At 68.1% G+C, this 57671-nt stretch carries 45 protein-coding genes and 2 pseudogenes (1 of these 47 running past the window's edge); 28 read left to right on the forward strand and 19 right to left on the reverse strand.

Annotated features, from left to right (window positions below):
• The 7 genes from PL79_RS09975 to PL79_RS10005 all read left to right on the forward strand — a co-directional run.
• On the forward strand, positions 1-2585 hold a 2585-nt coding region (locus PL79_RS09975), incomplete at its 5' end, for a YadA family autotransporter adhesin (RefSeq protein WP_193759832.1).
• Positions 2586-2707: 122 nt separating this feature from the next.
• Positions 2708-3376: an OmpA family protein gene (locus PL79_RS09980; protein ID WP_044847398.1), complete on the forward strand. Its 669-nt coding sequence runs from the start codon at positions 2708-2710 to the stop codon at positions 3374-3376.
• 399 nt (positions 3377-3775) lie between these two features.
• A complete protein-coding gene (locus PL79_RS09985; protein ID WP_044847399.1) occupies positions 3776-4921 on the forward strand; it encodes a DUF2827 domain-containing protein in 1146 nt (381 codons plus the stop codon).
• 14 nt (positions 4922-4935) lie between these two features.
• Positions 4936-6090 (forward strand): DUF2827 domain-containing protein, encoded by a 1155-nt coding sequence (locus PL79_RS09990; RefSeq protein WP_044847400.1) that lies wholly within the window; start codon positions 4936-4938, stop codon positions 6088-6090.
• A 25-nt stretch (positions 6091-6115) separates the two neighbouring features.
• Positions 6116-6583, forward strand: a complete 468-nt coding sequence (locus PL79_RS09995) for a DUF4019 domain-containing protein (protein WP_044847401.1) — start codon at positions 6116-6118, stop codon at positions 6581-6583.
• Positions 6584-6611: 28 nt separating this feature from the next.
• Entirely contained in the window at positions 6612-7748 is a 1137-nt protein-coding gene (locus tag PL79_RS10000) for a DUF2827 family protein (RefSeq protein ID WP_044847402.1), read from the forward strand.
• A gap of 23 nt (positions 7749-7771) precedes the next feature.
• On the forward strand, positions 7772-9745 hold the full coding sequence (locus tag PL79_RS10005) for an FkbM family methyltransferase (protein ID WP_044847403.1): 1974 nt from the start codon (positions 7772-7774) through the stop codon (positions 9743-9745).
• Positions 9746-9831: 86 nt separating this feature from the next.
• On the opposite strand, the gene PL79_RS10010 is transcribed toward PL79_RS10005, so the two are convergent.
• The 7 genes from PL79_RS10010 to PL79_RS10040 form a co-directional block, all read right to left on the reverse strand.
• Complete coding sequence (locus PL79_RS10010; RefSeq protein WP_044847435.1) at positions 9832-10260, reverse strand: hypothetical protein; 429 nt, start codon at positions 10258-10260, stop codon at positions 9832-9834.
• 62 nt (positions 10261-10322) lie between these two features.
• Complete coding sequence (locus PL79_RS10015; protein ID WP_044847404.1) at positions 10323-11126, reverse strand: EAL domain-containing protein; 804 nt, start codon at positions 11124-11126, stop codon at positions 10323-10325.
• 819 nt (positions 11127-11945) lie between these two features.
• Complete coding sequence (locus PL79_RS10020; RefSeq protein ID WP_044847405.1) at positions 11946-13088, reverse strand: DUF2827 domain-containing protein; 1143 nt, start codon at positions 13086-13088, stop codon at positions 11946-11948.
• A 254-nt stretch (positions 13089-13342) separates the two neighbouring features.
• Positions 13343-15343 (reverse strand): acetyl/propionyl/methylcrotonyl-CoA carboxylase subunit alpha, encoded by a 2001-nt coding sequence (locus PL79_RS10025; protein ID WP_044847406.1) that lies wholly within the window; start codon positions 15341-15343, stop codon positions 13343-13345.
• 37 nt (positions 15344-15380) lie between these two features.
• A complete protein-coding gene (locus tag PL79_RS10030; protein ID WP_044847407.1) occupies positions 15381-16166 on the reverse strand; it encodes an enoyl-CoA hydratase/isomerase family protein in 786 nt (261 codons plus the stop codon).
• Positions 16167-16185: 19 nt separating this feature from the next.
• A complete protein-coding gene (locus tag PL79_RS10035; RefSeq protein ID WP_044847408.1) occupies positions 16186-17793 on the reverse strand; it encodes a carboxyl transferase domain-containing protein in 1608 nt (535 codons plus the stop codon).
• A 31-nt stretch (positions 17794-17824) separates the two neighbouring features.
• On the reverse strand, positions 17825-19006 hold the full coding sequence (locus PL79_RS10040; RefSeq protein WP_044847409.1) for an isovaleryl-CoA dehydrogenase: 1182 nt from the start codon (positions 19004-19006) through the stop codon (positions 17825-17827).
• A 171-nt stretch (positions 19007-19177) separates the two neighbouring features.
• Here PL79_RS10040 and PL79_RS10045 point away from each other — a divergent pair, with 171 nt between their 5' ends.
• Positions 19178-19924, forward strand: a complete 747-nt coding sequence (locus PL79_RS10045; RefSeq protein WP_044847410.1) for a TetR/AcrR family transcriptional regulator — start codon at positions 19178-19180, stop codon at positions 19922-19924.
• 69 nt (positions 19925-19993) lie between these two features.
• Here PL79_RS10045 and PL79_RS10050 read toward each other — a convergent pair whose 3' ends face one another.
• The gene (locus PL79_RS10050; RefSeq protein WP_044847436.1) at positions 19994-20482 is read right to left on the reverse strand and encodes a MarR family winged helix-turn-helix transcriptional regulator; all 489 of its coding nucleotides are present in this window, start codon (positions 20480-20482) and stop codon (positions 19994-19996) included.
• A gap of 198 nt (positions 20483-20680) precedes the next feature.
• Between PL79_RS10050 and PL79_RS10055 the strand changes: the two genes are divergently transcribed.
• From PL79_RS10055 to PL79_RS10075, 5 genes are all read left to right on the forward strand, one after another.
• Positions 20681-21760, forward strand: a complete 1080-nt coding sequence (locus PL79_RS10055; protein WP_044847437.1) for an aromatic ring-hydroxylating oxygenase subunit alpha — start codon at positions 20681-20683, stop codon at positions 21758-21760.
• Positions 21757-22722 carry a PDR/VanB family oxidoreductase gene (locus PL79_RS10060; RefSeq protein ID WP_044847411.1) on the forward strand — a complete coding sequence of 322 codons (966 nt, stop codon included), beginning with the start codon at positions 21757-21759 and terminating at the stop codon, positions 22720-22722. The genes PL79_RS10055 and PL79_RS10060 overlap by 4 nt, the downstream gene beginning before the upstream one ends.
• Before the next feature lie 48 nt (positions 22723-22770).
• Positions 22771-23832 (forward strand): aromatic ring-hydroxylating dioxygenase subunit alpha, encoded by a 1062-nt coding sequence (locus PL79_RS10065; RefSeq protein WP_044847412.1) that lies wholly within the window; start codon positions 22771-22773, stop codon positions 23830-23832.
• 156 nt (positions 23833-23988) lie between these two features.
• Positions 23989-25332, forward strand: a complete 1344-nt coding sequence (locus PL79_RS10070) for an MFS transporter (RefSeq protein ID WP_082088690.1) — start codon at positions 23989-23991, stop codon at positions 25330-25332.
• Between the two features lie 103 nt (positions 25333-25435).
• Positions 25436-26527, forward strand: coding sequence for a porin (locus PL79_RS10075; protein ID WP_044847413.1), 1092 nt, complete (start codon positions 25436-25438; stop codon positions 26525-26527).
• 21 nt (positions 26528-26548) lie between these two features.
• On the opposite strand, the gene PL79_RS10080 is transcribed toward PL79_RS10075, so the two are convergent.
• Positions 26549-26995 (reverse strand): hypothetical protein, encoded by a 447-nt coding sequence (locus PL79_RS10080; protein WP_044847414.1) that lies wholly within the window; start codon positions 26993-26995, stop codon positions 26549-26551.
• Between the two features lie 424 nt (positions 26996-27419).
• Here PL79_RS10080 and PL79_RS10085 point away from each other — a divergent pair, with 424 nt between their 5' ends.
• Positions 27420-29606 carry a TonB-dependent siderophore receptor gene (locus PL79_RS10085; protein WP_044847415.1) on the forward strand — a complete coding sequence of 729 codons (2187 nt, stop codon included), beginning with the start codon at positions 27420-27422 and terminating at the stop codon, positions 29604-29606.
• Positions 29607-29675: 69 nt separating this feature from the next.
• Here the strand turns inward: PL79_RS10085 and PL79_RS10090 are convergent, their stop codons facing one another.
• Genes PL79_RS10090 through PL79_RS10100 form a run of 3 tightly spaced genes read right to left on the reverse strand, consistent with a single transcriptional unit; the run spans position 29676 to position 32698 of the window.
• Positions 29676-30707, reverse strand: a complete 1032-nt coding sequence (locus PL79_RS10090) for a Zn-dependent oxidoreductase (protein ID WP_044847439.1) — start codon at positions 30705-30707, stop codon at positions 29676-29678.
• Positions 30708-30736: 29 nt separating this feature from the next.
• Complete coding sequence (gene manD, locus PL79_RS10095) at positions 30737-31945, reverse strand: D-mannonate dehydratase ManD (RefSeq protein WP_044847416.1); 1209 nt, start codon at positions 31943-31945, stop codon at positions 30737-30739.
• Positions 31946-31966: 21 nt separating this feature from the next.
• Positions 31967-32698 (reverse strand): GntR family transcriptional regulator, encoded by a 732-nt coding sequence (locus tag PL79_RS10100; RefSeq protein ID WP_044847417.1) that lies wholly within the window; start codon positions 32696-32698, stop codon positions 31967-31969.
• Between the two features lie 157 nt (positions 32699-32855).
• Here PL79_RS10100 and PL79_RS10105 point away from each other — a divergent pair, with 157 nt between their 5' ends.
• From PL79_RS10105 to PL79_RS10130, 6 genes and pseudogenes are all read left to right on the forward strand, one after another.
• On the forward strand, positions 32856-34319 hold the full coding sequence (locus PL79_RS10105) for a mannitol dehydrogenase family protein (RefSeq protein WP_044847418.1): 1464 nt from the start codon (positions 32856-32858) through the stop codon (positions 34317-34319).
• 135 nt (positions 34320-34454) lie between these two features.
• Positions 34455-35750, forward strand: a complete 1296-nt coding sequence (locus tag PL79_RS10110; RefSeq protein ID WP_044847419.1) for an MFS transporter — start codon at positions 34455-34457, stop codon at positions 35748-35750.
• 214 nt (positions 35751-35964) lie between these two features.
• Positions 35965-36756: a thiosulfate dehydrogenase gene (tetH, locus tag PL79_RS10115; protein WP_044847440.1), complete on the forward strand. Its 792-nt coding sequence runs from the start codon at positions 35965-35967 to the stop codon at positions 36754-36756.
• A gap of 8 nt (positions 36757-36764) precedes the next feature.
• Positions 36765-37817 (forward strand): molybdate ABC transporter substrate-binding protein, encoded by a 1053-nt coding sequence (locus tag PL79_RS10120; RefSeq protein WP_044847420.1) that lies wholly within the window; start codon positions 36765-36767, stop codon positions 37815-37817.
• Between the two features lie 46 nt (positions 37818-37863).
• Complete coding sequence (locus PL79_RS10125) at positions 37864-38550, forward strand: c-type cytochrome (protein ID WP_044847421.1); 687 nt, start codon at positions 37864-37866, stop codon at positions 38548-38550.
• Between the two features lie 246 nt (positions 38551-38796).
• Positions 38797-39591 (forward strand): annotated as a pseudogene (locus tag PL79_RS10130) (c-type cytochrome); the annotation flags it as partial.
• Between the two features lie 34 nt (positions 39592-39625).
• Here the strand turns inward: PL79_RS10130 and PL79_RS10135 are convergent.
• Positions 39626-41548 carry an SMP-30/gluconolactonase/LRE family protein gene (locus tag PL79_RS10135; protein ID WP_044847423.1) on the reverse strand — a complete coding sequence of 641 codons (1923 nt, stop codon included), beginning with the start codon at positions 41546-41548 and terminating at the stop codon, positions 39626-39628.
• Between the two features lie 660 nt (positions 41549-42208).
• Positions 42209-43402, reverse strand: coding sequence for a porin (locus PL79_RS10140; protein WP_044847424.1), 1194 nt, complete (start codon positions 43400-43402; stop codon positions 42209-42211).
• A 317-nt stretch (positions 43403-43719) separates the two neighbouring features.
• Here PL79_RS10140 and PL79_RS10145 point away from each other — a divergent pair.
• From PL79_RS10145 to PL79_RS10160, 4 genes and pseudogenes are all read left to right on the forward strand, one after another.
• A pseudogene (locus PL79_RS10145) lies at positions 43720-44352 on the forward strand (LysE family translocator).
• Between the two features lie 96 nt (positions 44353-44448).
• Entirely contained in the window at positions 44449-44985 is a 537-nt protein-coding gene (locus tag PL79_RS10150; RefSeq protein ID WP_044847425.1) for a GNAT family N-acetyltransferase, read from the forward strand.
• A gap of 99 nt (positions 44986-45084) precedes the next feature.
• Complete coding sequence (locus tag PL79_RS10155; RefSeq protein ID WP_044847426.1) at positions 45085-45819, forward strand: metallophosphoesterase family protein; 735 nt, start codon at positions 45085-45087, stop codon at positions 45817-45819.
• Positions 45820-45871: 52 nt separating this feature from the next.
• Complete coding sequence (locus PL79_RS10160; protein WP_044847427.1) at positions 45872-46483, forward strand: alpha/beta fold hydrolase; 612 nt, start codon at positions 45872-45874, stop codon at positions 46481-46483.
• Positions 46484-46544: 61 nt separating this feature from the next.
• Here PL79_RS10160 and PL79_RS10165 read toward each other — a convergent pair whose 3' ends face one another.
• Both PL79_RS10165 and PL79_RS10170 read right to left on the reverse strand, forming a co-directional pair.
• Positions 46545-47867 carry an ATP-binding protein gene (locus PL79_RS10165; protein WP_044847428.1) on the reverse strand — a complete coding sequence of 441 codons (1323 nt, stop codon included), beginning with the start codon at positions 47865-47867 and terminating at the stop codon, positions 46545-46547.
• Positions 47864-48604 carry a response regulator gene (locus PL79_RS10170; protein ID WP_044847429.1) on the reverse strand — a complete coding sequence of 247 codons (741 nt, stop codon included), beginning with the start codon at positions 48602-48604 and terminating at the stop codon, positions 47864-47866. Before PL79_RS10170 ends, PL79_RS10165 begins: the two co-directional genes overlap by 4 nt.
• Positions 48605-48831: 227 nt before the next feature.
• Here PL79_RS10170 and PL79_RS10180 point away from each other — a divergent pair, with 227 nt between their 5' ends.
• Entirely contained in the window at positions 48832-49422 is a 591-nt protein-coding gene (locus PL79_RS10180) for a thioredoxin family protein (RefSeq protein ID WP_044847430.1), read from the forward strand.
• 49 nt (positions 49423-49471) lie between these two features.
• Here the strand turns inward: PL79_RS10180 and PL79_RS10185 are convergent, their stop codons facing one another.
• Positions 49472-50110: an FMN-binding negative transcriptional regulator gene (locus PL79_RS10185; RefSeq protein ID WP_044847431.1), complete on the reverse strand. Its 639-nt coding sequence runs from the start codon at positions 50108-50110 to the stop codon at positions 49472-49474.
• Positions 50111-50236: 126 nt separating this feature from the next.
• Here PL79_RS10185 and pdxR point away from each other — a divergent pair, with 126 nt between their 5' ends.
• The 3 genes from pdxR to PL79_RS10200 all read left to right on the forward strand — a co-directional run bounded on the left by pdxR (position 50237) and on the right by PL79_RS10200 (position 54631).
• Positions 50237-51790: a MocR-like pyridoxine biosynthesis transcription factor PdxR gene (gene pdxR, locus PL79_RS10190; RefSeq protein ID WP_135801029.1), complete on the forward strand. Its 1554-nt coding sequence runs from the start codon at positions 50237-50239 to the stop codon at positions 51788-51790.
• Positions 51791-51887: 97 nt separating this feature from the next.
• Entirely contained in the window at positions 51888-54086 is a 2199-nt protein-coding gene (locus tag PL79_RS10195) for a penicillin-binding protein 1A (RefSeq protein ID WP_044848772.1), read from the forward strand.
• A gap of 98 nt (positions 54087-54184) precedes the next feature.
• A complete protein-coding gene (locus PL79_RS10200) occupies positions 54185-54631 on the forward strand; it encodes a nuclear transport factor 2 family protein (RefSeq protein WP_044848773.1) in 447 nt (148 codons plus the stop codon).
• Positions 54632-54751: 120 nt separating this feature from the next.
• On the opposite strand, the gene PL79_RS10205 is transcribed toward PL79_RS10200, so the two are convergent.
• Both PL79_RS10205 and PL79_RS10210 read right to left on the reverse strand, forming a co-directional pair.
• Positions 54752-56113 (reverse strand): hypothetical protein, encoded by a 1362-nt coding sequence (locus PL79_RS10205; RefSeq protein WP_193759833.1) that lies wholly within the window; start codon positions 56111-56113, stop codon positions 54752-54754.
• Between the two features lie 334 nt (positions 56114-56447).
• Positions 56448-57671: the 3' portion of an MFS transporter gene (locus PL79_RS10210; protein ID WP_044848774.1), read on the reverse strand. Its footprint extends 195 nt past the window's final position; 1224 of the gene's 1419 nt are visible here — the last part of the coding sequence; its start codon lies beyond the right edge, outside the window; its stop codon occupies positions 56448-56450.

Below are 57671 nucleotides of genomic sequence, written 5' to 3' on the forward strand. Positions count from 1 at the left end.
CCAGCTCGATCAGCTCGCTGTCCACGTCGACCTCGACGGGTATCAGCTCGCTGTCGACCGGCCTCAGCTCGACCGATAGCTCGGTCGCTTCGCTGTCGACGTCCACGTCGACCGGCTTGTCGTCGGCAACCAGCTCGATCAGCTCGCTGTCCACGTCGACCTCGACGGGTATCAGCTCGCTGTCGACCGGCCTGAGCTCGACCGATAGCTCAGTGGCTTCGCTGTCGACCTCCACGTCGACCGGCCTGTCCTCGGCAACCAGCTCGATCAGCTCGCTGTCCACGTCGACCTCGACGGGTATCAGCTCGCTGTCGACCGGCCTCAGCTCGACCGATAGCTCGGTCGCCTCGCTGTCGACCTCCACGTCGACCGGCCTCTCGTCGGCAACCAGCTCGATCAGCTCGCTCTCGACCTCGACTTCGACGGGCATCAACTCGTTGTCCACGGGCCTGAGTTCGACCGATAGCACCGTGGCATCGCTGTCGACTTCGACATCGACCGGCCTCTCCTCGGCAACCAGCTCGATCAGCTCGCTGTCGACTTCGACCTCGACGGGCCTGTCGTCCGCGACCAGCTCGATCGGCTCGCTGTCCACCAGCCTCAGCTCGACCAACAGCTCGCTGACGTCGTTGTCCACGTCGACCGCAAGCAGCGTCACGTCGCTGTCCACGGGTCTGAGCTCGACCGACAGCTCGGTCGCCTCGCTGTCGACTTCGACCTCGACCGGCCTCTCGTCGGCGACCAGCTCGATCAGCTCGCTGTCCACCTCGACCTCGACCGGCCTGTCGTCGGCAACCAGCTCGATCAACTCGTTGTCCACGTCGACCTCGACCGGTCTCTCGACGGCCACCAGCACGATCCTGTCGCTGTCCACGTCGACCTCGACGGGTCTCTCGACGGCCACCAGCTCGATCACGTCGCTGTCCACCTCGACCTCGACCGCGATCGAAGCCGCGAAGACGCACTACTACAGCGTCAACGACAACGGCACGCAGCAAGGCAACTACGCCAACGACGGCGCGACGGGCGTCAACTCGCTGGCAGCCGGCGTGAACGCCAGCGCGGCAGGCGCCAGCAGCGTGGCAGTCGGCGACGGTTCGAACGCGCAGACGGCAGGCGCGGTCGCCATCGGCCAGAACGCTTCGGCCACCGGCGGCAAGGCGGTGTCGATCGGCTCCGGCAACACCGCGAGCGGCGACGGCGCGGTCGCGATCGGCGACCCGAGCATCGCGACGGGCACCGGCGCAGTCGCGCTGGGCGCGAACGACACGGCGACCGGCACCGGCGCAGTGGCACTCGGCAACGCGAACACGGCAACCGGCAACAGCGCGCTCGCCCTCGGCAGCGCAAACCAGGCCACCGCGGACAACACGATCGCGCTCGGCAATCAGGCGACGGCCAGCGCGATCGGCGCCCAGGCCTACGGCTCGAACGCGAAGGCCACGGCAACCGACGCCCTCGCCTTCGGCACGAACGCGCAGGCCAATGTCGCCAACTCGATCGCGATGGGCGCGAACTCGACCACGGGCAACGCCGTCGGCGTGTCGAGCGTCACGGTCGGCGGCGTCACGTACCCGGTCTACGGCACCTCGCCAGTGGGCGTCTTCAGCGTCGGCGCACCCGGTGCGGAACGCCAGATCACGAACGTCGCGGCAGGCCAGGTATCGGCCACCAGCACGGACGCGATCAACGGCAGCCAGCTCAACGCGACGAATCAGGCCGTCAACAGCCTGTCCACGTCGACCGCGTCGAACATCGCGTCGCTGTCGACCGGCATCGGTTCGCTGTCCACGGGCCTCAGCTCGACGAACAGCAATCTCACGTCGTTGTCCACGTCGACCTCGACGGCGATCAACTCGCTGTCGACGGGCCTCAGCTCGACGAACAGCAACCTCACGTCGTTGTCGACGTCGACCTCGACCGGCATCGGCTCGCTGTCGACCGGCCTGAGCACGACGAACAGCACGGTGGCTTCGCTGTCGACCGGCGTGACGAACCTCGGCGATCAGGTGAACCAGTTGTCGACCACGATCAACAACAACACGACGCGTGCGACGAACAACACCGCCATCGCGGCCGACATGAACGGCACCGGTACCGACCGGCCGACCGTCACCGCCGGCTCGAACTCGGTGGCGATCGGCGCGAATTCGAACGACGGCGGTCGCTCGAACGTGGTGTCGGTCGGCAGCGACACGCAGCAGCGCCAGATCACGAACGTCGCGCCGGGTACGCAAGGCACCGACGCGGTGAACGTGAACCAGCTGACGCAGGTGCAGACGACGCTGTCGACCGCCTTGTCCGGCCAGCAAGGGCAGATCAACGCGCTGGGTTCGCAACTGCAGCAGACCGACCAGATGGCGAAGCAGGGTATCGCGGCCGTCGGCGCGATGGCGTCGATCCCGCAGCTCGATCGCGACGCCAACTTCGGGATGGGTATCGGCACGTCGACCTTCCTCGGCCAGAAGGCGATGGCGGTCAACATGCAGGCGCGCATCACGGAGAACCTGAAGGCGTCGATCAACGGCGGCTTCAGCGGCGGTCAGAAGGTGATCGGCGCCGGCATGCTGTACCAGTGGAAGTAACCCGTCGCGCCGCCACGCCGCCGGCTCGCGAGCCGGCGGCGCCAGGGGGCCCCGACGGCAGGACGAGCCCGCCGCGCAACGCGCGGCGGGCTTCAGTCAACCCAAGTATTGAGGACGTAACCGTGAACAAACTCGCTCTTGCGCTCGCGCTTTCCGCGCTGGCCCTCGCCGCGTGCTCGACCGCATCCGGCCCGACCTTCAGCGCCTCCGAACTGCAGCCGCGCGACGGCGTGCGCACCTTCCAGGTGGACTGCCACGGCCTGCTGTCGGGTCCGCAGACCTGCATGAAGGCCGCCCGCAAGATCTGCGGCGACCAGCCGGTGCGCGTCGTCGATTCCGCCCGCGCGCTGCGCGACAAATCCGATCCCGCGACGCTGGTGTTCCAGTGCGGCGCCGCGCCGGCCCAAGCTGCGTCGGCGGCCGAGCCGGCCCCCGCGCCCGCCGCGGTCGAACACGTCAACCTCGCGGGCGACGCGCTGTTCGCGACGGGCCTGGCCACGCTCACGCCGGCCGCGCGCGCGTCGCTCGACAAGCTGCTGAACGAACGCGAAGACCGCACGTACACGCAGGTGACGGTCACCGGCCATACGGATTCGGTCGGCAACGACGCCGCCAATCTCGCGCTGTCGAAGCGCCGCGCGGAAACCGTCGCAAGCTACCTGAAGGCACACGGACTGAAAGCGCAGGCCGTGTCGGTCACGGGCCGCGGCAGTGCCGATCCGGTCGCGTCCAACGCGACGGACGAAGGCCGCGCGAGCAACCGCCGCGTCGAGATCTCGCTGCAGCGCTGAGCAGCCGGCCGTCGCGGCCCCGGCGCACCCCGCGCCCGCACGCGACGGCCTTGACCGGCAACGCGCAGCCGCCCCGCCGGCCACCCCGCCCGACCGCACCGACCCCGCTTCGCCGGGGCCCCGGCTCCCGCGCGGGCGGCTATGTCAAAGTTCGTCAGGCCCCCTCCACAAGACGGCGCCTTCCGTGCCACAATCGCCGCAGACAGCTGCCGAGGCGTTCCGCCCGCGTCGCGCGCCGTGACCCGCCCGACGACACACCGGAATCCGGCGGCCGCCCCGCGATCCGCGCCGCTCGACTCATATTCCGGCGCGCGCCGGCGCGAACACAACCACGACAATCCACGGCGCGCCGTTTCGCGGCCACGGCCGAACGCACGACGCCGCAGAGGAAACCAACCGGTGACGGACATCAATCAAGCCGCCTCGGGCGGCACCCGCAAGCAACGGCCGGCCGTCGGCATCTCGCTGTTTGCGCGGGACGGCCAGGCGATCTGGGAAAACGGCATTCACCAGAACATCGCGTTCCTCGCGATGATGCTCAAGCGCTCCGATCGCGTCGGCCCCGTCTATTTCCTGAACGGCGGCGACGCCAACGCGTTTCCGGCCGGGCTCGATCTCGACGGCCTCGACGTGCCGCTCGTGAAGCCTTCCGACGTCACGCACGACCTCGACGTCGTGATCGAGATGGGCGCGCAATTGCCGCTCGAATGGCGCAGGCACATGAAGGCGCTCGGCAAGAAACTCGTCGCCTTCTTCTGCGGACACGTCTACGCCGGCCTGGGTGAAACACCGATCTTCGGCAAGCCGTCGGGGCACATCTTCAACGACACGCCGTTCGACGAAGTATGGCTGCTGCCGCAGTACGAGAAGACCGGCGCACCGATGCTGCAAACCCTGTTGCGCGCGCCGGTGCACCTGATGCCGCATATCTGGTCGCCGTACTTCCTCGATCGCCGCATCGCCGCGCTGGCGAGCGAAGGCCTGACGTTCGGCTATCGGCCCGGCCGTCGCCCGTGGAATCTCGCCACGCTCGAGCCGAACATCTCGGTCGTGAAGTCCTGCCACTACCCGATGCTCGCGTGCGACGAGCTCTACCGCGCACATCCGGACGCCGTGCAGCATCTGTTCGTCGTCAACTCGATGCACATGAAGGCCCATCCGACCTTCTTGCACTTCGCGAACAGCCTCGACCTCGTGCGCCAGCACAAGGCGACGTTCGAGCCGCGCATCGACCTGCCGGGCTTCATGGCGCGCCACGCGGACGCCGTCGTGTCCCATCACTGGGAAAACGCGCAGAACTATCTGTACTACGACGTGCTGTACGGCGGTTATCCGCTGATCCACAACTCGACGCTGATCGGCGACGCCGGCTACTACTACCCGGACTTCGATTCCGCCGCGGGCGGCCGCGTGCTGCTCGATGCCTGGCTGCATCACGACGAGCAGCTCGACGACTACCGCGCGAAAGCCGACCGGCTGCTGCGGTCGGTCTCGATCGACAACCCCGCGAACCTCGACGCGTTCGTCTCGCGTCTGGTCGCCTGAACCGGAGAATACGCATGTCGGACTCCAATGCCCGTCAAGCGCCCGGCGAGGGCAAGCGTCTCGTCGTCGGCGTGTCGCTGTTCGTGCGCGGCGCCGGCCAGTCGCTGTGGGAAAACGGCATCTTCCAGAACTGCCTGCTGCTGATCCTGCTGCTGCGCCAGTCGCCGCTCGTCGCTGAAGCCGTGATGGTGAACGGCGGCGAACAGCTCGCGGATCCGCAGATGATGCTCGGCGAATGGGACGTGCCGCTGCTGTCGATGGACGAAGCGCTCGAGCGCTGCGACGTGCTGATCGAAATGAGCGCGCAGTTCGGCGCCGACTACCTGCGCGCGTTCCGCGACCGCGGCGGCAAGATCGTCACGATGCGGGTCGGCAACGACTACGTGATCGACATCGAACGCGCGATGTTCGACAAGCCGTCGGGCTTCCTGTTCTCGGGCGCGCCGTACGACGCGGTCTGGACGATTCCGGAATTCGAGCGCTCGTGCCTGCACTATTACCAGACGGGCCTGCGTGCGCCGGTGACGATCGTCCCGCACATCTGGCATCCGATGCTGTTCGACAAGGCACGCGCGACGCTCGGCGCCGGTTTGTCGTTCGGCTATCAGCCCGGCAAGCCGCGCTGGCGCGTGACGATGTTCGAGCCGAACATCTGCATGGTGAAGACGAGCATCATCCCGATGCTGGTGACCGAGGAAGCGTATCGCGCGAAGCCCGATTTCGTCGAATTCGTGCGCGTGTGCAATACGCTGCACCTGAAGGAACATACGACGTTCGTTCATTTCGCGAAGAGTCTCGACATCGTGAACCACGGGATCACGACGTTCGAAAGCCGCTACGCGGTGTACGAGTTCATGGCCGCCTACGGCGACGCGGTGGTGTCGCACACGTGGGAAAACGCGCAGAACTACCTGTACTACGAACTGCTGTACGGCGACTATCCGCTGATCCACAACTCGCCGTTCCTCGGCAAGGCCGGGTATTTCTATCCGGACTTCGACTGCCAGGCCGGCGGCCGCGCGCTGCTGCGGGCATTTGCCGAACACGACGCGAATCTCGATGCATACCGCGAGCAATCGAAGCACGTGCTCGACTCGGTCAGCATCTACAACCCCGACAACGTCGCCGCGTATTCCGACGCGATCGCGTCGCTCTATCGCGACGCTTGACGCGCCACCTTCTCCGGACTCCGACATGAACGCACACCCGCCTCTCTCCCGCACGAAATGGCTGATCGGCTGCGCCGTCGCCTCGATCGCGATCGGCGCACACGCGCAATCCGGCGACGAATCGGCGGACGCGCTGCTGCGCGATGCAGATGCAGTCTTCAAACAGCTCGACGCCGGTCAGTACGGCGCGGTGTGGACCGGCTCCGCCGGGTTCGTGAAGGCGCGCATCAAGCAGGACCAGTTCGCGGCGGACATGCAGCGCGCGCGCCAGTCGGTCGGCATGGTCAGCCATCGCGGCTGGGCGCAGATCACGCGGATTCGCTACACGAATTCATCGTCGATGCCCGACGGGCTTTATGCGAATGTCGACTATGCGACGACGCTCACGACCGGGACGACCGTATACGAAAAGCTGAGCTTTCGCCTCGACGACGACGGCCTCTGGCACCTGACCGGCTACGTGCCGCGCCAGTCGCAGAACTACACGCCTTGAACCGCGCACCGTCCGCCCGGAGCCGCCGATGAAAATCAATGTCGCGATTACGATGAACGTGCAGCGCGACGCGACGCAGTCGATCTGGTACAACGGCGCGAACCAGCATTGCGTGTACCTGTACATGCTGCTGAAACGCTCGCCGCTGATCGGCGAAGTGTGGCTCGCGCACGACGACGGCATCACCGACTACCCGCAGGCGCTGATGATGGACGCGTTCGGCGACGCGCTGCGGCCGTTGTCGGCGATCGTCCACCAGACCGACCTGCTGATCGAGATGAACGCGTTCGTCGACCCGTCGCACACGGACGCGGTGCGCCGGCGCGGCGGCAAGTGCGTGTCGTACCGCTTCGGCAACGACTACGTGATCGCGGTCGAGACGATCAACTTCGAGAAGAACAACTGGCGGCCGAACCCGAACCGCGTGCAGTTCGACGAGATCTGGACCAACCCGCAGCACATGCACACGTGCGCGGCCTACTTCCAGGCCGTATATCGCGCGCCGGTGATCGAGCTGCCGCACATCTGGTCGCCGTACTTCATCGAACGCAGCCTCGACGCCGACCCCGAGCTGAAGGCGCGCTTCGGCTACCGCAACCACGGTCCGGCCAAGCGCATCGCGTTCTTCGAGCCGAACCTGAACGTCGTGAAGAGTTCGATCGTGCCGATGCTGGCCGCGAACGCGTGCTATGTCGAGCATCCGGAGCTCGTCGAACACGTGTACATGACCAACACGTTCGACAAGAAGGAAAACGTCGCCTTCAAGCATCTCGCGCTCGGGCTCGAGATGGTGCGCGACGGCAAGGCGACGGCCGACGTGCGCGCGCCGTTCGTCGCGTGGGCCGCGCATCACACCGACATCGTCGTGTCGCACCATTGGGAAAACGGCCTGAACTACCTGCTGTACGACGCGCTGTACGGCAACTATCCGCTCGTGCACAACTCGCCGTTCCTGCGCGACGTCGGCTATTACTACCCGGACTTCGAGATCTTCGACGCGGCACGCGCGATCGCGACCGCCGCGCAGACGCACGACGCGCGGCTCGACGACTACGCGGCAGCGGCCCGCCGCTGCCTGCAGCAGGTCGACACGCTCGCCGACCACAACGTCCGCGCGTATTCCGGGCAGATCCAGCGCCTGTTCGCCGGGCGCGCGCTCGGCTGACCGCGCCCGTTCGCCCTCCGTTCATGAAGCACACCGTCCGCCACTTCGTCGTGATCGATTCGATCCACGGCCCGTTCGTCATCGACCGGCACAGCACGCGGCAGGCCGACGCGCTGCTCGAGACCGGCCGGCCGCACAACCAGGGCGAGCTCGACACGATCATGCAGGTGATCGACCAGTTGCCCGACGGCGCGCTCGCGGTGGACGGCGGGGCCAATGCGGGACTCGTCTGCGTGCCGATCGCGCAGCGCTTGCGCGATCGCGGCGGCCACGTCCATGCGTTCGAGCCGCGGCGCACGCTGTTCCATGCGCTCGGCGGCACCGTCGCGCTCAACCAGCTCGACAACCTTCATCTGCTGAACATGGGGCTCGCGAGCCGCAACGGCACGATGACGGTGCCCGACGCAGACGGCGGGCACCCCGCCGGCGCCGAACCGGCCGCACGCGTCGACGCGCACGCGGCCGACGGCACGCCCGCCCCGACCGTCAGGCTCGATTCGCTCGGCCTGCCGCGCCTCGATTTCCTGAAGCTCGACATCGACGGGATGGAGATCGACGCGCTGCACGGCGCGCGCCTGCTGATCGAAACGCATCTGCCGTGGTGCTGGATCGCCTGCCGGAACGCGGATGACGCACGCGTCATCGATACGTTCGCCGGCCTCGATTACACGTTCTACCGGTTCGACGGGCCGAATCTGTTGTGCGTGCCGAACCCGCGCTGGGACCGGCAACGCCTGTTCATCTCGGGCGAGCCCGTCGGCCGCGTATCCGCCCGCGCAAACGATGACGCGAATGCCGCCGTGTCAGCCGAGACCGACGACGCGCCCGAAACGCACTGGAACCGCGCGCTCGACCACGAATCCCGCTGCGAATGGGGCCACGCGATCGCCCGCTGGCTGTGCGCGCGCGGCCGGGGCCTCGACGACGATGCGATCGCGTTCCAGCTCGCGTCGTGCTACGGCTTCGCCGGCGCGCCCGATGCCGGGCTCGCGGCACTCGAACGCATCGGCGAACCGGCCGCGCTGCCCGACGCGCTGCGCGGGCGCGTCGAACTCGCGCGCTCGGCGCTGCTGCTGCGTGCCGGCCGACGCGACGAAGCCGCGCGCGCGACCATCGCCAGCGAGAACGTGCTCACGGCCGCACGGTTCGGGCTGCCGACGGAACGGCTCTACGACGGCCAGCCGCTGCACGGCAAGCGGCTGCTCGTGATCAGCTACGGCGGGGTCGGCGACCAGCTCCAGTACGCGCGCTACCTGCATGCGCTCGACGCGCTCGACGGCGTGGCGGTGACGGTCATCGTCCCCGCCGCGCTGGCCGACCTGATGCGCCATACGTTCCCGCGCATCGAAGTCGTCGCCGCACACGGCGCGTGGGTCGACACGTCGCAGATCGCTCACGACTACTGGTGTTCGTTCCTGGTGCTGGCCGCGCAGTTCGGCTACGCGCCGGCACCGGCCGGTGCGCCGGCCGCCTACCTGTCGTGCCCGCCCGAACGGGCGGCGGCATGGCGCGAACGCGTCGCGCGCGATGGCAGCGCACCGGGCACGCGCCGCATCGGCCTCAACTGGCGCGGCCGCGACGAAAGCGATGCGCGCTTCCTGCGCGCGGCCAGCCTGCGCGACCTCGCGCCGCTCGCGCGGCTGCGCGGCCATGCCGCGTACTGCATCAACCGCGACATCGCCGCGCAGTCCGAGCCGTCGGATCTGCCGGTCACGTTCCCGCATCACGCGATCGGCGATTTCAGCGATCTGGCCGCACTGATGCTCGCGATGGACGCCGTGGTCACCACCTGCACCGCGCACATCCACCTGGCCGGCGCGCTAGGTGTGCCGGCCGTCCTGCTGCTGAGCCCGAAAGCCGATGCACGCTGGGAAACCGGCTCGCGTACCGCGCTGTACCCGGGCATCCGGATCGTGCGCGCCGCGCATCCGGGCCGCTGGGACGATGCGGTCGACCGCGCGCTGGCGCTCGTCCTGGGTGGCTTCGGGAAGGACTGACGAGCGACCTTGCCGCGCGACGCAAGCGGTAGTACTCCTGAGGAGCGTGACGAGAACCTGACGAGGACGTGATGCACGAACCGGCGTCAAGCCGGCACGCGCTGCCCGCGTCGCTCGGCGAACGCACGGCCATGCCGCCGGCCGATGCGCGCAAGCCTCGCGAAACAACGTGCCGCCGCGGGGCCGACATCGCCGGCCTGTTGCGCCAGGCTGCCCGATACGCCGCACGCGATCGCCGAATCGTCGCCGCAAGCGCCCGCGAACACACCGGCGAAATAGTGTCGCGCCGCGCGCTCGCGACCGTCGGCATCGAGCGGTTTCATCCGGTGAATGTGTTGCGAGACGTTCTTCAGGCCGTGGAGAAACGGCATGACGTCGACCGGTGAAGCGGTCGCGTCAATCGCATCGGCGCCGAGTTGCTCCAGCATCTCGGCCAGTTCGGCGATCGCGACGAGCTCGCGCGCATCGGCCGCCTGCGTGCCCGTTCCGTGCCCGGCCTTCTTCGTCGCCGCCATGCCCACGCCCCTATTCAATTCTTCGTTGTCCGATGCCGGCGCGCCACGCCCGCGCCGCGGCGTCATGCGGCGGCCGGTGACCGCCATGTAAAGCGGATGCCCTGCGCCCATGAGACGCCGGAATCCAGGATGATCTGCCGGTCGATCTCGTTCTCCACGCCTTCGACGACGACGTGCCGCGCGCTTTCGTGCGCGAACGCGATCAGCCGGCGAAACTGGTAGCGCCCGATCGCGTTGCGCTTGATCAGCGACAGGACCGACCTGTCGAGCTTCACGATGTCGGGGTTGCCGACCACCAGGTTGTTCAGCGCGCTGAAGCCGACGCCGAAATCGTCGATCGCGACGCGGCACCCGGCCTGGCGAAACCGGTTCACGAACGACCGGCCCGCGACGGGGTTCAGCGGCCCCGTCTCGGTGATTTCGACGACCAGCCGCGCCGCGACCGACGGCTCGCGCTCGAGCCGCCTGAACAGGGCGAGCCACGCGTCGTCCACGACCGCGCTCGTCGCCGTGACGTTGCAGCCGTACACGGCCTTCGGATCGGCGCGCAGCGCGTCGATCGTCCGGCCCACCACGAGCCGGTCGAACCAGCGCATCAGCCCGAGCGATTCGAGGCGCGGCAGGAACGCGAGCGGCGGCAAGACATCGCGCGCGCCCCAGCGCAGCCGCGCGAGGCATTCGTGATACAGCACGCCGCCCGACAAATCGGCGCGGCAAACCGGCTCTCGCGCGAATCCGAGCCGGCTTTCGACGAAACTGCGTACCGACGCAAGGTCGGGGTGATCGTCAGGCGCGCCGAATACGAGATCGATCTCGTCCCGATTCGCTACGCTGTTCGCCTCCAGGCGAGGTTCGACCGCATTCATCCGGCGCTCCGGCAATTGTCGGACCGCCGATGACGGCCCGCGCTCTCGATACATGTGGCGCGAGCCGACCACGACGCGCACCACCGCCTACCCGGCCCAACCTCTTTTTCGATCTTTTTCGGGAGCGTACTTTTTATTCCGGCGTGCCGTCAAATCAGATATTGTCAATGATATTCAAACACCGAAAATACACCACACGCGCACGTCGACAACAGTGCGACAGGTTACACAAAAACGTCGGCGATACTCCGATCGATACTGGTTATTTGCCCCACCCGAACATCTTCGGGTGAATCGATTTATCGCAAGACCCGTTTCAAAAATCGGATGTTTGAAATATCATATGACAAATGCGCGCCAGCGAAACGCTACCCGGACCCGACGGCCGGATTCCTCGCAGCCGCTGGCAAACCGTGCAGCCATTGCGTTGCGACGACGCATTCGGTCTCCACAGAATTCAATTTTGCCGTTTCAAACGATATTGAAAATATTTGAATGATAATCCGGCTGACTTGAACTACAATAATTAAGTCAAATTATACGGCAACCATCGATCGAAAGATATTTAACAATCTTTCCGACTAGTTAACCTATAAAATTATTTTTGACGGACTTCCCTCGGAGCCGTCAAATTCGTGCCTTCAAAAACCGTCGAATCTCCCCGGTTCGGCGGTTTCTTTTTTAACGGCTCATTTCTTCAGACATTAACCCGGGACAATCCGGTTGACGGCAGGCGGCGAAATCGAGCCGACCGCCTCGATCGCGCAAATCGCGATCGAATGCGCCCGCAGGCAGCGGCGCGTGCCGCGTCGTGCAGCCTTATGCCGCCGTCGCGCCGATCAGGTTCGCGAGCAGCGCGTCGTAGTCGGCGACGAGCGCGGGGTTCGCCGACGTATAGCGGCGCAGGATCTCGCGCTGCCGCCGCGCATACCCTTGCCAGTCGTCGTCGTGCGTATGCAGCACGTGCAGCAGCGCCTCGGTGCCCTTCTGCACGTCGTTGCCAGGATAGTAGTAGCCGAGGTCCGGCACGAGGCTCGCGTTGTGCACGAGCGGATAACCCTGCCAGCACACGTCGAAATAGAAATAGTTGAGCGGGTTCGCCCATTGATGCGACACGACGATGTCGGTCATGTCGGCCAGGAACAACGGCGTGTCGAAACGCCCGACGAAGCTCGCCTTGCCCGCGCGCACGATGTCCAGGTAGTTCATCAGCGTCACGAACTCGGGGCTGTTGTGCGCGAGGCGATCGGCGTTCGTCACGTGCGTGAAGCAGATCGCGTCGGGATCGCGGCGATACGCCTCGTCGATGATCAGCATCGGATACATGCAGAACTTCACGACGTTGTGGTTCGGCTCCATCACCGTCAGCCGCTTGCCCGGTTCGGTGCGCGGCCGGTATTCGCCACGCTCCGGCAGCGATTGCGCACGCGCCTCCAGACACATCGGGTCCCACACGAACGGCACGACGCGCCCCGGGCAACGGCGCAGCGACTGCAGGAACGGCAGCGACGACTCCGCGATCTGCGGAATGGCCCACAATTCGTCGTAGCCGCGGTTGATGAACAGCGAATCCCACATGCGGCGGCCGAACAGTATCGATTCCATCGAGGTGATGTATTCGAAGCCGCAGCAGTAGCTGACGATCTTCGCGCCGCGCGCCTTCAGGTAGGCCGTCTGCTCGCCGTCGATCTGACCGCCCAGCTCGATCACCACGTCGAGCGCATCCTTCATGTCGGCGAACGCGCGCGTGTCGTATACGCGGCGATCCCAAGGCAGCGCGTCGGTAAGCGCCACGTCGGTCGTGTTGACCAGCGTCACGCGATACCCATGCGGCGACGCCATCAACAACTTCGCGAGAAACAACGCGTTCTGCTTGATGCCGTTGATCCACAGGCTTTCGTCGGGGGCGCGCAGGCCGATCGTGATACCGATGCGCAGGCCGTTCAGGGCAGGAGACTTCATCTCGTCGGCGGGGTGGATGATTGAATGGATGCAGTGTAGCTCACGGCAATGGCCGCGTGAGCAATCCGCCAGTCTAGCGGAGCGCCGGCCGCCAGACTGTCAGGCATGGTCATACGCGATGCGGCCGAGAGCCGTCGTCCGCACCGTGCGGGCCTGGCCATGCACGCCATCGCCGACGGCCGGATGCGAAATGCGACGAGGCCGGCGCCGCGCCGCGAGGCGCCACGCCGGCCCCTGCGCGGCACACGCCGCGGTCAGCCTTCCGCCATCATCAGCAACTGCGCGCCATCCGCGACCTGGTCGCCGACGCCGTACAGCACTTCCGCGACGACACCCGCGCCCGGCGCGCCGATCGTGTGCTCCATCTTCATCGCTTCCATCACGATCAGCGGCGTGCCGGCCTCGACCTTCTGGCCCGGCTCGACCAGCACCGCGATCACCTTGCCGGGCATCGGCGCAGTGAGGCGGCCGCCGCCATGCTCGGCATCGCCCGCGTGCGCGAGCACGTTGCGCCATTCGAAGGTCTCGGCGACACCCTGTGTGAACACGTGGAAACTGTCGCCGTCCGCATACACGCGGCCGCTGCTGCGCACGCCGTCGAGCGTCACGTCGAAGTCGAGCGGCGTCGCGCCGCGCGTCCACGCGAACGGCTGCGCGGCCGCGTCGCCGGTGGCGAGGCGCGTGCTGCCGCGGTCGTCCTCGTAGGTGACCGTCACGTCCGCGTCGCGATCGGGCGCATGCCATTCGAGCGTGCGGCGATAGCCGCCGTTCAGCCGCCAGTCCGGCAGTGCACCCCACGGCGACGCGCCTTCCCGTGCGGCCGCGCCGCGTTCGCGCGCGAGGAGTGCCGCGCAGGCCAGCGCGAGCGTCGCGCGCGGCGGCTGTTGCGGCGCGAACAGCGCATCGTGGTTGCGCTCGATCAGGCCCGTGTCGAGATCGGCGCTCGCAAACGGCCCGCAGTTGACGATCCGCTGCAGGAACGCGGCATTCGTGTGCAGGCCCACCACCTCGCAGGCCCGCAGCGCGCGCAGCATCCGGCCGAGCGCTTCCGCGCGGTCCGCGCCGTGCACGATCAGCTTCGCGATCATCGGATCGTAGAACGGCGTGATCGCGTCGCCCTCGCGCACGCCGCTGTCGACGCGCACCGGCGCGCCGATCGCGAACTCGACGCCTTCCGGCAGCCGCAGGTGCTTCAGCGTGCCGGTGGACGGCAGGAAGCCGCGCGCCGGATTCTCCGCGTAAAGACGCGCCTCGATCGCATGACCCTGCACGCGCAGTTCGTCCTGCTTCAGCGGCAGCGGCTCGCCCGCTGCGACGCGCAGCTGCCATTCGACGAGATCGAGCCCCGTGACCATCTCGGTGACCGGATGCTCGACCTGCAGGCGCGTGTTCATTTCCATGAAGTAGAACGCTTCGCCCGTCATGATGAACTCGACGGTGCCCGCACCGACGTAATTCACCGCGCGCGCGGCCGCGACGGCCGCCTCGCCCATCGCCTGGCGCACGTCTTCATGCAGCCCCGGCGCCGGCGCTTCCTCGAGCACCTTCTGGTGACGACGCTGCACCGAACAGTCGCGATCGAACAGGTAGACGGTGTTGCCGTGCGTGTCGCCGAACACCTGCACTTCGACGTGACGCGGGCGCGTCAGGTATTTCTCGATCAGCACGCGGTCGTTGCCGAAGCTGCTCGCGGCCTCGCGCTGGCACGACGCGAGCGCCGCCGGGAAGTCCTCGGAGCGCTCGACCACGCGCATGCCCTTGCCGCCGCCGCCCGCGCTCGCCTTCAGCAGCACCGGGTAGCCGATCTCGTCGGCTTCGAGATGCAGGTTCGCCGCGTCCTGGTCGTCGCCGTGATAGCCGGGCACGAGCGGTACCGCGGCCGCGTGCATCAGCGCCTTGGCGGCAGCCTTCGAGCCCATCGCCGCGATCGCGTCGACCGGCGGCCCGATGAACGCGATGCCGGCCGCCTCGCAGGCATGCGCGAAATCCTCGTTCTCCGACAGGAAGCCGTAGCCCGGATGGATGGCCTGCGCACCGGTCGCGCGCGCGGCCTCGATGATGCGCTCGATGCGCAGGTAGCTGTCCGCGGCCGCCGCGCCGCCGATGTGCACGGCTTCGTCGCATGCGGCGACGTGCTTCGCGTTCGCGTCCGCGTCAGAATAGACGGCGACGCTCGCGATCCCGAGACGTTTGCACGTCGCGGCGACGCGGCAGGCGATTTCACCGCGGTTGGCGATCAGAATCTTGTCGAACATGGCTTCGATGTCGTCCGGAAAGTTAGGGGCACGCCGGTCATTCACGCCACGCAGGCGTGCGTTTCTCGAGGAAGGACGCGATCCCTTCGCGCGCTTCCGCGCCGGCGCGGGTGCGCGCGATCCAGTCGGCCGTCTGCTCGATCAGCGTCGCGTCGAGCGGCCGGCCGGCCACGTCGGCGACGAGCCGCTTGCACGCCTGCACGGCGTCGGGGCCGTTCGCGACGAGCGTCGCGGCCAGCTTCGCGACCGTTTCGTCGAGCGCATCGGCCGGCACCGCGTCGTGAATGAAGCCGAGCGACGCGGCGCGCGCGCTATCGAACACCTCGGCCGTCGTGAAGTAGCGGCGCGCCGCGCGCTCGCCCATCGCCCGCACGACGTACGGCGCGATCGTCGCGGGAATCAGCCCGAGCCGCGCTTCGGACAGGCAGAACTTCACGCCGTCGGCGGCGATCGCGATGTCGGCCGCCGCGACGAGACCCACGCCGCCCGCATACGCGTCGCCATGCACGCGCGCGATCACCGGCTTGCCGCAGCGGTGGATCGCCTCGAGCATGCGCGCGAGCTTGCGCGCGTCGGCGCGGTTCTCGTCGTCCGAGTAACCGGCCATCTTCTTCATCCAGTTCAGGTCCGCGCCCGCGCAGAACGCCGCGCCTTCCGCGGCGAGCACGATCGCACGCACGCCGGCGTGCGCGTCGAGCCACTCGAACGCGGTGGTCAGCTCGGCGATCGTCGTCTCGTTGAACGCGTTGCGCACGTCGGGCCGCGCGAGCGTGACGGTCGCCACGCGGCCGGCTTCGCTTACCTTGATCGTTTCGTATCGCATCGGTCAGCCCTCCCGGCCGTTACATGCGGAACACGCCGAAGCGCGTGTCGTCGATCGGCGCGTTCATCGACGCGGCGAGGCCGAGGCCCAGCACGTCGCGCGTCTGCGCGGGGTCGATCACGCCGTCGTCCCACAAGCGCGCACTCGCGTAGTACGGATGCCCCTGGCGCTCGTACTGGTCGCGGATCGGCTGCTTGAATGCCTCTTCGTCCTCGGCCGACCACGCGCCGCCCTTTGCCTCGATGCCGTCGCGGCGCACGGTCGCGAGCACCGACGCCGCCTGCTCGCCGCCCATCACCGAGATCCGCGCGTTCGGCCACATCCACAGGAAACGCGGGCCGAACGCGCGGCCGCACATCCCGTAGTTGCCGGCGCCGAACGAGCCGCCGATGATCACCGTGAACTTCGGCACCTTCGCATTCGACACGGCCGTCACCATCTTCGCGCCATGGCGCGCGATGCCTTCGTTCTCGTACTTGCGGCCGACCATGAAGCCCGTGATGTTCTGCAGGAACACGAGCGGAATCTTGCGCTGGCAGCACAGCTCGATGAAATGCGCGCCCTTCACGGCCGATTCGGAGAACAGGATGCCGTTGTTCGCGACGATCCCGACCGGATGGCCCCAGATGTGCGCGAAGCCCGTGACGAGCGTCGTGCCGAAGCGCGCCTTGAATTCGTCGAACTCCGAATCATCGACGATGCGCGCGATCACCTCGCGCACGTCGAACGGCTTGCGCGTGTCGACCGGAATCACGCCGTACAGGCTCTTCGCGTCGTAGCGCGGCGGCTTCGGTTCGCGCAGCGCCACCGGCGACGCGATCTTCGGCGCGAGGTGATCGACGATGTTGCGCGCGATCGACAGCGCATGCGCGTCGTTCTGCGCGAGGTGGTCGGCCACGCCCGACAGGCGCGTGTGCACGTCGCCGCCGCCGAGATCCTCGGCGCTCACTTCCTCGCCGGTCGCGGCCTTCACGAGCGGCGGGCCGCCGAGGAAAATCGTGCCCTGGTTCTTCACGATGATCGACTCGTCGCTCATCGCCGGCACATACGCGCCGCCCGCCGTGCACGAGCCCATCACGACCGCGATCTGCGCGATCCCCGCCGCGGACATCGTCGCCTGGTTGAAGAAGATGCGGCCGAAGTGGTCGCGATCGGGAAACACGTCGTCCTGGTTCGGCAGGTTCGCGCCGCCCGAATCGACGAGATACACGCACGGCAGCCGGTTTTCCGCGGCGATTTCCTGCGCGCGCACGTGCTTCTTCACGGTCATCGGGTAGTAGGTGCCGCCCTTGACCGTCGCGTCGTTGCACACGATCACGCACTCGCGGCCCGCGATCCGGCCGATGCCGGTGATCACGCCCGCGCCCGGCGCGTCGTCGTTGTACATGCCGTTCGCCGCGAGCTGCGACAGCTCGAGGAACGGCGCACCCGGATCGAGCAGTTGCGCGATGCGGTCGCGCGGCAGCAGCTTGCCGCGCGACAGGTGCTTGTCGCGCGCGGCCGGGCCGCCGCCTTGCGCGAGCTGTTCGATCTTCGCGCGCAGGTCGGCGACGACCGCCTCCAGCGCCGCGGCGTTCGCGCGGAATTCTTCCGAACGCGGGTTCAGTTTCGATTCGATGATCGGCATCGACGGGGCTCCGTTCGCGTGACGTGGGGCGTTACATCGTTTCCGCGAACAGCTCGCGGCCGATCAGCATCCGGCGGATCTCGCTCGTGCCGGCGCCGATCTCGTAGAGCTTCGCGTCGCGCCACAGACGGCCGACCGGGTATTCGTTGATGTAGCCGTTGCCGCCGAGGATCTGGATCGCCTCGCCGGCCATCCACGTCGCCTTCTCGGCCGTGTAGAGGATCACGCCCGCGCAGTCCTTGCGCACCTGGCGGATGTGGTCGCTGCCCGCCGAGTCGAGATGGCGGCCGACCGCGTACAGGTACGCGCGGCACGCCTGGAACGTGGTGTACATGTCGGCGACCTTGCCCTGGATCAGCTGGAATTCGCCGATCGACTGGCCGAACTGCTTGCGGTCGTGGATATACGGCACCACCGCGTCGAGACACGCGGCCATGATGCCCGTCGGGCCGCCCGACAGCACCGCGCGTTCGTAGTCGAGGCCGCTCATCAGCACCTTCACGCCGCCGTTGAGCTGGCCGAGGATGTTCTCCTCCGGCACCTCGACGTCCTGGAACACGAGTTCGCCCGTGTGCGACCCGCGCATGCCGAGCTTGTCGAGCTTCTGCGCGACCGAGAAGCCCTTCATCCCCTTCTCGACGATGAACGCGGTGATGCCGCGCGGGCCGGCGTCGAGGTCCGTCTTCGCGTAGACGACGAGCGTGTCGCAGTCGGGGCCGTTGGTGATCCACATCTTCGTGCCGTTGAGCACGTAACGGTCGCCGCGCTTGTCCGCGCGCAGCTTCATGCTGACGACGTCGGAGCCCGCGTTCGGCTCGCTCATCGCGAGCGCGCCGATGTGTTCGCCCGACACGAGCTTCGGCAGGTACTTCTGCTTCTGCGCGTCGGTGCCGTTGCGGTGGATCTGGTTCACGCACAGGTTCGAGTGCGCGCCGTACGACAGGCCGATCGACGCCGATGCGCGCGAGATCTCCTCCATCGCGACCATGTGCGCGGTATAGCCCATGTTCGCGCCGCCGTATTCCTCGGCCACCGTCATGCCGAGCACGCCGAGATCGCCGAACTTCTTCCACAGATCCATCGGAAACTGGTCGGTGCGGTCGACCTCCGCCGCGCGCGGCGTGATTTCCTTCGCCGCGAACGTCGCGACGGCGTCGCGCAGCATCTCGATGTCCTCACCGAGCATGAATTGCACACCGGGCAGGTTGATCATGTCTCCTCCGTTTCCAGAAAGTGGGTCGCACGCGCCGATTTCTGAGTTTCGCTCAAATCGGATCAATGCGTCGATTCATTAAGCCAATACAGCGGAAATTTTGCACAGTTTCGCGCCTCGTCCGGCTTGCCGTCAATAGTTTTTTGAGTGACACTCAGATATCATTGCGAGATGACAGCCGCTACCGCCGACACCATGACCGCCACCGCCAAAGCCGATCGCGCCGAGCCGTCGCGCGCCCCCGCCGGGCGCAAGTCCCAGCAGCGCGTGCAGGACATCCTGCGCGCCGGCCGCGAAGTGTTCGCCGAAAAGGGCTACGAGCATGCGACGGCCGCCGAGATCGCGCAGCGCGTCGGCGTGTCGGAGGCGACGGTGTTCAGCTACTTCCGCGGCAAGCGCGAGCTGTGCGCGCGTGTGATCGCCGACTGGTACGACGAAATCATTGCCGCGTTCGAACTCGGGATGCCGCAGGACGCGCCGGTGCAACAGCAGTTCGCGTTCATCGTGCGCACGCACTTGCGGCTGATGCTGGTGAACGGCACGGGGCTGTGCGCGCTGGTGCTGTCGGAGGGGCGTGCGAAGCAGCATGCGCTGAGCGACGAGCTCACCGCGCTGCAGCGCCGCTACACGGCGCCGCTGATGGACGTGCTCGCGCGCGGCCAGGCGGCCGGGCAGGTGCGCCGCGACATGCCGCTGAGCCTGCTGCGCTCGATGGTGTTCGGGCCGATCGAGCACGTGCTGTGGGATGCGATCCTCGGGCACCGCAAGCTCGATACGGAAACGACGGCCACGCAGCTGATCGACATGCTGTGGGCGGCCGTGCAGCCGCCCGCGCCGGAGCAGGCGGCGCTGGTGCGCTTCAGGAACGAAGTCGCGGAAGCGGTGCTGCGGCTGGAAGGCGAAGCGTCACGCGCGTGACGCCGGCAGGCGGTGCGGCGCGCCTGGCGCCTTGCCGCATCACCTGCTCCATCGAGCCGAGTCCAACCGCTACGATTCCTCGCTCACCCGCAGCGGCGCGCGGCTCTGCTCGTTATTCAGATGGACGAACTTGCGCAACAAGCGCATCAGTTCCTGCGAATCGTCCTCGCCCATGCCGTCGAACAGGCCAGCGCGCAATTCCTTCACCGACGGAATCAGGTGCGTGAGCAGCTCGACGCCCGCCGGCGTCAGCAGCAGGCGCCGCTGACGCCGCGGCAGCACTTCGCGGACGATCAATCCTTTCGCCTCGAGCCGGACCGCGAGATCGGCAGTGGTCGACGTGTCGAGCGCCACCCGCTGCGCGAGCGTCACCTGATCGAGCCCCGGGCACTCGTAGAGCATCCGCAGGACCGCGTACTGCACCGGCGTCACGTCCCGGCCCAGCTTCTCGTAGAACATCGCGACTGCGATCTGGTGCGCGCGCCGGATCAGGTGCCCGGGCTCGTCGTACAGGTCGAGCGGGAAAACCGGCGTGTCGGCGGGATTCGTTTTTTCCATGAATGAGTCGATGACATAGGCGGCGCACGCCGTTGCGTGCGCCGACGGCATGGCGCTGCCTCGCGCCATTTCCCGGGAAAACCAGTATACCGCTCGCCTTGCTCCAGCCAATCTCAATGAGTACACTGAATCACATTCAGTACACGGAATGCCGAGTTGCCGCGTACCGGCGGCACCGCCCTGAAGGAGACGAACAACGTGTTTCTCAAGAACGCTTGGTATGTGGCCTGCACGCCCGACGAGATCGACGGCAAGCCGCTGGGACGCAAGATTTGCAACGAATCGATGGTGTTCTACCGCGCGGCGGACGGCCGGGTCGCCGCGCTCGAGGATTTCTGCCCGCACCGCGGTGCGCCGCTGTCGCTGGGTTTCGTGCGTGACGGCGTGCTCGTGTGCGGCTATCACGGGCTGGAAATGGGCTGCAACGGCAAGACGGCCGGCATGCCGGGCCAGCGCGTCGGCGGCTTCCCGCCGATCCGCAGCTTTCCGGTGGTCGAACGGTACGGATTCGTGTGGGTCTGGCCGGGCGACGCGTCCGAAGCCGATCCCGCGAGGCTGCCCGCGCTGCAGTGGGCCGAAGATCCGGCCTGGGCACACGGCGGCGGCCTGTATCACATCCGTTGCGACTACCGGCTGATGATCGACAACCTGATGGACCTCACGCACGAGACTTACGTGCATGCAACGAGCATCGGCCAGAAGGAAATCGACGAAGCCGCGCCGAAGACCACCAGCAATGGCGACGAAGTCGTCACCAGCCGCTTCATGGAGAACGTGATGCCGCCGCCGTTCTGGCGGATGGCGCTGCGCGGCAACGGCCTCGCCGACGACGTGCCGGTCGACCGCTGGCAGATCTGCCGCTTCACGCCGCCGAGCCACGTGATGATCGAAGTGGGCGTCGCGCATGCGGGCCACGGCGGCTACGACGCGCCGGCGGAGCTGAAGGCGTCGTCGATCGTGGTCGACTTCATCACACCGGAGACGGACACCTCGATCTGGTACTTCTGGGGGATGGCGCGCAACTTCCGGCCCGACGATCACGCGCTGACCGCCGAGATCCGCGAAGGCCAGGGCAAGATCTTCGCCGAGGATCTCGAGATGCTCGAGCGCCAGCAGCTCAACCTCGAGCAGTGGCCGGAGCGCAAGCTGCTCAAGCTCAACATCGACGCCGGCGGCGTGCTGTCGCGCAAGGTGATCGAGCGGCTGCTCGCCGAGGAAAATGCGGCGAGCCCGCAACGGCCCGTGATTCCGGTCGCGCAGATCAAGGAGGCGTCATGAGCGCCGCGACGCTGACGGTTCGCGTGGCCCGCAAGTGGCAGGAAGCGCGCGACATCTGCGGCTTCGAATTCGTCAGCGATGACGGTTCGCCCCTGCCGCGCTTCGACGCCGGCGCCCATATCGACGTGCATCTGCCGGGCGGCCTCGTGCGCCAGTACTCGCTGTGCAACCACCCGGAGCACGGCGATCGCTACCAGATCGCGGTGCTGCGCGATGCCGAGGGCCGCGGCGGGTCGCGCGCGATTCACGACGAAGTCCGGCAAGGCGATACCGTGCGGATCGGCATGCCGCGCAATCAGTTCCCGCTCGCGCCCGACGCCCCGCACCACCTGTTGCTCGCCGGCGGAATCGGCGTGACGCCGATCCTCAGCATGGCCGAACGGCTGTTCTCGTCCGGCCTGCCGTTCGACATGCACTACTGCGCGCGTTCGACCGATCGCATGGCCTTCGTCGAGCGGATCAACGCTGCCGGGTTCCATGACCGCGTCCGCTTCCACGTCGACGACGGCGACCCCGCGCAACGCTTCGACCTCGCCGCGGTGCTCGCCGCCGCGCCGGACGGCACGCACCTGTACGTATGCGGCCCGCGCGGCTTCATGGATGCGGTGCTGAACGCCGCGCGCGAGCGCAACTGGGCCGAAGCGCGGCTGCACTACGAGTTCTTCGGCGGCGCGGTTGCGTCGTCCGGCGCGGATCGCGCGTTCCAGGTCCGGATCGCGAGCAGCGGCAAGGTGATCGACGTGCCGGCCGAATGCACGGTCATCGCGGCGCTGGCGGCCAACGGCATCGACGTGCTGACGTCGTGCGAACAAGGCGTATGCGGCACCTGCATGACGCGCGTGCTCGAAGGCGAGCCCGATCATCGCGATTCGTATCTGACGGAAGCGGAACAAGCGGCCGGCGATCAGTTCATGCCGTGCTGCTCCCGCTCGCGAAGCGACCTGCTGGTCCTCGATCTGTAGACGGACCGCCCGATACGCGGCGGCCAACCACAATACTGGAGACGATCAATGGAACGACCTGCCCAGGCCCCCATCAGTACTGCTCAATTCCCGGTCGACCGATGGTGGGTCGCCGCGCTGTCATCCGAACTGACGGACCGCCCCGTCGCCCGCACGCTGCTCGGCCGCCCGGTCGTCCTGTTCCGGTTGCCGTCCGGGGAAGTCGGCGCGCTGGAGGATCGCTGCTGCCACAAGTCGCTGCCGCTGTCGTGCGGCTCGCTCGAAGCGCGCGGCCTGCGCTGCGGCTATCACGGGCTGCTGTTCGACCGCGGCGGCACCTGCGTGGAGATTCCCGGGCAGGAACGCATTCCGGCGAAGGCATGCGTGGCGTCGTATCCGGTTCAGGAGCAGGACGCGATCGTATGGATCTGGATCGGCGCCGACGCGCACGCCAAACCGACCTGCGCGCCGCCGCGCTATGCGTTCCACACGGATCCGCAATACCGGTTCGGCGGCGGCCACTACCATTACGACGCGCCGTATCAGCTGATTCACGACAACCTGATGGACCTGAGCCACCTCGGCTACGTTCATCTGAAAACGATCGGCGGTAACGCGCCGCTGCATATGGGCGCGGAAACCCGCGTCAGCAGCGACGGCGACACGGTGACGCTGGTCCGCCGGATGCCGGCGTCCGACCCGCCGCCGACCTACACGGCCGCGTGGCCGTTCACGGGCCGCGTCGACCGCTGGCAGGAAATCGAATTCCACGTGTCGCATATCCGGATCTGGACCGGCGCGATGGACGCCGGCACCGGCGACCTGCACGACCCGGCGCGCGGCGGTTTTCACATGCGCGGCTTCCACGGCATTACGCCCGAGTCGGAAACGACGACGCACTACTTCTGGACCGTCGCGACCAATCCGCAACACGACGTCGAACGCATCGCGCGAACGGTCATCGAGCAATCCGCGGCGACGTTCGATGAAGACAAGACCGTGATCGAAGCGCAATACCGCAATCAGTTGCGGTTTCCGGACGGCCGCCAGATCGACATTCATGTCGACGCGGGCCCCAATCGCGCGCGGCGCGTGATCGAGCGGCTGCTGCTGCAGCCCGACCCCGCGTAACCCTCGCGCCGGCGCGCGAACGACGCGAGCCGGCCGCGCTGGGCGTTCCCCGGGTTTGCCGTCAACCCACGCATTCGCTTTCGCCCCATTCGCCGCTGTCGGCTTCGATTTCATCCCATTCGATTAGTCATACTATTTTTATCAAGGATCTTTGACGTGAGCGAAAATATCCGCAATACGATCGACGCGTCCCCGATGAGCGCGTTCCAGACGATGGCGGTCACGGCCTGCGTCGTGCTGAACATGCTCGACGGCTTCGACGTGCTGGCCATCGCGTTTGCCGCGCCGCACCTGGCGGCCGAGTGGAAACTGAGCGGCAAGGAAATCGGCCTGCTGCTGAGCGCCGGGCTGGCCGGCATGGGGATCGGCTCGGTGCTGATCGCCCCGCTCGCCGACCGCGTCGGGCGCCGCCGCATCATCCTGCTCTGCCTCGCGGTGATCTCGACCGGCATGCTGGCCTGTGCGGCCACGCACAGCACGTTGCAACTCGCCGTCGCGCGCGCCTATACGGGGCTCGGCATCGGCGGGATGCTCGCAAGCCTGACCGTCATCAGCGGCGAATACGCATCGAACAAATGGCGCAGCGCCGCGATCGGCATGCAGTCGACCGGCTACGCGATCGGCGCCACCGCGGGCGGCGTTCTCGCCGGTTACCTCCTGTCGGTATGGGGATGGCGCAGCGTGTTCGCGTTCGGCGGCATCCTGACCTTGATGGCGATCCCGATGGTGCTCGCGCTGTTGCCGGAATCGCTCGACTTCCTGCTGGCGCGGCGTCCGGACGACGCGCTGCAGAAGATCAACCGCATCCTCGCGAGAATGAAGCGCGCGCCGATCGACGCGCTGCCGGCCGCGAGCGCATCCATCGACACGGCGAGCCCCGCGTCAAGTTGGACAGCCGTGCTGCGCGCGCCGCTCACGCGCCGCACGATCGCGCTGTGGGTCGCATTCTTCCTTGTGATGGGCAGCTTCTATTTCGTCGTGAGCTGGACGCCGAAGCTGCTGGTCCAGGCCGGCCTGTCGGCCTCGCAGGGGGTGACGGGCGGCGTGCTGCTCAACCTCGGCGGCATCGCGGGCGCGTCGCTGTTCAGCCTGCTGTCGACCCGGTTCCGCCTGCGCAGCCTGCTGGGCGCGACGCTGTTGCTGGGCGGCGCATTGATGGTCGCGTTCGGCGCGAACACCGGCTCGCTCGGCACCGGGATGATCGTCGCGGTGTTCCTCGGCGCCGTGATCAACGCGTGCGTGGCCGGCATGTACGCGCTGTCGCCGACGCCGTATCCCGCCGAGATCCGCACGACCGGCATCGGTCTCGCGGTCGGCATCGGACGCCTCGGCGCGATCCTATCGCCAATGACGGTCGGCGCGCTGCTGGACGACGGCTGGTCCGTGCCCCACCTCTATTTCGCGTTCCTCGTGCCGATGGCCGGCGCGGCGATCGCCGTCGCCGTGGCGGGCGCGCGTGTCGCGGCGCCGCACCGGCAACGCGATCCGGCGATCTCGTAACACGCGACAACCGCAATCCTGCCGATACCCGTCGGCATCCCGGTCGGGTCCGGGGCAAATAAAAAAATCGATAAGTACATCTACATACTGTTTGGAGACAACCATGAAAACGAAACTGGGCGTCGCACTCGCGACGGCGATGGCGCTGGCCGGACCGGCCTGTGCGCAAAGCAGCGTCACGCTGTACGGGATCATCGATACCGGCGTGTCCTATTACAACAACGCCGCGCGCGGCGGATCGTTCACCGGGATGCCGACGCTGACCGGCGAAGTGCCGTCACGCTGGGGCCTGAGAGGCACGGAGGATCTCGGCGGCGGCTACCAGGCCTTCTTCGTGCTCGAAAACGGCTTCCAGCCCGGCACCGGTGCGCTGAACTACGGCGGGCGCCTGTTCGGGCGGCAGGCCAACGTGGGCGTGAACAGCCCGTTCGGCGCGCTGACCCTCGGCCGCCAGATGAACATGTCGATGATCGTGCTGACCAATGCCGACGTGATCGGCCCGTCGATTCATTCGATGGCGGATTTCGACTCGTATCTGCCGAACGCGCGCAGCGACAATGCGATCGGCTACAAGGGCACGTTCCACGGCGTGACGCTCGGCGCGACCTACAGCTTCGGCCGCGACGCGGCCGGGCCGGCGGGGCCGTCGGCGACGGGCTGCGCCGGACAGGTGCCCGGCGACATCGTCGCGTGCCGCCAATACACGGCGATGCTCGCGTATGACGCGAGCAATTTCGGGCTGGCCGCGTCGCACGACGTGATGCGCGGCGGCGGCGGCGCGCTCGCGCCGCTGAACAATCCGGCCTACACCGACACGCGCGACATCGTCACCGGCTACGTGAAGATCGGCCCCGCGAAACTCGGCGCCGGGTGGATCCGCCGCAACCTCGCGGCAGCCGAGCACCTGCAGGCCGACATCGTGTTCGCGGGCGGCACGTACTACGCGACGCCCTACCTCGCGCTCGACCTGCAGGGCGTGCGCTACCTGCAACGCCGCGAAAACAAGGAAGGCACGAACGCGACGCTGGTCGTCGGGCGCGCGAACTATTTCCTGTCGAAGCGGACGACCGTCTATACGTCGGTGGGCTACATGTTCAACAGCGCGCTGGCCGCGAACGCGGTCGCGGCCGGCGGGACGGTCGGCACCGGGATGAATCAGCTCGGCGTGATGGCCGGCATCCAGCAGAAGTTCTGAACGCCGGACACCGCACCTCGATCAATCGGCGAGCCGGCAATGCGACAGCTTCAGCCCGGGCAGCACCGGCGCGTCGATATAACCTTCGTTCACGCAGCTGAAGCGGAAATTCGCGGACGCCGTGAACGGCTTGATCTCGCCGCCCGGGAATTTCGGTTTCAACGCGGCCTGGTCGGCCGCGTCGAAATGCGTGTCGAACTGCTCGCCGTCGGCCGTCAACGCACCGAAGTACGTGCCGCCCGGGTCGCTGCCCATCCGCATCACCGCGCCGACGAACGCGAGGCGCCTGCCGTCGTATTTCGTCTTCGCGGCGGCCATGTCCTGCGTGTAGGCCTCGATCACGGTGGCGTAGTGCGCGTCGATCGCGGGCTCGGCGGCCGGCGCGGCGTAGCCGCTCTGGTGAACGCCCGCCAGCATCGCGCAGGCAGCCAGCGCGGCCGTCATGAACGGCGCGGAACTCTTTTTCATTGGGTGGTCTCCCGTCAAGCGTGGTGGTTGAAGTAATCGATCGCGGCGCTTCGCCGGCTGCGCGGCGAAACACCCGAGCATGATCGTGCGGCCGTTGCGTCAATCGTTCGAATCGTGGAACACGGCTGCGATCACTTCAGCACCCGCGTGGTCGGCTGCGGTGCGCGACGTCGCGCGGCACGCGACGTGACACGAAGATGACATGGTGCGGCCCCCGGCTCTCATTGAATTTCACTGCGTCTGTTTTTGGGCGCTACGGTAGCAGACGGCCGGCGGCCCGGCAATCGCGATGCCCGGTCCGCATCGGCCTCTTTACAATTGCAAACGATTCTCATTCCGCATATCATGCGCATCCTCCGCGCGACGCAGTAAAGGCGCCGCGGTCCGCGTCATCGTCCTTAGCACTCCGTCCATTCATCGATTCATGCCATCCCGCCGAACGCCCCACCGCGCCCGGACGCTTCGTCCGTGGCGCGCGAGCCTGCCTGCCCTGATCACGCTTTGCGTCGCAAGCGGCGCGCATGCGGATGTTGAACCTGCCGCCACGGCTTCGGCGGCCACGTCCTCGCCCTCGTCGACACCCGCGCGCCCCGAACGCGAACTGCCGACGATCAGCGTCAGCGCATCGTCAGCCGTCGATCCGACCGTCGGCTACCAGCCGCGCACGAGCAGCGTCGCCGGCGGCGACGATCGCCCGCTCAAGGAGATTCCGCAATCGGTCGCCGTGGTCAGCAGCAGCGTGATGCAGGACCAGCAGGCGCGCTCGCTCGACGACGTGCTCGGCAACATCAGCGGCGTCACGCAGACCAACACGCTCGGCGGCACGCGCGACGCGTTCATCAAGCGCGGCTTCGGCTCGAACAACGACGGCTCCGTGCTGGTCGACGGCGTGCGCACGCCGGTGCTGCACAGCTACCTCGCGACGATCGACCGCGTCGAAGTGCTGAAGGGCCCGGCTTCGCTGCTGTACGGGATGCAGGACCCGGGCGGCGTGATCAACCTCGTCACGCGCAAGCCGGAGGACACGTTCGGCGGCTCGATCTCGGCCTCGCGCACAAGCCACGGCGGCAGCAGCGCGCAGTTCGACCTGACCGGCCCGCTCGGCAAACCGTGCCAGGTCGCGGGCGGCACGCTCGCGTTCCGGCTCACCGGCGAATACGACACGAGCCGCTACTGGCGCAGCTTCGGCCGCGAGCGCAATGCGCTGATCGCGCCCGCGCTGTCGTGGCACGACGCGAACACGTCGATCGACGTCAGCTACCAGTACGTCGACTACACGATGCCGTTCGATCGCGGAACGGTGCTCGTGAACGGCCGCCCCGACGATGCGCTGCGCTATCGCCGCTACGAGGAAGCGTGGGCACAAAGCGGCGGCATCCAGGAAACGCTGCGCGCGCGCGTCGAACATCGCTTCTCCGACGCATGGCGCGTGCGCGCGACCTACGGCTGGGGCCGCGACCGCTACGATCAATACATCGCCCGCGCGACCGCTTTCAACAGCACGACCGGCGCGCTGTCGCGCTCGTCCGACGCGAACCTCGGACGCAACGACTCCGACCAGATCGCGACGCTCGGCCTGCTCGGCAACCTGACGCTCGCGGGGATGAGCCACGCGCTCTATGTCGGCGGCGAATACGAGCGGCAGCGCAGCTTCCGCGGCGACACGATCCGCGGCACCGCGACGAAGGGCTTCGATCTCTACGATCCCGTCTACGGCCTGCTCGCGCCCGGCGGCACGGTGAGCACGAAGCAGAGCGATTCGCTCTCGAAGGTCCACACGTACTCGATGATCGTGCAGGACTCGGTGAAGATCACCGACCGGCTCACCGCGGTCGGCGGGCTGCGCTGGGAGGACTGGCAGCAGGAATCGGGAATGGGGCGGCCGTTCGTGTTCGCCGACCGCTCGCACGGCAACGTGTGGCTGCCGCAGTTCGGGCTCGCGTATGCGCTCACGCCGTCGCTGACCGCGTATGCGAACGTGAGCCGTTCGTTCAAGCCGAACGTCGCGTCGAATGTGGCCGCGCCGCTCGCGCCGGAATTCGGCCGCGTGCTGGAAGCCGGCGTGAAGTTCAGCCTGAAGCCCGGCATCACCGGCACGCTCGCGGCCTACCAGATCGACAAGCGCAACGTCGCGGTCACGGTCAACGACATCACGTCGACGATCGGCACCGCGCGCTCGCGCGGAATCGAACTCGACGTCGCCGGGCAGCTCACGCGGCACCTGAGCCTGATCGGCAGCTATGCGTACACGAACGCGAACGACCGCGACAGCAACACACCGCTCGTCAACGTCGCGCGCCACACCGGCAGCCTGTTCGCGGTGTACGACACGGCGATCGCGAGCCTCCCGGGACGCTGGCGCTTCGGCGGCGGCGCGCGGCTCGTCGGCGCACGGCCCGGCGACACCGCGAACAGCTTCACGCTGCCCGGCTACGTGACCGTCGATGCGTTCGCGGCCTACGAAACGACGATCGGCAAGTTCCCGACGCGCATCCAGCTCAACGTGAAGAACCTGCTCGACAAGACCTACTATCCGTCGAGCAACAGCAACCTGATCGTCGCGGTCGGCGAGCCGCGGCTCGTCACGCTGACGACGACGGTGTCGTTCTGACGCATCTTCGCGCCGGGTGGCCAGGGCCGGGGCCGTGCCGCGCGCCCCGGTCGGCGACACGAGCCGATCTCAGCCGCCCGCGAAATCGAGCAGGATCTTGCAGCTTTGCTCGGGATTGCGATCGGCCATCTCGAACGCCTGCGCGACGTCGCGAAAGCCCACCTTGTGCGTAACGATGTGCTCCGGCTGGATCAGCCCGCGGGCAATCCAGTCGATCACCTGCGGGAACATCGCGCAGTTCAGCCGCGATGCCGCGAGCGTCAACTCCTTCTTCGTCAGCTCCGCCTGCACGATCGCCGACGGCTCAGACGAAAACCCGAGCACGCCGATCCGGCCGGCCGGCGCGGCGATCCGCACGGCCTCCTCGAGAATCGACGGATGGCAGACCGCATCGAAGATCAGCGTCGGGCCGCCGTCGACACCGCGCTTTTCCAGCGCGTCGGGCAACGACTCGACGCTCGTGTCGATGATTTCGTCCTCGGCCGCGCCGCACTTGCGCGCGAGCTGAAGCCGTGCGTCGAGCCGGTCGGTAATGAATGCGCGAATGCCATACACGCGCTTGAGCACCTGCAGGATCGTCAGCCCGACCGTGCCGGCGCCATAGATCAACGCGACGTCGCCCGGCAGCACGCCGGTGCGCGACGTCGCGTTCGCGGCCACCGCGAACGGCTCGACGATCGCCGCGCAGGGTTCGGCGATCGCGTCCGGAATCCGGTACGCATTGCCGGCCGGCACACACGTGTACTGGCTGAAGCCGCCGTCGCGATGCACGCCGAGCACGGTCAGGTGCCGGCAGACGTTGCGCCGGCCGATCGTGCACGCGTGGCAATGCCCGCAGCTGATCACCGGATCGACCGCGACGGTCTCGCCGAGCCGCGCGGCGTCGACGCCCGCGCCGACCGACTCGATCGTGCCGACGAACTCGTGGCCGATGATGCGCGGATACGACACGAACGGATTCTTGCCGTGAAAGATGTGCAGGTCCGACCCGCAGATGCCCGCATAGCGCACCTTCACGCGCACTTCTCCGGCGGCGGGCACGGGCAGCGGCACTTCGCGCACGCCCATGCTGTTCGGACGATCGACAACGACGCTCAACATTTCGGTTCTCTCCTTCTGGTCTTCGGCGCTCACCAGTTCCACATCGATCCGTCGCGCAACCGGGCGACCGGCAGGTACGCGCGCTCGTACGGATATTTCGCGGCCAGCGTCTCGTCGATGTCGACGCCGAGGCCCGGCACGTCGTCCATCACGAGATAGCCGTCCTCGAAGCGGTAGCTGTGCGGAAACACTTCGTCGGTCAGCGCGCTGTGCGGCATCAGTTCCTGGATGCCGAAGTTCGGCGCCCACAGCCCGAAGTTCACGGCCGCCGCCATGCAGACGGGCGACAGGTCGGTCGCGCCGTGGAAACCGGTGCGCACCTGGTACATCGCCGCGTAGTCGGCGATGCGCCGTACGTGCGTGATGCCGCCCGCGTGCACGATGGTCGCGCGGATGTAGTCGATCAGCTGGTCGCGGATCAGGTCCTTGCAATCCCAGATCGAGTTGAATACCTCGCCGACCGCGAGCGGCGTCGTCGTGTGCTGGCGGATCAGGCGAAACGCGTCCTGGTTCTCCGCGGGTGTCGCGTCCTCGAGCCAGAACAGGCGATGCGGCTCGAGATCGCGACCGAGCCGCGCGGCCTCGATCGGCGTGAGCCTGTGATGTGCGTCGTGGAGCAGGTGCGGCGCATCGCCGACCGCGTCGCGCACCTTGCGGAACAGTTCCGGCGTGTGGCGCAGGTAGAGCGCGGTGTCCCACGGCTCCTCGGGCGGCAGCCCCTTCTCGGCGGGCTCGTACGCGCCTGCCGTCTTGCCGACACCGTACACCTTGTCGAGCCCCGGCACGCCCGACTGTACGCGGATCGCGCGGTAGCCGGCCTCGACGTGCGCGCGCACCGCGTCGACTGCTTCCTCGTGATCGCGCCCGTTCGCGTGGCCATACACCATCAGGCCGTCGCGGCTCTTGCCGCCGAGCAACCGATAGACGGGCATGCCCGCGAGCTTGCCCAGGATGTCCCACAGCGCCATGTCGATCGCGGCGATCGCCGTCATCGTCACGGGCCCGCGCCGCCAGTACGCGCCGCGATACAGGTATTGCCAGATGTCCTCGATGTTGCGCGGGTCGCGTCCGACGAGGCACGGAAACACGTGGTCTTCCAGGTACGCGCGCACCGCGAGCTCACGCCCGTTGAGCGTCGCGTCGCCGAGGCCGTAGACGCCTTCGTCGGTCACGATCTTCACCGTCACGAAATTCCGGCCCGGACACGTGACGATGGTCTGCAAGCGTTCGATTTTCACTGCGCTCCTCCAGCGGGCGTTTCAGTCGACAAAGTAATGAGGCGCGCGGCTGCGCACTTCCGGCAGATGCGAGCCGATCCGGTCGACGTGCGCCGCGACCGATGCGCCGAGCAGCGCCATGTTGCGCGACGCGATGTGCGCGAGGATCTGTTCGTGTTCCTGCAGCGCGCGGCGCGCGTGATCCTCGACACGTTCGAGCAGCAGCCAGCGCACACGGTCGAACTGACGCTTCATCGGCTGCAGCATTTCCCACACGTGCGGCCGGCCCGCGAACGCGAACATCCGGCCGTGCATTGCCTCGTCGAGATCGAAGAACGCTTCGACGTCGCCCGCGGCCACCGCCTCGCGCTGCGCGTCGATGATCCGCGACAGCTCCGCGAGCTGCGCCGGCGTGATCTTCTGCGCGAGCTCGACATGGTTCGCGCATTCGAGCGTGCTGCGCGCGAAGCGCCCTTCCTCGAGGATCGACACCGGAATCGGCGCGACCAGCGTGCCGACCTTCCGGATGATCTGCACGAGCCGCTCGTCGGCGAGCTGCGCGAACGCTTCGCGCACCGGCGTGCGGCTGACCTTGATCGTCGTGGAGATCACCGCCTCCGACAGCGCGGTGCGCGGCGGCAGCGCACCGCGCACGATCGCGTGGCGCAGCAGCGCATGCACCTGCTCCGTATACGACCGGCTCTCGTCCAGCGAGAACCCCTGCAACGCCGTGACCACGACGTCTGCTTCTTCCAGTGCTGCCGTTTCGCTCATGGTTGCGATGGATCCGACTTGATATCGATGTCTACCATGGTACATAAGCAGTCGATTTCAGGCGATCTAGCGTTTACACCGATAACTTCGCCGTAAAACTCGAAATAACCTGCAAGCATTCCCGCATCTACCATGGTACAAACCGTTGCCGACTGTCATGTTATCTGCCCCCGATTTTCTGCGCGCCGCGCCGCCCGGCACGGGCCGTCCCGGTTATGACCGGCAGGCGGTTCGCACAGGTATCGTCCATCTCGGCCTCGGCGCGTTCCATCGCGCGCACCAGGCGCTGCATACGGAAACGGTGCTCGAACAGGGTGACCTGCGCTGGGGCATCGTCGGCGTCGAACTGCGGCGGCGCCATACCGTCGACCTGCTCGCCGCGCAGGATCACCTGTACACGGTGATCGAACGCGATGGCCAAGGCGCGCGCGCGCGCATCGTCGGTGCGGTGCACGACGCGCTGTTCGCGCCCGAATCGCTGCCCGCGCTACTGGCGCTGATCGCCGATCCGGCCGTGTCGATCATCAGCCTGACCGTCACCGAGAAAGGTTATTGCCGCCGCCCCGGCGGCGGTCTCGATACCGACGATCCCGCGATCCGGCAGGATCTCGCGACGCCCGGCACGCCGCGCACCGCGCTCGGCGTGATCGCGGCCGGCCTGCGCCTGCGGCCGGCCCATGCGCCGCTGACCGTCGTCTGCTGCGACAACATGACGTCGAACGGCGACACGCTGCGCGCGCTGCTGATCGACTACGCGGAACGCATCGACGGCGCGCTCGCGCGGCGCATCCGCGACGACGTCGCGTTCCCGAACAGCATGGTCGACCGGATCGTGCCGGCCGCGACGCCCGAATCGCTCGACTGGGCGCACGCCCATCTCGGCGCGCGCGACGCGGCTGCGATCGTCTGCGAGCCGTTCTCGCAATGGGTGATCGAGGATCGCTTCGCCGGCCCGCGCCCGCGCTGGGAAGACGCCGGCGCGCACCTCGTCGGCGACGTGCGGCCCTACGAAACGATGAAGCTGCGGCTGCTGAACGGCTCGCATTCGGCGATCGCGTATGCGGGACAGTTGCGCGGCCGCGCGACGGTGTCCGACGCGATGGCCGATCCGGCGATCGCGGCGCTCGTCGACGGCGTGATGACGCGCGACCTGCTCGCGACCGTCGACGTGCCGTCCGGATATGACGCGCACGGCTATTGCGCGACGCTCGTGCAGCGCTTCCGCAATCCGACGCTCGCGCATCGCACCGAACAGATCGCGATGGACGGCACGCAGAAGGTGCCGCTGCGCTGGCTTCCCGCGCTCGCCGAAAGCGCGCGGGCCGGCGTCGAGCTGCCCTATCTGGAACGCGCGCTCGCGCTCTGGCTGCACTACCTCGCCACCGCGCGCGACGAATCGGGCCGCGCACTCGCGGTCGGCGATCCGGGCGCGGCCGCACTCGGCGCGGCGCTGTCGGCAGCCGGCGATGCCGCCAGCGCGGTTCGGGCCGCCCTCGGCAGCCTCGTGCTCGCCGGTTCGGCGGCATGGCCGGATGCAGTGATCACGCGCATCGGTGCCCATCTCTCGACGCTTCGCGCGAGCGGCACCGATGGGCTGCTCGCACCGTTGTACGTGCGCTGAACGACCGCTTACCCCGGTTCGCAGGATTCCTGAGCGAACCGCGCAGTGCCCCTGCCCGCTGACGCACATGCCGACGCGGCAAACGATCGACAAGACAACCATGACGGCCGGCCCACCGGTACGAAGGAGACGGACATGAAGCAGAAGTCGCAGGCGTGGTTCACGGTATTCCTGCTGTTCCTGGTGTATGGCATCAACTATCTCGACCGCGTCGCGCTGTCGATCGTCGCGCCGATCGTGCAGACCGATCTCGGCATCGACGCCGCGCAGATGGGCCTCGTCTTCAGCACGTTCTTCATCGGCTACGCGCTGTTCAATTTCATCGGCGGGCTCGCGTCCGACCGGCTCGGGCCGAAGCTCGTATACGTGCTGTCGGTCGGGCTGTGGTCGGTGTTCTGCGGAATGACCGCGCTCACCGTCGGCTTCGTGAGCCTGCTGATCGTGCGGCTGCTGTTCGGCATGGCCGAAGGGCCGCTGTGCTCGGCCGCGAACAAGATGGTCAACAACTGGCTGCCGCGCGACGCCGCCGCGACCGCGATGGGCCTGCTCAGCGCCGGCTCGCCGCTCGGCGGCGCGATCGCCGGGCCGATCGTCGGCCTGCTGGCCGCGCACTTCGGCTGGCGACCGGCGTTCTGGATCGTATGTGCGATCGGGCTCGTGTGGGTCGTCGTGTGGATGATGTCGACCTCGGACCGTCCGGCCACGCCGGTCGGCGGCGCAGCGGGTGCGCCCGCAGCGACACCCGCCGCTGCGCCCCCCCACGCAGGTGCCGCCGCCGGCCCCGCAACGCCCGCACACACGCTGTCGCACTACGTGCGCCAGCCGCGCATCCTCGCGACGGCCGCCGCGTTCTTCAGCTACAACTACGTGCTGTTCTTCTTCCTGAGCTGGTTCCCGAGCTACCTCGTGCGTGCGCACCATCTGAACATCAAGGAGATGAGCGTCGCCACCGTCGTGCCCTGGCTCGTCGGCACGGTCGGCCTCGCGTGCGGCGGCGCGATCTCGGATGCGCTGTACCGGCTCACCGGCAACCTGCTGCTGTCGCGCCGGATCGTGCTCGTCACCTGCCTGCTCGGCGCCGGCGCGTGCGTGGCCGTCGCGGGCGCCGTGCAGTCGACCCAAGGCGCGGTCGCGCTGATGTCGGTGTCGCTGTTCTTCCTGTACGTGACGGGTGCGATCTATTGGGCGATCGTTCAGGATGTCGTGCATCCGGCGCGCGTCGGCGGCGTCAGCGGCTTCCTGCATTGCATGGGCAGCCTGTCGGGCGTGATCGGGCCGGCGGTGACCGGCTTCATCGTCGAGCGCAGCGGCTCGTTCGCGTCCGCGTTCGTGCTGGCCGGCGCGATTGCACTCGCGGGCGCGGTGCTGGCCGGCGTGTTCGTGCGCAACGCACGGCAGTCGGAAGTGCTGCGCGAACGCACCGCACACTGACCTTTCAAGGCTGACGAAGGCCGCGCGGCGCCGCATGAGTCGGCACCGCGCGGCCTTGTCGTTTCATCCAATCATCGCACCCTCGAATATCTCCCATCCGATATCGCGATTTCCGCTGTCGATCGCGCGCCTCTAGACTGGCTACGCGATGGCGACGCTGCGCAGCGGCACGGCGCAGCGGCACGCCCCCACGAAAACGATATGGGAGAGTTCGATGTCCGACCGGGATGCGCGCCGCGGCGCGCTCAAGACACTCGGCCTCGCGGCCGCCACGGCGCTGCTCGGCGCCGCGCGCACCGCGCAGGCTGCGACGCCCGAATCCGGCGCGCTGCTGGCCGGCGGCGCGACGCGCCTCGCCGACCTCACCCGCCGCCTCGCGGCCACGCCGAGACGACGCGACTTCAAGACGGTGCCGATGATCGTCGAGCGCCCCGATCAATGGGATCACACGGCACTCATGGAAGTGATCGGCTATCGCGGCGGCCCGAAGCAGGTGTGGGACAACACCGAGCTCGGCGGCCCGTGGCTGAACCTGATGCGCAATGCGCTGAACGCGCAGGTCTGGGGGTTTGGTCACCCGGACTTCCTCGTCGTGTCGGCCACGCACGGCGCCGCGCATCTTGCGCTGTTCGATCCGGCCGCGTGGGACAAATACGGCCTCGCGACATTCGCCGGCACCGCGTTCGCGACCAACACGCTGCTCGCCGCGAAACCCGCGCAGTCGAAAGACGCGAAGGATCACGAACTACCTGATGGCGCGTTCTCGTCGCACGACAACAGCATCGCCGCGCTGCAGCAGCGCGGCGTCGTGTTCCTGGCATGCCACAACGCGATCTGGGAGCTCGCGGAACGGCTCGACCGCGCGAATGCGAATCCGGACAAGCTCCCGCTCGACGCGCTCGCCGCCGACCTGACCAACCACGTGATTCCGTCGGTGATCGTCACGCCGGGCGTGGTCGGTACGCTGCCCGAGCTGCAGCACGCCGGTTTCACTTACGCGAAGTGAGGCGCCCGATGACATCGATCCGCACGCGTTCTCCGTGGCGACGCCGGTGGCTCACAGCGCTGTCCGCCACGCTGGCCGCGCTCTGCTGCACGTCGGCGCTGTCGCTCGCTGCCCCGGCCGATGCTTCAAACAGCGTCTTTCCGCCGTGGCAGGACGGCCGCAACAATGACGCGACGAACCGCGGCCTCGAATTCACGGTGCCGCAGGTCGACGTGCTCGCCGATTTCCACGGCGACCTCACCGCGCCGAAGCTCGTGCTGTACGTCGGCGGCAACTACTTCTTCGCGATGGCGCCGCTCGTCGCGCAGTTCGAGACCGACCATCCGGAATACCGCGGCCGCATCTACTGGGAAACGATCCCGCCCGGCCTGCTCGTGAAGCAGATCCACGCGGGCGGCACGATCACCGTCGGCAACATGACGTGGACGGTCGAGCCCGACGCGTATTTCGCCGGGCTCGGCAAGATCGACGAACTGATCGCGGACGGCACGCTCGACGGTCCGGCCGTGCCCTATGTGACCAACCAGTTGACGATCATGGTGCGCGCCGGCAATCCGAAGCACATCGCGTCGCTGAGCGATCTCGCGCGGCCCGACGTGAAGCTCGCGATGCCGAACCCGGCGTTCGAAGGCGTCGCGCGGCAGATCCGCGCATCGCTCGTGAAAGCCGGCGGCGATACGCTCGCGCGCACCGTCTACGACGACAAGGTGCGCGCCGGCACGACCGAACTCACGCACATCCATCATCGGGAAACCGCGCTGTTCCTGATGCAGGGGCGCGCGAACGCCGGCGTGCTGTGGCAATCGGAAGCGGCGTTCCAGGAACAGGTCGGGCATCCGCTGATGCACATCGACATTCCGGCCGCGCACAATACGACGGCGATCTATGCAGGCGCGATGGTGAAGCACGCGCCGCATCCGGAAGCCGCACGCGCTTGGCTCGCGTTCATCCGGTCGCCCAAGGCGTTCCGGATTTTCGCGCGCTACGGCTTCGGGCGATACGACGCGACCGCACCGACACCGCAGCTTGCGCCACGGCAAGACCGGCCCGACGCGGGCTGACCGCGCAATTGCACACGCCACAAGACAGACAACAAGGAGGGGACCCGTGAACGATTCGGTCGACACACCGCGACGCCGGTTCGCGCCGCTGCTGCTCGCCGCGGCAGCGCTCCTGGCCGGCAATGCGCGCGCGGACGACGTCGCGCTCGGCAAGACCATCGCCACCCGGGGCACGACGACGGGCGTGGCTGCATGCATCGGCTGCCACGGCGCCCAGGGCGAAGGCAACGCGGCCGCAGGCTTTCCGCGGCTCGCCGGCACACATGCCGCCTATCTTTCGGCTCAACTCGCCGCGTTCGCCGACGGCAGCCGCCAGAATCCGGTCATGCAGCCGCTCGCGAAACTGCTGTCGCCGCGCGATCGCGACGCGGTCTCCGCGTACTTCGCGAGCCTGCCCGCGCCGCCCGCCATTGCCGCTTCCGACGCCGCGTCGATCGACCCGGCGAACACCGGCGCCTGGCTCGCGACGCGCGGACGCTGGTCGCAGGGCCTGCCCGCCTGTGCGCAATGCCACGGCGCGGGCGGCCTCGGCGTAGGCACCGCGTTTCCGCCGCTCGCCGGCCAGCCGGCCGCGTACATCGCGGGCCAGCTGAACGGCTGGAAGCGCGGCACGCGCGCGCCCGGCCCGATGGCGCTGATGCCGATGATTGCCGGCAAGCTGTCCGACGCCGATATCGACGCGGTGGCCGCCTACTATGCGCGCGGCGGCGCCGCGAACGGAGAACAACGATGATCGATCGCTCGATGGTGGTCCGCGGCGCGCGTGCCGCGCTGCTCGGTGCGCCTGGCTGCCGCGCTCGCGTGCGCGGCCGCGCCGCAGGACGCCCCGGCGCCGCTTCCGCTCCGCCGCCTCCGCGCTTCCGCCTCCGCCGTTCCGCCTCCGCCGCTTCCGCCTCCGCCGCCTCCGCCGCTTCCCCTCCGCCTTCCGCCTCCCCGCTTCCGCCTCCGCCGCGGCCACCGTTCCGCGACGACTACGACGACGGCGAAGCCATTCACGCCGCCGCCCGAATCCGCGATACCCGCCGACGACTTCGGCAAGACCGTGAAGCTCGGCGAGCAGATCTTCCTGCACACGCCCGAGCTCGCGGGCAAGTACGTCGGCAACAAGCTGACCTGCGCGAGCTGCCACCTCGACGCGGGCCGCCGGCCCGAGTCGGGCCCGATGTGGGCCGCCTACCTGCTGTACCCGGCCTACCGCATCAAGAACGGCCACGTGAACACGTTCGCCGAACGCTTGCAGGGTTGCTTCAGATACAGCATGAACGGCAAGGCGCCGCCGGCCGGCGATCCGATTCTCGTTGCGCTCGAAACCTATTCGTACTGGCTCGCGCAGGGCGCGCCGGTCGGCGCGAAACTGCCCGGCCAGGGTTTCCCGAAACTGCCGCCGCCCGCGCAAAAAGCCGACTACGCGCGCGGCGCCGCCGTCTACACGCAGCACTGCGCGCTGTGTCACGGCGCGGACGGCCAGGGACAATCGAGCGGCGGCAAGCCGGTCTTTCCGGCGCTCTGGGGCGCACGCTCATTCAACTGGGGCGCGGGGATGGGCGACATCCGCAACGCGGCCGGCTTCGTGAAGGCCAACATGCCGCTCGGGCTCGGCGGCACGCTGACCGATCAGGAAGCATGGGACGTCGCGACCTTCATGGACAGCCACGAACGCCCGCAGGACCCGCGCTTCACCGGCTCGGTGCAGGACACCCGCGCGAAATTCCACGACACGCCCGACTCGATGTACGGACGCGAGGTGAACGGCCGCGTGCTCGGCGCGCCATGAGACCTGGCCGGCGCGGGCGGCGCGGCTTGCACCATCACGGACGCCAGCGATACACGACGAGGCTCGACCCGTTGTAGTTGTCCTTCGTGATCACGTATTCGCCGGTCGAGCGCAGGTACGCACGGATGCCGTACATCGAGTCGACGTCGTTACCGACGTCCATCGCCGACGTGTTCGAGTTCGTCAACGTGGTGACGAGGCTGCCGGTGTTCAGGTCGAACACGTCGACGTTCGGTACCGTGTGCACGTAGCCGACGAACAGGTAGTGGCCGGCCGCCGCCATCGATTTCGGATTCGCGCTCGTCAGGTTGATCGCCACGTTCGGCGTGCTCGTGTTGCCGGCCATCCAGCCGCGATAGACCTCGATGTGCCCGTTCATCGCGGTCCAGTCCCAGCTGCCCGAGATGCCCTGCGCGAGGATCATCGTGTCGCTGTCGGCCTGGTAGATGATCCGCGTGAGCGGCAGCACGGTGCGCGGAATCGGAATCTGCACCGGCTTGCCCCATGTCGGCTTCCCGGCCGCGTCGAAACCCGTCATCGGATAGTGCGAGATGTTGTTGGTGCGATCGAGCCCGGCCCACACGTCGCCATTGTCGTCGAGCGCGAAACCGGCCGTTACCTGCAGCGTCGTGTTGAACGGCTTGCCGGGAATCGAGCCGTCCGGAATCGCGATGTAGCCGCTGGCGCCGTTGAAGTGATAGAGGTTGTAGTTGCCCGGGTTCTGCCCGGTCGCGACGAGCATCCGGGTGCCCTTTACCAGCGCCAGCTGGCCGAAATGCTGGCCGCGCTGGTAGTCGTTCATGTCGAGGCGCGGGTCCTTCGGATAGCTGAACGGATCGATCGTGTTCGCGACGAACGTGCCGCCCGCGGTGCCGGTATACACGTTGTTGCCGCTGTAGAAGAACGCGCCGTCGGTCGCCGGATCGGGCGCGGCGGCGCCTTCGAAGTTCAGCGCCTGCAGCTTCCATTGCAGCGCGCCCGTCGGGTTGTACGAATGCAGGTCGGTGCTGCCGTTGCGCCCGAGATCCCAGCCGCCGCCCCACGCGTTGTTCAGCACGTACAGGTTGCCGGCCGCGTCCTTGCCGATGCCTGCGACGCGCGTGAAGCGCTTGTCGCCGACCTGCCCCTTGATGCCCGACGTCGTGTCGAGATAGCCGCCCTGCACGCCGAACGTGCCGAGCTGCACGGGCTGGCCCACGAGCGCGTAGATCTTGATGTTCATGTCGGGGCCTTCGTCGCCCACCAGCAACTGCCCGCGCGGCGCATCGAAATACAGCGATGCCGGCCGCGCACGCGCCGCCATCTGGATCGTGCTCATCGCCGTGCCCGTCGGGCTGAACTGCGCGACGACGCCCGCGCTCTTGCGCGCGACCCACAGGTTGCCGGCCCCATCCAGCGCCAGCGCGCCGGGCCCCGATACGCCGATGTCGCGCTGCCACACGCCGTCCGTCGTGTAGACGCGCACGCGGTTGCCGTAGAAGTCGCTCACGTACAGCAGGTTGCCCGCCGTCGCGAGGCCCGTGATCACGTCCGCGTACTGGATGCCCGTCCACGTGCTGACCGGAATGCGCAGGTCGCGCTGGTTCGTGCTGCGGTTGTAGCGGCCGACCGAGCCGCTGCCGAACGTGCGGTTGTAGCCGAGCGCGACGAACAGCGCGTTCGCGTTGCCGGTGATCGCGCCGCCCTGGAATTCGTCATGGATGCCGATCGTGCCGAGCGTCTGCCCGTTCTGGTAGATCGCGACGCCGCCCGCGTTCTCGTCCCAGCGTGACGCCGTATAGATCACGCCCTCGGGGGCGACCCACAGCGAGCGCGCGCCGTTGCCGACGTGCGCGGCGAGCGTGCCGAACGTGTTCGCGAGCCAGTCCGTCGTGTATTGCGCTTGTGCGTGACTGACCGGCGCCAGCATTGCCATGCACAATCCAAGCAATGCCGCGCGAATTTGTTTCGATAACATGAATGATGCTCCCGGACGATCGTTTTTCGACACTCTAATTCGCCGCGTATGAAATATCGGTGATTTTTTAAAAAACCGGTTCAATTGCATGTCGAATTGTTAATTGCGTTCCTTTACCGCGCGACGCCGGCTGACTGAAGATGGACCGATCCGGAAGTCGCACCGCGGATCCCCGCCAGGCAGCGCTCTCGCGATCCACGGTTTTCGGCACTTTATTCCGAATCGCCCAATACAAATACGTCATTTTTTCTGATTCAAACGCATTGAATTTCCATTGCCGGCAAGTCGATTCAATGATTACAAATCGAAATTAAAATGAAAGAAAAAAAATATGGTTCGGCGCATGCGACATCACGTTACCGGACGCGCGGGCCGCATACCGTATTGCCGGGAAATCGTGAAGAAGTGAAATAAGACGATGCGCAACGGAATGCCGTTGCCGATGCAGGCAGCCCGGAGGAGGTGCCGAGAATTCGGCGGAAGGAGACACGGCCGCAGGTCAACCGGGAAGGCCGCACGCCGGCCGGACGTGAAGGCGATGCGCTCCGGTGCGGGCCGTCGGGCATCGCGCCGTCCGAGCCGCCCGGATACGACAGGATTGGGTACACGTCGCGCAGCCGGTGGCCCGCATCGAGTGCGGGCCACTGGCTGCACATGCCATCAGAACTTCTGACGCAGCCCGAGGCTGACGATCGCCTGCGATCGCGAGTCGGACGAGTGGCCGTTCGCCTTGTCCGACACCGATGCGGTCGCCGCCACCGGCCGGCCGAGCGCGTCGAGCGTCGTGCCCGACGCATGCTGGTACGCGCCGAGCAGGTACACGCTGGTGCGCTTCGACAGGTCGTAGACCGCACCGAGCGTGACGTTGTGATACTGCGCGCGGTTGTCGATGCCGTCGACGTCGCTGCCGCGCGTGTAGCTGTAGCCTGCGAACAGTTGCGTCTGCGGCTGCACGTTCCAGCGCGTGAACACGCCCGCGACGTTGAACGTCGCATGACCGCTGAACAGCGACTGGGCACCGCTGCGGTACTGCACGTTGCTGTAGTTCACCCCGACCACGGCCGGGCCGAAGTCGTACGTCGCGCCGGTCGCGATGATCTGCTGCGACTGCGCGCTCGCATAGCCTTCGTTGATCGACGAGTTGAACAGGCCGTCGTCGGTGCTCCGCCACTTGCCGGCGGTCGGGTCGGTCGCGCCCGTCTTGCTGTTGTCCGAACGCTCGTAGCCGACGCCCACGCGCAGCGGCCCCGCCGCGTACGCCGCGCCGACGCTCCACGTGTTGCGCTGCTTCATGCTGCCCGGCTGGCTGCCGAAGCCGTACAGCGCGCCGAACGTGAAGCCCGCGTAGTTCGCGCTCGTGTACTTGATCGAGCTGTCGACGCGCGCGGTCTGGTCGAGGTCGTCGATGTCGCCCGGATGCGCGCCGAAGCCGCCGATGAAGGACGACGGGCCGACCGGGCTCACGAAGTCGTCGAGCGACGTGTACTGGCGACCGAGCGTGACCGTGCCGTAGCGGTCGCTGCCGACGCCGACGAACGCCTGCCGGCCGAACTGGCGGCCGCCCTGGCCCGACGTGCCGTTGGTGATGTCGAAGCCGTTCTCGAGCACGAACAGCGCGCGCATCCCGCCGCCGAGATCCTCGGCGCCCTTGATGCCCCAGCGGCTGCCGGACAGGTTGCCGGTGGTCAGGGCGACGTCCGAGTGCCCCGTATAGGCGCCCGGCGAGCCGACCCGTTCGTTGCTGCGATAGGTCACGCCCGCATCGACGATGCCGTACAGCGTGACGGAGCTTTGCGCGGAGGCGATGCCCGCGAGCGAGAGCAGCAGCGGTGCTGCGATCAGTTGCTTGTTCATGGTTTTTTAGCGTCTCCGGGCGGTGAACCCGTTGTTCTATGCGAGTAGCGCGTGCGGTCGGCGAGATCCACCGGCATGGCGAGGCCGGCGGCGTCCGCACACGGGAACGCGCGCATGCGAAACGCGCGCGCGACGTCGCGGCCAGCATGCCCGCCGCGGCCGCCATGGTAGTTGGAACCGGTTCCGGTCGATAGCGCAATAATGAAAACAGCTTCTTGCCAAAATCGAGATAATCAGCCGCGCGGCGGACGTCCCTGTACAGCGCGAGGCCGCGCGTCCGATAATCGGACACCCGCCTTCCACCGGGAGTCTTCGGCATGCATCAATCGACCCTGCTGATCTTCGCCGCCGTCGCGTTCGTCGGGATCGCGACGCCCGGCCCGACCGTGCTGCTCGCACTGACCAACGGCTCGCGCTACGGCGTGCGCCGCGCGGCCTACGGCTTCGCCGGCGCGATGCTGTCCGACTTCGTGCTGATCGTCGCGGTCGCGCTCGGGCTCGGCGCGCTGCTGATGGCCTCGGCGTTCTAGTTCTCGGTGGTGAAATGGCTCGGCGCCGCCTATCTCGCGTACGTCGGCATCCGGCTGCTCACGTCGAAGGGCTCGCTCGACGTCGCCGTCGCGCATGGCGGCGCGGCGTACGAACGCAACGCGTCGATCTTCGCGAAGAGCTTCCTGACCGCGGTGACGAATCCGAAGGGCTATCTGTTCTTCTCCGCGTTCCTGCCGCAGTTCCTCGATCCGGCCGCCCCGCTCGCGCCGCAATACGTTGCGCTCGCGGTCACGTTCGCGCTGCTCGACGGCGCGGTGATGTTCGGCTACGCGCTGCTCGGCGCGCGCGCCGTGCGGCTGCTGAAGCGCTCGGGCGCGCTGTGGCTCGAACGCACGTGCGGTGCGATGCTGCTCGCGCTGGCGGGATCGCTCGCGCTGTATCGGCGGCATGCTGCGTAGGAGCATCGGCATGCGCGGTGCTTCGAGCGCTTCGAGCACTTCAGACGCGCCGTTCGCGGGGGTCGCATTGCCCGCAACGGTCTCAACAGGCTCGCGGTGAGAATCGACGTCCCTCCCCGCTCCGGTTTCCCCGGCCTGTCGCTCCGCCAACTCGACCGCGCGGATCTCGACACGTGGTACGCATACCTGTCGAATCCCGACGTCGTCCGCCACACGAGCTGGAACCTGCATGCGCGCGACGATCTGCTGCCGCTGTTCGACGGCATCGAATCGGCTCATCCGGATTCGATCCGCCGCCTCGCGATCGTCGACGACGCGTCGGGCGTGCTCGCCGGGACCATCGGGCTGCATACGGTATCCACCGCGAACCGCTCGGCCGAGATCGCGTACGACCTCGCGCCGTCGCACTGGGGGCGCGGCATCGCGAGCGCGCTGTGCGCGAGCGTCACCGCATGGGCGTTCGCCGAAGGCGGCTTCATGCGGATCCAGGGCGTCGTGCTGACCAGCAATGCCGGCTCCGCGCGCGTGCTGCAGAAATGCGGCTACCGGTACGAAGGATTGCTGCGCGCATACCGGATGGTGCGCGGCGCGCCGGGCGATTTCGCGCTGTACGCGCGCCTCGCGACCGACTGACGGGCCGACGCGACGCGCCGATCCGCACGCCGTCGACGCGAATGGACGACCCGCGGCGAATTCGCGACAATCGCCGTTCCCCGCTTCGACTCCTTCGCCATGAAAATCGCCGCGCTGTCCGACATCCACGGCAACCTCGCCGCGCTCGACGCGGTGCTCGACGACGTGCGCCGCCGCGGCGCCGACGTGATCGTCAACCTCGGCGACATCGTGTCGGGCGCACTCCATCCGGCCGCAACGGCCGACCGCCTGATCGCGCTCGACCTGCCGACCATCAAGGGCAATCACGAACGGCAACTGCTGACCGGCGATCGCGACGCGATGCGGCTGTCCGACCGCTGGGCGCACGACACGCTGCGCGACGACCAGCGCGCATGGATCGCCGCGCTGCCCGAGCGCCTGACGCTCGGCGACGATGTGCTGATGGTGCATGGCACGCCTGCCAGCGACCTCGTCTACTTCCTCGAGACGGTCACGCCCGACGGCTGCCGCGCGGCGACGCCCGATGAAATCGCGCAGCGCGCGGGCGACGAGACGGCCTCGCTGATTCTGTGCGGCCATACGCATGTGCCGCGCCTCGCGAAACTCGACGACGGCCGGCTGATCGTCAACCCCGGCAGCGTCGGGCTGCAGGCGTACGTGGACGATCTACCGCACCCGCACCGGATCGAAACGGGTTCGCCGCATGCGCGCTACGCGATGGTGTCGCGCACGCCGGCCGGCTGGCACGCCGAATTCCATGCGGTCGAATACGACTGGCATACGGCCGCCGCCACCGCGGCATCGCGCGGCCGCGACGACTGGAGCGTCGCGCTGCGCACCGGCCGGTGCTGACGCATCGCCGCCTTCCATTCACCCGCTTCCTTCACCAGAAAGCCGATCCGTCATGCCCGTTCCGTCACAACTGCTGTTCCTGCCCGGCGCATCGGGCAGCACCGCCTTCTGGCAACCGCTCGCGAGCCGCCTCGCGCATCCGGCCGAGCGTCGGATCGTCGGCTATCCGGGCTTCGGCGACACGCCGCGCGATCCGGCCGTCGACGACTTCGACGGTCTCGTGCGCCATGTGCTGAGCGCGATCGACCGGCCGACCGCCGTGATCGCGCAATCGATGGGCGGCGTGATCGCGATGCGCGCGGCACTCGAACGTGCGCCGCTCGTCACGCACCTGGTGCTGACGGTCACGTCGGGTGGCCTCGACATGCAGGGGCTCGGCGCGCAGGACTGGCGCGCCGGCTTCGCGCAAGCGAACCCGCAATTGCCCGACTGGTTCCTGACGTTGCGCGCCGACCTGTCGCAGGGCATCGGCCGCATCGCGCAGCCGACGCTGCTGCTGTGGGGCGACGACGATCCGATCAGCCCGGTCGCGGCAGGCAAACGCCTGCTCGAACGGCTGCCCGATGCACGGCTGCACGTGGTGCCGGGCGGCCGGCACGATCTCGCGGCCGTGCATGCCGAAACGCTCGCGCCGCTCGTCGACGCGCATCTGCAGCGCGTGTGACGCAGCCCGCTTCGACTCCGAAGCCCGCGACGCGCTTGGCACCGCATTACACGGCGTCGCGTCAGGTCGCGTTCACCAGCGTCAACCGCGCTTCGAGTCCGCCGCCGTCCGGCCGGTTGCGCAACGTGAGCGTGCCGCCCATCGCGAGCGCAAGCTGCCGCGCGATCGCGAGGCCGAGCCCCGTGCCGCCGGTCTCGCGATTGCGCGACGTCTCCACGCGCCGGAACGGTTCGAACACCGCGTCGAGCTGATCGTCCGGAATGCCCGGCCCGCGATCGAGCACCGCGATGACCGCGCCGCCGCCCGGCGCCGCCTGCACGTCGATCTCGGCCGCGCCCGCGAACTTCAGCGCGTTGTCGACGAGGTTGCCGACGATCCGGCGCAGCGCCTTCGGCCGCGTGACAAGCGCGAGCGGGCCGCCGCCATGCAGCGCGACGTCCTGCCCCGCATCCGTGTAGTCGCACACGATGCTGTCGAGCAGCGCATCGAGATCGATGCGGCGCGCGGCCTCTTCCGTGCCGTGCAGCGTGCGCGCATACGCGACGCCTTCCTTCACCAGATGCTCCATCTCGAGCAGGTCCTGGCGCAGCTTCGCGCCCTGCGCGTCGTCGTCCATCACGTCGACGCGCAGCCGCATCCGCGTGATCGGCGTCTGCAGGTCGTGCGAGATCGACGCGAGGATCTGCATGCGCTCGGCCATGTACTGCGCGATGCGGTCCTGCATCGCGTTGAACGCCCGCGCGGCACGCGCGACTTCGGACGGCCCGTCCTCGTTCAGGCGTTCGCCCTTCAGGTCGGGGCCGAGCGCGTCGGCCGCCTGCGCGAGCTGCTTCAGCGGCCGCGTCGCGAGCCGCACCGCGAGCCAGCAGCACGCGGCCAGCACCGCGAGCTGCAGCGCGAGCACGACCGGTAGCCAGCCCGACAGCGGCACCGTGGACATCGGGTGGATGTCGATCGTCAGCGGCGAGCCGTCGGTCAGGCGCAGATGCACCTGAAGATGCTCGCGATCGCCGGGGATCGCGTTCGCCGTCAGCGGATAGTCGCCGCCGATGCCGTCCGAGATCGAGCGCTCGACGCGCGCCGAGAGCCGCGCCTCCGGCGGCGTGCCCGTCTCGCCGGGCCCGAGGATGAACGCGTAGCTGCGCCGTGCGAGACGCGGCAGCCACGCGGCACGCTGGTCGGGCGGCAGGTGATCGAGCAGCGCGACCGAACTCGCGACCTCGCGTTCGATGTAGCCCATCATCAGGTTGGTGGTCGCCTGGTCGCGCTCGGTGACGGTGAGCCAGAACGACAGCGTCTGCGCGAGCGCGAGGCCCACGCACAGGATCAGCGCGAGCCGCGCGAACAGCGAGCGCGGCCAGTGCCACGGGGTGCGCGCGCTCATGCGTCGCCTTCGACCGCGGTCACCGCCGACGAGAACACGTAGCCCTCGTTGCGCAGCGTCTTGATGTAGCGCGGCTCGCGCGCGCCGTCGCGCAGGCGCTGGCGCAGCCGGCTCACGAGCAGGTCGATCGACCGGTCGAACGGATCGGACTGCCGGCCCTGCGTGAGGTTGAGCAACTGGTCGCGCGTCAGCACGCGCTGCGGATTGTCGAGGAACACGCGCAACAGCCGGTATTCGGCGCCGCTCAACGCGACCAGCGTGCCTTCGGCGTCGAGCAGGTGACGCCCCGTCGTGTCGAGCCGCCATTCACCGAACGCGAGCATCGCGGCCGACTCCGTCACCTGCATGCCAGGGGGCAGCATGCGCGCGCGGCGCAGCACCGAGCGGATCCGCGCGAGCAGCTCGCGCACCGCGAACGGCTTTGCGAGATAGTCGTCGGCGCCCATCTCCAGACCGATGATGCGGTCGGTTTCCTCGCCGCGCGCGGTCAGCATCAGCACCGGCACCGTCCGGAACTTGCCCGCGCGCAGATCGCGGCACAGCGTGAGGCCGTCCTCGCCGGGCATCATCAGGTCGAGCACGATCAGGTCGGGCGCGCCGTCGTCGAGCGCGTTGCGCATCTCGCGGCCGTTCGCGGCGAGCGACACGCGCATGCCGTTCTTCTCCAGGTAGTCCGCGATCAGTTCGCGGATCGCGCGATCGTCGTCGACGATCAGTACGTGGTCGATCTTGTCCATGGGCGGTGTCGTTGGCGTGATGTTCCGGCTGGCGATGTCCGCTTTTATACCCCACCGCGGGCACCCGTTTGTATCCCAATGTATCGCGCCGCCGTGACGACACACAACATTGCACACGCACGGCCGGCCGGACACATCGCAGATACGTCGGCGCGGCCCAATGACGGCTGTCGAAACCTGTCCGGCCGCCGCCCCCGCGCGGCGGCCGGCCGAACCGGAGAACCGCCATGCCGACCAGACTCAAGACCGCCGCCCTCGTGATCGCCCTCGCCGCCACGGCCGGGCTCGCCGCGTTCGCCGGCACCCGCGACGACGCGGGCATGACCGCCTCGCTGGCCGGCACGCCGGCGCCCGACTTCACCGGCATCGAGCGCTGGCACAACAGCGCGCCGCTCAAGCTCGACCAGCTGCGCGGCAAGGTCGTGCTGGTCGATTTCTGGACGTACTCGTGCATCAACTGCATTCATACGATTCCGTACGTGAACGACTGGTACCGGAAGTATCGCGACCAGGGGCTCGTCGTGGTCGGCGTGCATACGCCGGAGTATCCGTTCGAACGCGATGCGAAGAACGTCGCCGATGCGGTCAAGCGCTTCGGCATCCAGTATCCCGTCGCGCAGGACAACCGCTACGACACGTGGCGCGCGTACGGCAACCAGTACTGGCCCGCGCTGTACCTGATCGACGCGAACGGGAAAGTCGTCTATACGCGGTATGGCGAGGGCGGGTATGACAAGACGGAAGCGGCGATTCGGGGGGCGCTGGCGCAGGCGGCAGAAGGAACGATGGGGACGAAGGGCGCGACGCGTACGCAGTAGCGTGCGCCGGCGGGGGCGCGACATGCGCCCCCGTGCGATTCACCGTGACTCACCCGCGCTTCGCGTCGGCTTCCGCCAGCATCGCCTCCCCGATCGCGAGATTCCCGTCCGCGATCAGCGCGTCGCCCGCGCCGCGAATATCGTCGACCGCCTTGTTCTGCCCGAGCTTGCGCTTGCCGACGAGCCGCGTGATCTCGATCTGCAGCCCGACGATCGACTGCAGCATCGTGTCGAGATAGTCCTTCGGCGCGTCGGCCATCTTCCACGGCGCCGGCTGCGACGCCTCGTGCGTGCGCGTCAGCCGCGCGACCACGCCGCGCACGAACTTCTCGTCGTCGCGCACGGTGATGCGGCCGTGCGCATGCACGACCACGTAGTTCCACGTCGGCACCTGCCGATGCGCGACGTGCTTGCTCGGGTACCAGTTCGGCGAGATGTACGCGTCGCCGGCGCGGAAGATCACGAGCACCTCGTCGCCGTCCGCGACGTCCTGCCAGAGCGGATTCGCGCGCGCGACGTGCGCATGCAGTTCGCCGAGGCCGCCGTCGCCCGGCAGCAGTTCGAACGGAAGGTGGTTCGCGTCGAGCCCGCTGTTCCCGCGCGTGACCAGGGTGCCGAACGGATGCTGGACGATCAGTTCGCGCAGCACGTCGGGACGGGATTCGGCGAAATCGGCGGGGACATACATGGCGGCTCCACGGTCGGACAGGGTTGGGAGGGAACGGGTCGGAACCGGCCCGTCATGCCCCGATTGTGATCGCTAACTGGTTTATGCTGTAGAGCCGGTTTAGAACATTTTCAGCAGACCAGAATCATGGCCAGGACCGCCCGGATCGTCGAAATCCCGTCGCTCGGCGCGCTCGACCGCGCGGCCGGCGACCTGAGCCGCCAGCTCGCGCAGGTGTTGCGGGACGCAGTGCGCCGCGGCGACGTGCGGCCCGGCGACACGCTGCCGTCCACGCGGCTGCTCGCGGCGTCGCTGCAGGTCTCGCGCGGCACCGTCGTCGACGCGTATGCGCAACTCGTCGCCGAAGGCTTCCTGGAGTCGCGCGGCGGCGCCGGCACGCGGGTCGCGAACGCGCTGGCCGAGCCGTCGCCGCCGGCTGGCGGACCGCCGCCGCCCGCCAGCGCGCCGCCCATGCCGGCCTGCCCGAACCGGCCCGCGACGTTCGCGCGGATCGCCCGCGAATTCCGTCCGCTGCCGGCCGCGCCGTTCGCGATCTCGGTGCCGGTCGGGCTCACCGCGCCCGACGACATCTGGCGCCGGCTCGGCAACCGCCTGCGCGCCCGCGGCGCCGGCGCGCCGTCCGGTTATGCGGATCCGCAAGGCGCGCTACCGCTGCGCGAAGCGATCGCCGATTACGTGCGCCGCTCGCGCTCGGTGCGCTGCAGCGCCGAGCAGGTCGTTATCACCAGCGGCACGCAACCGGGCCTGCACCTCGCGAGCCAGGTCCTGCTCGGCCCGAACGATCGCGCGTGGGTCGAGAATCCCGCCTATCGCGGCATCACCGCGCTGCTCGAGAGCACCGGGCGGCACGACGCGATGGTCCGCGTGCCGGTCGACGCGGACGGCATCGACGTCGAGGCCGGCATCCGTCTCGCGCCGGACGCGCGTGCGGCGTTCGTCACGCCATCGCACCAGTATCCGCTCGGGATGCCGATGAGCATGGCGCGCCGCAACGCGCTGCTCGGCTGGGCGCGCGCGCATCGCGCATGGGTGGTCGAGGACGACTACGACAGCGAGCTGCGCTACGAAGGCTATCCGTTCCCGTCGCTGCAAGGCCTGGATCCGGAACACGTGATCTATCTCGGCACGTTCAGCAAGATCCTGTTCCCGTCGCTGCGACTCGGCTACGTGATCGCGCCCGCCGAGCTCGTGCCCGCGTTCTGCGGCGCGCGCGCGCTGATGGATCGCCATGCGCCGACCGCCGATCAGCACGTACTCGCCGCCTTCATCGCGGAAGGCCATCTCGACCGCCACATCCGCCGCGTGCGCGGCGTCTACGCGGAACAGCGCGCGCTGCTGATCGACACGCTCGGCGCGCGGCTGCCGCGCGAGCGCGCCTGGGTGCAGCCGGGCGATCAGGGGATGCACGTCGTGCTGTGGCTCGCGGAAGGGATCGACGATCTCGACGTGGTGGCGCGCGCCGCGCAGGCGGGCGTGGCGGTGCGCGCGGTGTCGCCGATGTTCGCGCCGGGCACCGCGCGTCCGGGCCTCGTGCTCGGCTTCGGCGGGTTCGATCGCGCACGGATGGAAGCGGCCGCGCAGCGGCTCGCTGATGTGGTCGGCGAAGCGGCCGGCGTCGATTCGTCGGAGGAATCGCGACGACGCACGCGACCAAAGGTTGTCTGCGGGCAACAAACGTAATCGTCTGTAACGCCTGCAGGAAAACCGGCGTTTTGGCCACAGGTGACGCTGCGCGGTTTGCTAGGATCGCGCCTTTTCCGCTCGCGCTCCTGCCGCCGTGAATCGCTTCGTGCCGTATCTTCGAGATCTGTGGCTTCGCTGCCGTACCGGCGCACGCGCGCTCGGCGCCGGCGCGTGGCATCGCCTGCGCCATTCGACGCGCCGCGGCGTCGCGCTGACGCTTGCCGCGATCCCCGTGCTCGGCCTGCTGGTCCTGCTCGCGTTCGTGCCGTTCACGCCGAGCATCGGCGACATCCGCAAGGCGCGCATCGACCGTCCGGCGCGCGTGCTGTCGGCCGACGGCCAGCTGATCGCCGAGTTCCGGCCCGTGAACCGCGAATGGGTGCCGCTCAAGCAGATCTCGCCGCACATGGTCGACGCACTGATCGCGACCGAGGACCACCGCTTCTACGCGCATCACGGCATCGACTGGCGCCGCACGCTCGCGGCCGGGCTGCATACATTCTCGGGCAGCCGCCAGGGCGGCTCGACGATCACGCAGCAGCTCGCCCGCAATCTGTATCCGGACGAAGTCGGCCGCGCGCCGACGCTCACGCGCAAGGTGAAGGAGCTGATCACCGCGTTCAAGATCGAGGCGGTGTACAGCAAGGACGAGATTCTCGAAACTTACCTGAACACCGTGCCGTTCCTGTACAACGCGTACGGCGTCGAAATGGCCGCGCGCACCTATTTCGGCAAATCGGCGGACCAGCTCGACATCGTCGAAAGCGCGACGCTCGTCGGGATGCTGAAGGGCAACAGCTACTACAACCCGGTGCTGAATCCGGAGCGCGCGGTCCAGCGCCGCAACATCGTGCTCGCGCGGATGGCCGCGATGGGCATGCTGTCGCCGCGGCAGCTCGCGCAACTGCAGCGCCGCCCGCTGCGCGTCGACTTCGAGCCGCAGACCGCGCAACCCGGCCCGGCCCCGCACTTCGCGGTGCAGCTGCGCAAGTGGCTGATCGCCTGGGCCGATCGCAACAACTACGACCTCTACGCGGACGGCCTCGTCGTGCGCACGACGCTCGATGCGCAGCTGCAGGACATCGCGACGCGAGCGCTGACGCAGCAAACCGACCGCCTGCAGGCGATCGCCGATGACGCGTGGCACAACTCGTCCGGCTGCGGGCTGCGCAACGACCTGTTCCGCGGCTTCATCCGGCAGACGCCCGACTATCGCGACGCGCGCGCCGCCGGGCTCGCCGACGCGGCCGCGCTGAAGCAGCTCGGCGCGAATCGCGCGTTCGTGCGCGCGTTGTGCGAGCGCAAGACGCAGGTACAGGCCGGCTTCGTCGCGCTCGATCCGCGCAACGGCGCGATTCGCGCGTGGGTCGGCAGCCCCGACTTCGGCAGCGAGCCGTTCGATCACGTCGTGCAGGCGCGGCGCCAGCCGGGCTCGACATTCAAGCCGTTCGTCTATGGCGCCGCGTTCGCGGACGGCATGCGGCCGGACGATACGTTCGTCGATCGTCCGGTGGCGATCCCGATCGGCGCGCACGCGGTGTGGCGTCCGACCGATGCCGAACCGCCGACGGACGCGCCGATGACCCTGCGCGACGCGCTCGCCCTGTCGCGCAATCGCATCACCGCGCAGGTGATGCAGCGCGAAGGCGCGCCCAGGGTCGCACAGCTCGCACGTGCGATGGGCGTGCGCGAAAGCCCGCTCGACGCGGTGCCGTCGCTCGCGCTCGGTACGAGCCCCGTCACGCTGAAGGAAATGGTGTCCGCGTACGGGACGATCGCGAACCGCGGCGTGTACGTCGCGCCGCAGATGATCACGCGCATCGAGGATCGCGACGGCAAGGTGCTCGCCGCATTCGGCAGCGCGCCGCCCGAACGCGCGATGCCGGTGGCCGCGGCACAGACGCTGGTCGACGTGATGCGTGGCGTCGTCGATTACGGGACCGGTGCCGACATCCGCTCGCGCTACGGGATTCGCATCGACGTCGCGGGCAAGACCGGCACGACGCAGGACAACACGGACGGCTGGTTCATCCTGATGCATCCGCAACTGGTGGCCGGCGCCTGGGTCGGCTTCGACGACGGCAACGTGACGCTGCGCAGCGACTATTGGGGCGCGGGCGCGCACAGCGCGCTGCCGATCGTCGGCTCGTTCTACGATGCGGCGCTGCGTGCGCGTGCGATCGACCCGCATGTGCAGTTCTCGCCCGACTTCCGGCCGCGCAGCGCGCCGGCGCCGGCACCGAGGCGGCGTCCGCATCCGGGCCTGTTCGACTGGCTGAAGATTTTCCGCTGAGCGCGGCACGACTAAGACGCTTCGTCCACCCGGACGAAGCGATCCCGGCCCGCACCGCGCATCATCGACGCAACCCGTCCATCGATGCCGGAGGCCGCATGACCCACAGCGCTGTCCAAATCGCGAACCTGCTGTACCGCTACGCGGAGCTGCTCGACGCCGGTGACCTGCCGGGGATGGCGGCGCTGTTCCGGCATGCGCGGATCAAGGTCGCGGAAGCGGCGCCGACGATCGGCGCCGATGAATTGCTCGCGCTGTTCGACGCGCGCGTGAAGCGCTACGCGTGCGGCACGCCGCGCACGAAGCATGTAATCACGAATCCGCTCATCGAGATCGACGAAGCCGCGCATCGCGCGACAGCTCGCTCGTACTACACGGTGCTGCAGGCCGTCGACGGCCTCGCGCTGCAGCCGATCGCGGCGGGCCGCTATCACGACGCGTTCGAGCGCGTCGACGGCGCATGGCGTTTCGCGTTCCGCGACTACACGCTGTTCGATTTCGCGGGCGACCTGCGTCGCCACCTGAACGATGCGCCGGCCGCTTGACGCGCCGGCCGGCGAACGCGGCCGGCAATGCGCTCAGGCCGCCGCGAGCGTCGCGACCAGTGCGTCGAACTGCGGCGCCCACGCCGCGCAACCTTCGTCGCGCCGGCGGACCGGCTGTCGTCAGTCCGCCGTGTCGCCGCTCTTCGGCAGCTTCGACCATGCGTTGCGTCCCGGCGCCGGCGACCATGCCGGACGCGTCTTGCGCGCGCTGTCGATCACGACCAGGTAGCGCCCGGCGATCGGCGTGACGTCGCGATCGCGGCGCAGCACCCACAACGACTTGCCGTCCTCGACGCGCGCCTCGTAGTCGTCGTCGAGGATGCCGTGCTGGTCCAGGAACGCGTTCAGCGAAGCAGGAATCCGCACGCAGCCTTTCGAGTGCCGGATGCCGAGCAGCGGCTCGAGGCGATCGGGATCGGTCGCGTGCATCTGGAAGCGCATCGGCGACTTGCCGCCCTTGCCCCAGCCGCGCTCGCCGTCCACCCAGCCGAAGTCGTAGATGCGCATGTCGCGCTTGCCGTAGCCGCGAATACCGTTGTCGTTCGTCGTGCCTTCCGCGCGGAAATCCATGTTGTCGGGCGAGTGATGGAACACGCCGAGCGGCGTCAGGAAGTGATCGTATTTGCCGGGCCAGCCGGTGCCGACCGGCGACGCGCCGATCATCAGCCACGCATTGGTCGGCGTCGCGCGGAAGTAGATAAACAGCGCCTGCACGTTCGGCGCGCGGTCGACGATCGCGACGTATTCGCCGGCCAGGTCGCCGAGGTCAGCATCGGCGAGCGCCTGCTGAAGACGGACGCCATACGCGCGCTGCTCGCTCGCGGGCACGCTCAGGCGTCGCGTGACTTCCTGCGTGAAGCGCTTGCGCATGTCGATCGCACGCGCGGTTGCGCTCTTCGCTTCGTCGGCCGACAGCGGCGGGTGCCGGCGCGGCGGCGTCGGTGCGGGTGCTTCGGCTTCGCTTGCCGGCGTGCCGGATGCTGCCGATGCAGGCGAGGCCTCCGATGCTGCCGATGCGGCGGAAGCCGGGGATGCCCCGCTGGCAGGCGACGCATGATGCGCGGCGGATGCCGCGGATGACGGAGCGACTCCGGACGACACATGCGCCGGCGAAGCCGGATGCGCGGCCGAAGCCGCGGATGACGACGCGACTCCCGACGACCCATGCGCCGGCGAAGCCGAACGCGCGGCCGAAGCCGCGGACGACGGCGCGACTCCCGACGACCCATGCGCCGACGAAGCCGAATGCGCGGCCGAAGCCGTTGATGAGGACGACGTAGCAGTGGCCGACGGCACGTCGGACGCGGCAAAGGCGGGCCGCGCGACAAGCACGGAGATCGGGAGAACGGCCGCGAGCCACACATACGTGGCGACCGCGAGAGTATGGCAACGCGGCTTGGACAACCGCCGCGTCAGGTCGGAGAGCATCATGCGATCGAAGCCATCGGCCGAACCGGCCGCCGCACGTTGCGAACGGCGCATCTCCCGCGCGAGCCATCGACACGCCGGCCGCACGCATGTGCCCGGCGCCGACGCCTCTTCGCGGTGGAGTCGTTCGCAGTACAACGCGTTCGGTCCAATGGCGGCTAATGAGTCGTCAGATCTTTCATTCTACCCGCGCGGACACGAATCGGCAGGGCCGCCTCCCCGGTTTCGCCGCGGTTTTGCGTTTCGTCACGCTTTGTTTCAACTCATTGCTGCTTGATGCGCCGCTGCATGGCAGGTTGCTTCGCCGGACGTGTCCGGCAATACAAAACCGAAACGCCCGGAAATTCACTCGCATGCTGCATACGACACGCGAGCGCGCAACCCCCGTCTACTTCGAAATGGTTTCGAGCGCGATGCCCTTGGTGCGCGGCCCCATGAACCCGATCGCGGCCATCACGATCACCATCGCGCCGGCGATGAACGCGAACACGCCGAACGTGCCGAAACCCTTCAGCACGGCCGCGATCACGAACGACGAGAAGATCGCCGAGAAGCGGCTCCACGAGTAGACGAAGCCCACCGCGCGCGCGCGGATCGACGTCGGGAACAGCTCGGCCTGATACGCGTGGAAGCTGTACGACATGATGTTGCTCGCGAGCGTGAGGCCGATGCCGAGCACGATCAGGAACGCGCCCACCGTCGTCTGGCTGAACAACAGCCCGCAGACGACGATCGCCGCCGCCATCGCGACGATCACCGACTTGCGCTCGAAGCGGTCGGCGATCACGAGGCCGATCAGCGGGCCGAGCGGCGCCGCGAGCGCGATCACGCTCGAATACATGAGACTCGACGTGATCGTGATGCCCTGCTTGATCAGCAGCGTCGGCACCCAGTTCGCGAAGCCGTAGAAGCCGACCGTCTGGAACACGTTGAAGATCGTCATCATGATCGTGCGGCTGCGATACGGCGGCACCCACATGTCGCGGAAGCTGCCGCGCGGCGGCACCGGCTCGGCCGGCGCGGGCGGCGGCAGCGGCCGGCCGTATTCGGCTTCGACCTTCGCCTCGAGCGCGCGCATGATGCGATCGGCTTCGTCGACGCGGCCCTGCTGCGCAAGCCAGCGCGGGCTCTCCGGCAGCGCGCGGCGAATCCACCACACGAACAGCGCGCCGTGCGCGCCGATCAGCACGACCCAGCGCCAGCCGTCGAGGCCGAACGGTGCATGGGGCACGAGCAGATACGCGAGGAATGCGACCACCGGCACCGCGACGAACCCGACCGCCTGCTCGCACGCGAACGCGCGGCCGCGGATCTGCTTCGGCACGAGTTCGGAGATGTACGTGCCGATCGTCACCATCTCGACGCCGAGGCCGAGACCGACGACGAAGCGCCAGAAGTTCAGCCCGCCTGCCGTGTCCTGGAACGCCATCACGACGTTGGCGGCCGTGTACCACAGCAGCGACCACGTGAAGATCGCGCGGCGGCCGAAGCGGTCCGCGAGGAAGCCGCATGCGATCGTGCCGATGAAGAGGCCGGAGAACAGCGCGGCGATGAAGCTCGCGACGCCCGTGGTGCCGAACAGGCCGTGCGTCGTCGCGGACAGGATCCCGCT

Source organism: Burkholderia sp. USMB20, from assembly GCF_000949135.2.
In the GTDB taxonomy this organism is placed as follows: domain Bacteria; phylum Pseudomonadota; class Gammaproteobacteria; order Burkholderiales; family Burkholderiaceae; genus Burkholderia.

Bases quoted from the DNA above. Each gene is read 5' to 3' on its own strand.
- PL79_RS10035 (WP_044847408.1), bottom strand. From the start codon at position 17,793: ATGCCGATCATCGAATCGAAACTGAACCCGCGTTCGGAAGAATTCCGC.
- PL79_RS10080 (WP_044847414.1), bottom strand. From the start codon at position 26,995: ATGAAAAAGAGTTCCGCGCCGTTCATGACGGCCGCGCTGGCTGCCTGC.
- PL79_RS10040 (WP_044847409.1), bottom strand. From the start codon at position 19,006: ATGATCAACCTGCCCGGTGTGCAATTCATGCTCGGTGAGGACATCGAG.
- PL79_RS10005 (WP_044847403.1), top strand. From the start codon at position 7,772: ATGAAGCACACCGTCCGCCACTTCGTCGTGATCGATTCGATCCACGGC.
- PL79_RS10100 (WP_044847417.1), bottom strand. From the start codon at position 32,698: ATGAGCGAAACGGCAGCACTGGAAGAAGCAGACGTCGTGGTCACGGCG.
- PL79_RS10030 (WP_044847407.1), bottom strand. From the start codon at position 16,166: ATGCGATACGAAACGATCAAGGTAAGCGAAGCCGGCCGCGTGGCGACC.
- PL79_RS10065 (WP_044847412.1), top strand. From the start codon at position 22,771: ATGGAACGACCTGCCCAGGCCCCCATCAGTACTGCTCAATTCCCGGTC.
- PL79_RS10000 (WP_044847402.1), top strand. From the start codon at position 6,612: ATGAAAATCAATGTCGCGATTACGATGAACGTGCAGCGCGACGCGACG.
- PL79_RS10135 (WP_044847423.1), bottom strand. From the start codon at position 41,548: ATGTTATCGAAACAAATTCGCGCGGCATTGCTTGGATTGTGCATGGCA.
- PL79_RS10015 (WP_044847404.1), bottom strand. From the start codon at position 11,126: ATGAATGCGGTCGAACCTCGCCTGGAGGCGAACAGCGTAGCGAATCGG.
- PL79_RS09990 (WP_044847400.1), top strand. From the start codon at position 4,936: ATGTCGGACTCCAATGCCCGTCAAGCGCCCGGCGAGGGCAAGCGTCTC.
- PL79_RS10060 (WP_044847411.1), top strand. From the start codon at position 21,757: ATGAGCGCCGCGACGCTGACGGTTCGCGTGGCCCGCAAGTGGCAGGAA.
- tetH (WP_044847440.1), top strand. From the start codon at position 35,965: ATGTCCGACCGGGATGCGCGCCGCGGCGCGCTCAAGACACTCGGCCTC.
- PL79_RS10025 (WP_044847406.1), bottom strand. From the start codon at position 15,343: ATGTTCGACAAGATTCTGATCGCCAACCGCGGTGAAATCGCCTGCCGC.
- PL79_RS10200 (WP_044848773.1), top strand. From the start codon at position 54,185: ATGACCCACAGCGCTGTCCAAATCGCGAACCTGCTGTACCGCTACGCG.
- PL79_RS09995 (WP_044847401.1), top strand. From the start codon at position 6,116: ATGAACGCACACCCGCCTCTCTCCCGCACGAAATGGCTGATCGGCTGC.
- PL79_RS10170 (WP_044847429.1), bottom strand. From the start codon at position 48,604: ATGGACAAGATCGACCACGTACTGATCGTCGACGACGATCGCGCGATC.
- PL79_RS10020 (WP_044847405.1), bottom strand. From the start codon at position 13,088: ATGAAGTCTCCTGCCCTGAACGGCCTGCGCATCGGTATCACGATCGGC.
- PL79_RS10075 (WP_044847413.1), top strand. From the start codon at position 25,436: ATGAAAACGAAACTGGGCGTCGCACTCGCGACGGCGATGGCGCTGGCC.
- PL79_RS10155 (WP_044847426.1), top strand. From the start codon at position 45,085: ATGAAAATCGCCGCGCTGTCCGACATCCACGGCAACCTCGCCGCGCTC.
- PL79_RS10050 (WP_044847436.1), bottom strand. From the start codon at position 20,482: ATGGAAAAAACGAATCCCGCCGACACGCCGGTTTTCCCGCTCGACCTG.
- PL79_RS10090 (WP_044847439.1), bottom strand. From the start codon at position 30,707: ATGTTGAGCGTCGTTGTCGATCGTCCGAACAGCATGGGCGTGCGCGAA.
- PL79_RS10110 (WP_044847419.1), top strand. From the start codon at position 34,455: ATGAAGCAGAAGTCGCAGGCGTGGTTCACGGTATTCCTGCTGTTCCTG.
- PL79_RS10120 (WP_044847420.1), top strand. From the start codon at position 36,765: ATGACATCGATCCGCACGCGTTCTCCGTGGCGACGCCGGTGGCTCACA.
- pdxR (WP_135801029.1), top strand. From the start codon at position 50,237: ATGGCCAGGACCGCCCGGATCGTCGAAATCCCGTCGCTCGGCGCGCTC.
- PL79_RS10165 (WP_044847428.1), bottom strand. From the start codon at position 47,867: ATGAGCGCGCGCACCCCGTGGCACTGGCCGCGCTCGCTGTTCGCGCGG.
- PL79_RS10085 (WP_044847415.1), top strand. From the start codon at position 27,420: ATGCCATCCCGCCGAACGCCCCACCGCGCCCGGACGCTTCGTCCGTGG.
- PL79_RS10140 (WP_044847424.1), bottom strand. From the start codon at position 43,402: ATGAACAAGCAACTGATCGCAGCACCGCTGCTGCTCTCGCTCGCGGGC.
- PL79_RS10180 (WP_044847430.1), top strand. From the start codon at position 48,832: ATGCCGACCAGACTCAAGACCGCCGCCCTCGTGATCGCCCTCGCCGCC.
- PL79_RS10160 (WP_044847427.1), top strand. From the start codon at position 45,872: ATGCCCGTTCCGTCACAACTGCTGTTCCTGCCCGGCGCATCGGGCAGC.
- PL79_RS10105 (WP_044847418.1), top strand. From the start codon at position 32,856: ATGTTATCTGCCCCCGATTTTCTGCGCGCCGCGCCGCCCGGCACGGGC.
- PL79_RS10010 (WP_044847435.1), bottom strand. From the start codon at position 10,260: ATGGCGGCGACGAAGAAGGCCGGGCACGGAACGGGCACGCAGGCGGCC.
- PL79_RS10185 (WP_044847431.1), bottom strand. From the start codon at position 50,110: ATGTATGTCCCCGCCGATTTCGCCGAATCCCGTCCCGACGTGCTGCGC.
- PL79_RS10045 (WP_044847410.1), top strand. From the start codon at position 19,178: ATGACAGCCGCTACCGCCGACACCATGACCGCCACCGCCAAAGCCGAT.
- PL79_RS10205 (WP_193759833.1), bottom strand. From the start codon at position 56,113: ATGCGCCGTTCGCAACGTGCGGCGGCCGGTTCGGCCGATGGCTTCGAT.